At 34.8% G+C, this 48,024-nt stretch carries 42 protein-coding genes and 1 pseudogene (1 of these 43 cut by a window edge); 2 read left to right on the top strand and 41 right to left on the bottom strand.

Translation table 11 applies throughout. The features are described 5' to 3' along the window. Nucleotides 1-205 (top strand): annotated as a pseudogene (locus T498_RS16540) (IS110 family transposase); the annotation flags it as partial. A 122-nt stretch (nucleotides 206-327) separates the two neighbouring features. Here T498_RS16540 and T498_RS0107575 read toward each other — a convergent pair. From T498_RS0107575 to T498_RS0107525, 11 genes are all read right to left on the bottom strand, one after another. Next, nucleotides 328-1,041, bottom strand: coding sequence for an IspD/TarI family cytidylyltransferase (locus T498_RS0107575; protein WP_028235386.1), 714 nt, complete (start codon nucleotides 1,039-1,041; stop codon nucleotides 328-330). Nucleotides 1,042-1,064: 23 nt separating this feature from the next. Then, the gene (locus tag T498_RS0107570) at nucleotides 1,065-2,351 is read right to left on the bottom strand and encodes a glycosyltransferase (protein WP_028235385.1); all 1,287 of its coding nucleotides are present in this window, start codon (nucleotides 2,349-2,351) and stop codon (nucleotides 1,065-1,067) included. 153 nt (nucleotides 2,352-2,504) lie between these two features. Continuing rightward, nucleotides 2,505-2,864, bottom strand: a complete 360-nt coding sequence (locus T498_RS0107565; protein ID WP_028235384.1) for a hypothetical protein — start codon at nucleotides 2,862-2,864, stop codon at nucleotides 2,505-2,507. 69 nt (nucleotides 2,865-2,933) lie between these two features. Then, complete coding sequence (locus tag T498_RS0107560; RefSeq protein ID WP_036978102.1) at nucleotides 2,934-4,517, bottom strand: ATP-binding protein; 1,584 nt, start codon at nucleotides 4,515-4,517, stop codon at nucleotides 2,934-2,936. 250 nt (nucleotides 4,518-4,767) lie between these two features. Further along, nucleotides 4,768-5,076, bottom strand: a complete 309-nt coding sequence (locus T498_RS0107555; protein ID WP_028235382.1) for a hypothetical protein — start codon at nucleotides 5,074-5,076, stop codon at nucleotides 4,768-4,770. Further along, entirely contained in the window at nucleotides 5,076-5,318 is a 243-nt protein-coding gene (locus T498_RS0107550; protein ID WP_036978101.1) for an AbrB/MazE/SpoVT family DNA-binding domain-containing protein, read from the bottom strand. Before T498_RS0107550 ends, T498_RS0107555 begins: the two co-directional genes overlap by 1 nt. A gap of 106 nt (nucleotides 5,319-5,424) precedes the next feature. Then, on the bottom strand, nucleotides 5,425-5,862 hold the full coding sequence (locus T498_RS0107545; RefSeq protein ID WP_028235380.1) for a hypothetical protein: 438 nt from the start codon (nucleotides 5,860-5,862) through the stop codon (nucleotides 5,425-5,427). Next, entirely contained in the window at nucleotides 5,852-6,325 is a 474-nt protein-coding gene (locus T498_RS0107540) for a DUF3990 domain-containing protein (protein ID WP_028235379.1), read from the bottom strand. The genes T498_RS0107545 and T498_RS0107540 overlap by 11 nt, the downstream gene beginning before the upstream one ends. A gap of 172 nt (nucleotides 6,326-6,497) precedes the next feature. Then, the gene (locus T498_RS0107535) at nucleotides 6,498-6,680 is read right to left on the bottom strand and encodes a hypothetical protein (RefSeq protein ID WP_028235378.1); all 183 of its coding nucleotides are present in this window, start codon (nucleotides 6,678-6,680) and stop codon (nucleotides 6,498-6,500) included. 33 nt (nucleotides 6,681-6,713) lie between these two features. Continuing rightward, the gene (locus tag T498_RS15270; protein WP_051524666.1) at nucleotides 6,714-7,895 is read right to left on the bottom strand and encodes a class I SAM-dependent methyltransferase; all 1,182 of its coding nucleotides are present in this window, start codon (nucleotides 7,893-7,895) and stop codon (nucleotides 6,714-6,716) included. A 358-nt stretch (nucleotides 7,896-8,253) separates the two neighbouring features. Continuing rightward, a complete protein-coding gene (locus T498_RS0107525; RefSeq protein ID WP_028235377.1) occupies nucleotides 8,254-9,444 on the bottom strand; it encodes a LicD family protein in 1,191 nt (396 codons plus the stop codon). Nucleotides 9,445-9,788: 344 nt separating this feature from the next. Between T498_RS0107525 and T498_RS15265 the strand changes: the two genes are divergently transcribed. Beyond that, on the top strand, nucleotides 9,789-10,232 hold the full coding sequence (locus tag T498_RS15265) for a DUF1919 domain-containing protein (RefSeq protein ID WP_081779717.1): 444 nt from the start codon (nucleotides 9,789-9,791) through the stop codon (nucleotides 10,230-10,232). A gap of 174 nt (nucleotides 10,233-10,406) precedes the next feature. On the opposite strand, the gene T498_RS0107515 is transcribed toward T498_RS15265, so the two are convergent. The 30 genes from T498_RS0107515 to mfd form a co-directional block, all read right to left on the bottom strand. Next, nucleotides 10,407-11,786 (bottom strand): glycosyltransferase family 4 protein, encoded by a 1,380-nt coding sequence (locus T498_RS0107515; protein ID WP_028235375.1) that lies wholly within the window; start codon nucleotides 11,784-11,786, stop codon nucleotides 10,407-10,409. Continuing rightward, nucleotides 11,783-13,342 (bottom strand): glycosyltransferase WbsX family protein, encoded by a 1,560-nt coding sequence (locus tag T498_RS15260; RefSeq protein ID WP_051524665.1) that lies wholly within the window; start codon nucleotides 13,340-13,342, stop codon nucleotides 11,783-11,785. The genes T498_RS0107515 and T498_RS15260 overlap by 4 nt, the downstream gene beginning before the upstream one ends. Nucleotides 13,343-13,369: 27 nt before the next feature. Next, nucleotides 13,370-14,554, bottom strand: a complete 1,185-nt coding sequence (locus tag T498_RS0107505) for a glycosyltransferase (RefSeq protein WP_028235374.1) — start codon at nucleotides 14,552-14,554, stop codon at nucleotides 13,370-13,372. Further along, on the bottom strand, nucleotides 14,555-16,891 hold the full coding sequence (locus T498_RS16200) for a CDP-glycerol glycerophosphotransferase family protein (protein WP_051524664.1): 2,337 nt from the start codon (nucleotides 16,889-16,891) through the stop codon (nucleotides 14,555-14,557). Between the two features lie 348 nt (nucleotides 16,892-17,239). After that, a complete protein-coding gene (locus tag T498_RS0107495) occupies nucleotides 17,240-18,199 on the bottom strand; it encodes a class I SAM-dependent methyltransferase (protein WP_028235373.1) in 960 nt (319 codons plus the stop codon). 13 nt (nucleotides 18,200-18,212) lie between these two features. After that, on the bottom strand, nucleotides 18,213-20,621 hold the full coding sequence (locus tag T498_RS0107490) for a glycosyltransferase (RefSeq protein WP_028235372.1): 2,409 nt from the start codon (nucleotides 20,619-20,621) through the stop codon (nucleotides 18,213-18,215). Between the two features lie 15 nt (nucleotides 20,622-20,636). Further along, a complete protein-coding gene (locus T498_RS15250; protein ID WP_051524663.1) occupies nucleotides 20,637-21,848 on the bottom strand; it encodes a GT-D fold domain-containing glycosyltransferase in 1,212 nt (403 codons plus the stop codon). A gap of 92 nt (nucleotides 21,849-21,940) precedes the next feature. Continuing rightward, the gene (locus T498_RS0107480) at nucleotides 21,941-23,176 is read right to left on the bottom strand and encodes a rhamnan synthesis F family protein (RefSeq protein ID WP_028235371.1); all 1,236 of its coding nucleotides are present in this window, start codon (nucleotides 23,174-23,176) and stop codon (nucleotides 21,941-21,943) included. A 5-nt stretch (nucleotides 23,177-23,181) separates the two neighbouring features. Continuing rightward, nucleotides 23,182-24,249, bottom strand: coding sequence for a glycosyltransferase WbsX family protein (locus tag T498_RS0107475; RefSeq protein ID WP_028235370.1), 1,068 nt, complete (start codon nucleotides 24,247-24,249; stop codon nucleotides 23,182-23,184). Next, nucleotides 24,239-25,216 carry a glycosyltransferase family 2 protein gene (locus T498_RS0107470; protein ID WP_028235369.1) on the bottom strand — a complete coding sequence of 326 codons (978 nt, stop codon included), beginning with the start codon at nucleotides 25,214-25,216 and terminating at the stop codon, nucleotides 24,239-24,241. The genes T498_RS0107475 and T498_RS0107470 overlap by 11 nt, the downstream gene beginning before the upstream one ends. Nucleotides 25,217-25,251: 35 nt before the next feature. Next, nucleotides 25,252-26,445 carry a CDP-glycerol glycerophosphotransferase family protein gene (locus T498_RS0107465; protein ID WP_036978098.1) on the bottom strand — a complete coding sequence of 398 codons (1,194 nt, stop codon included), beginning with the start codon at nucleotides 26,443-26,445 and terminating at the stop codon, nucleotides 25,252-25,254. A gap of 5 nt (nucleotides 26,446-26,450) precedes the next feature. Next, the gene (locus T498_RS0107460) at nucleotides 26,451-26,921 is read right to left on the bottom strand and encodes a DUF1919 domain-containing protein (RefSeq protein ID WP_028235367.1); all 471 of its coding nucleotides are present in this window, start codon (nucleotides 26,919-26,921) and stop codon (nucleotides 26,451-26,453) included. 6 nt (nucleotides 26,922-26,927) lie between these two features. Next, nucleotides 26,928-27,452 (bottom strand): DUF1919 domain-containing protein, encoded by a 525-nt coding sequence (locus T498_RS0107455; protein ID WP_028235366.1) that lies wholly within the window; start codon nucleotides 27,450-27,452, stop codon nucleotides 26,928-26,930. Between the two features lie 39 nt (nucleotides 27,453-27,491). Beyond that, the gene (locus tag T498_RS0107450; RefSeq protein ID WP_028235365.1) at nucleotides 27,492-27,914 is read right to left on the bottom strand and encodes an adenylyltransferase/cytidyltransferase family protein; all 423 of its coding nucleotides are present in this window, start codon (nucleotides 27,912-27,914) and stop codon (nucleotides 27,492-27,494) included. A gap of 340 nt (nucleotides 27,915-28,254) precedes the next feature. Then, nucleotides 28,255-30,792 (bottom strand): hypothetical protein, encoded by a 2,538-nt coding sequence (locus tag T498_RS16890; protein ID WP_197019936.1) that lies wholly within the window; start codon nucleotides 30,790-30,792, stop codon nucleotides 28,255-28,257. Nucleotides 30,793-30,815: 23 nt separating this feature from the next. Next, a complete protein-coding gene (locus tag T498_RS15240; protein ID WP_036978096.1) occupies nucleotides 30,816-31,802 on the bottom strand; it encodes a Gfo/Idh/MocA family protein in 987 nt (328 codons plus the stop codon). Between the two features lie 3 nt (nucleotides 31,803-31,805). Next, on the bottom strand, nucleotides 31,806-33,155 hold the full coding sequence (locus T498_RS0107435; protein WP_028235364.1) for a Gfo/Idh/MocA family oxidoreductase: 1,350 nt from the start codon (nucleotides 33,153-33,155) through the stop codon (nucleotides 31,806-31,808). A 34-nt stretch (nucleotides 33,156-33,189) separates the two neighbouring features. Beyond that, nucleotides 33,190-33,867: a nickel pincer cofactor biosynthesis protein LarB gene (gene larB / locus T498_RS0107430; RefSeq protein ID WP_036978093.1), complete on the bottom strand. Its 678-nt coding sequence runs from the start codon at nucleotides 33,865-33,867 to the stop codon at nucleotides 33,190-33,192. A gap of 106 nt (nucleotides 33,868-33,973) precedes the next feature. Then, a complete protein-coding gene (locus T498_RS0107425; protein ID WP_051524662.1) occupies nucleotides 33,974-34,234 on the bottom strand; it encodes a DUF1292 domain-containing protein in 261 nt (86 codons plus the stop codon). 150 nt (nucleotides 34,235-34,384) lie between these two features. After that, on the bottom strand, nucleotides 34,385-35,776 hold the full coding sequence (locus T498_RS0107420; RefSeq protein WP_028235361.1) for a cache domain-containing sensor histidine kinase: 1,392 nt from the start codon (nucleotides 35,774-35,776) through the stop codon (nucleotides 34,385-34,387). 119 nt (nucleotides 35,777-35,895) lie between these two features. Beyond that, nucleotides 35,896-36,585: a class I SAM-dependent methyltransferase gene (locus T498_RS0107415; protein WP_242839216.1), complete on the bottom strand. Its 690-nt coding sequence runs from the start codon at nucleotides 36,583-36,585 to the stop codon at nucleotides 35,896-35,898. Nucleotide 36,586: 1 nt separating this feature from the next. After that, on the bottom strand, nucleotides 36,587-38,089 hold the full coding sequence (locus tag T498_RS0107410; RefSeq protein WP_028235359.1) for a nicotinate phosphoribosyltransferase: 1,503 nt from the start codon (nucleotides 38,087-38,089) through the stop codon (nucleotides 36,587-36,589). Between the two features lie 15 nt (nucleotides 38,090-38,104). Continuing rightward, complete coding sequence (locus T498_RS0107405; RefSeq protein ID WP_028235358.1) at nucleotides 38,105-38,326, bottom strand: Lar family restriction alleviation protein; 222 nt, start codon at nucleotides 38,324-38,326, stop codon at nucleotides 38,105-38,107. A gap of 121 nt (nucleotides 38,327-38,447) precedes the next feature. Next, nucleotides 38,448-40,481 (bottom strand): methyl-accepting chemotaxis protein, encoded by a 2,034-nt coding sequence (locus tag T498_RS0107400; RefSeq protein ID WP_028235357.1) that lies wholly within the window; start codon nucleotides 40,479-40,481, stop codon nucleotides 38,448-38,450. Between the two features lie 82 nt (nucleotides 40,482-40,563). After that, nucleotides 40,564-40,806: a cysteine-rich small domain-containing protein gene (locus tag T498_RS17230; protein ID WP_028235356.1), complete on the bottom strand. Its 243-nt coding sequence runs from the start codon at nucleotides 40,804-40,806 to the stop codon at nucleotides 40,564-40,566. A 90-nt stretch (nucleotides 40,807-40,896) separates the two neighbouring features. Beyond that, nucleotides 40,897-42,192: a UDP-N-acetylglucosamine 1-carboxyvinyltransferase gene (locus T498_RS0107390; protein ID WP_028235355.1), complete on the bottom strand. Its 1,296-nt coding sequence runs from the start codon at nucleotides 42,190-42,192 to the stop codon at nucleotides 40,897-40,899. Between the two features lie 8 nt (nucleotides 42,193-42,200). After that, the gene (locus T498_RS0107385) at nucleotides 42,201-43,937 is read right to left on the bottom strand and encodes an ABC transporter ATP-binding protein (RefSeq protein ID WP_028235354.1); all 1,737 of its coding nucleotides are present in this window, start codon (nucleotides 43,935-43,937) and stop codon (nucleotides 42,201-42,203) included. Then, the gene (locus tag T498_RS0107380; protein WP_028235353.1) at nucleotides 43,930-45,681 is read right to left on the bottom strand and encodes an ABC transporter ATP-binding protein; all 1,752 of its coding nucleotides are present in this window, start codon (nucleotides 45,679-45,681) and stop codon (nucleotides 43,930-43,932) included. Before T498_RS0107380 ends, T498_RS0107385 begins: the two co-directional genes overlap by 8 nt. Nucleotides 45,682-45,683: 2 nt before the next feature. Further along, complete coding sequence (locus T498_RS0107375) at nucleotides 45,684-46,799, bottom strand: peptidyl-prolyl cis-trans isomerase (protein WP_028235352.1); 1,116 nt, start codon at nucleotides 46,797-46,799, stop codon at nucleotides 45,684-45,686. A gap of 65 nt (nucleotides 46,800-46,864) precedes the next feature. Next, nucleotides 46,865-48,024, bottom strand: partial view of a transcription-repair coupling factor gene (gene mfd / locus T498_RS0107370; RefSeq protein WP_028235351.1) — the 3' portion only. The gene runs 2,368 nt beyond the window's last position; the window shows 1,160 of its 3,528 coding nt (coding positions 2,369-3,528); the start codon falls outside the window, past its right edge; it ends in the stop codon at nucleotides 46,865-46,867.

Genomic DNA, 48,024 nt, shown 5'->3' with positions numbered 1-48,024 from the left:
CAATTTACGAAAAACCCTCTTTCAGGTAATGGATGTACTCATCAAAACCATGCCACAGGACGATCCTGTTTATCAGTTCTTAGATAAGAAACGGGCACAAGGCAAGCCTTACTATGTCTATATGACAGCCGGTGCAAACAAGTTTCTAAGAATCTACTATGGACGAGTGAAAGAATACTTAGCCACTCTTCCAGAATCGAATTAATCTCAATCAATAAAACTATTCAGACCAGCACTGGTTGTGGTGGTCTTATTTTGATACCTTCTTTTCAACCTGTATAAAAATTTCATTGTTCTTTAATTTAGCCTTGACTTTTTATTTGCAGGCTATTTAATCCAGTCTGCTTTCTTAGCCATAAGAAGAGCTTTAAATATCTCCAAATCCTCGGCAGTCGTTATTTTTATATTTTTCTCTGAGCCAGGGCAAAAACTAACTTGTTCTCCGAGCTCAACCATAAGCGTACATGTGGCTACAGAATTTGTTATACCCTTCTTGGCAGCTTCTTCATGAGCCCATTTTAACTTGCTTAACTTGAAAGCCTGTGGCGTCTGGGTTCTAGCCAAATCTTCCCTTGGAATAACCTCCTTGGAAGAATTCTTATCTTCACCCCGAAGAAGCATTGCCTCTGCGCAAGGTATCACGGTGATTGCCGAACCTGTCAGGTTACACTGGGCTATGCAATTTGAAATAATCTCCTGTGAAACGTTTGGACGGATTGCGTCGTGAATTAAAACCATGTCATCATCGCTACATTCTTTGGCGAGAGCCATGATCCCATTATGAATTGATTCCTGACCATTATTTCCGCCAGGAACAATCCATTTTAATTTTGAAATGTTGAACTGATTTGCGTAAGCCCATAGCATGTCTTGCCAGCCATCTATACATACTACGAGAATAGCATCTATTTCTGGATGCTTCTGAAAAGCCTGCAACGTATATACGATAATAGGCTTGTCGTTGATATTTAGAAATTGTTTTGGAATATCCTGGTTAGTTCGTACCCCTTTGCCACCAGCGATGAGCATTGCAATATTCATAAACTACCCCCATAGTCTTATGATTAAGCCAAATAAAAATACTCCTCAAATAATGTGCCATCTAAATAATTTGTAACCTCTAAATCAAGTAATTTTATACACATAGCCTTGTATGCATTTGTGCCTCGAACCGTTGCCACAATAATCAAGCTATCTGGATACTTTTTAATTGCGTCGTCTATCTTTAAAACCTCTCGGTTCGCAAGGATTCGTTTTTCAGAGTCATCTGTTATAGCAAAGCATTTTAACTTACTGATTTGATTAAGGTTTACTAAGTTGCGCAGAGCTATGACACCTCTATTCCCTGCACCATATATTATAATTGAATGTGCCTCATTTAGCTTGTTAACTACAAATGATTTTTTATCAATAATGTTTTTTAGTAGTGTCTTATCGTCAGCTGTAATATCTCGCATCCACTTATCGAGAAAGCCGTTCATTTTAATGGCAGCACCATATTTTGCGTATTCCTCCTCGAGATGATTGACATAATCTGATTTCAGTTCGTCATCTATTCTTAGGAACACGCCTCTATCCCTGAATAGTCTGTAATAGTAACAGTATGGTAAAAGATGGTAGTGTTCTCTTCTCTTTAGCAACTCCTCTAACCATGAATATTCATTTTCCATGGCATATATTTTACCTGTGCTTTTTATAGATGCCTCTGGATTGTCCTGTCGATATAAATAGAATGCTTCGTTAAGCCACATCGCTTTTTTAGCATACATGCAAGTCTGCATCCAGAAACCATTATCCTGATATGATGCTCCTGGCGACTCATTAAAGCGAATATGATTGGTACTTAGGAAATCCTTTTTGTAGATGCCTGTCCAAATATTCATGAAGAAATCGAAAAAAATATTTCGATAACGCTCATCTAGAACCTTGTTAAAATATTGGTCTAGCGACTCTACGTGTATACGCTTTTTGAAATCCAGGATTTCAAACCAAAAATACGCTTCGGATTTTATAAAATCAAGGTCGTTTGATTTCGCCTGATTATAAAGGCGCTCGTACATTTCTGGAGTGATACAATCATCGCTTTCTACTATGCCAATATATTCTCCAGTTGCCACATCAAGTCCCGTGTTCATAGCTGCGCCATAGCCAGCGTTTGACTTGTGAATGACTACCATGCGTTTATCCTTAGCCGCATACTCATCCACGATATTCTCACTGCCATCGTTAGAACCATCATCTACACAGATTATTTCTACATCAGAAAAAGTCTGGGCTAATATGCTGTCCAGACACTGTGGCAAGTACGCCTTCACGTTGTAGATTGGTACTATGATCGATATTTTCGCCATGGCTTTCTCCACTTAGTTCATCTAGTACTACAATTCTATTTTATCTATTCTTATGGAAAAATACTCTAGTTTTCACAGAATGTTGCGAAATTTGTTTTGAATTTAATGATTCTAGTAAGCTTTTCAACGATAAAGCTCACTAGAATCACAGATTTACTGAAGTTGGGAAAAGCATTGGGCACCGAAATCTTCGAATTTCACCCAGTAATTATCTAAATGATTGTTTCCATTATTCTTTTTAATGTAGAGGTCAAAATCCATTTTATCCATACCAAGAGCCCTCAAATGCTCACGGTAAAACATGCAGTTTTCCCTCATTGTTCTGCGCTGGAAAAACTTTACGAAGCTACCATAGGAAACACCAAGCTTCGCTAGCTCCCATGGATATAATTTGCCCTGGCTCAGGTCAACAGATTTGATTAACTCACGGTCTTTAATTTCGAAATCCATTAAAGGAGTATCTAAATAATAAAGAATCCCTTTAAGATTATTTATTAATCTAACTTCTGCCATAAGTCATTCATTCTCCTCTCGTATTCTAGGGCAAATGGGGTTGTTTTTTAGTATCATTTTATCCCCCTTTTAAGCTCTTTTTATTTCCCACTCACTAATGTTTCTAATCTCTGATGAAAATTTCACTCCAATTATTGTTTTTTCTCTTTGATCTGCTGCAAATGGAACAAGATATCTGTTTCTCTCCACTTGATTTATAGCATCTTTAGCAGATTTATCTAATTTGAACTCAAACACATATATGTTAGAACCAGTCTGGACAATACAGTCGGCACGACCATTTGCACTGTGTGCTTCAGCTTTTACAAACTGTCCTAATAACGCAAATACGATATAGATTACGTTTTGGAAATTCTGCTCTACTAATCTAATGTCCTTATCTGTAGGATATGGTAGACTTTCGAATAGCGCTTCAAATCTATGTCTAATACTTTCCAAATCATTGTTATTTAAATCATTTAAAAAGGCTCTAATTTCAAGAGGTGATATTCCCTCACTATTCTTCATGAACATTGGAGCTAAGCTTTTCAGAAAACTATATTTTACTTCATCATTTGGGTAATCTAACTTAAGAGCGTTAATCTCTTTATCGTATCCTTTTATTGTTAAATATCCTGTTTGATACAATAATGGAATCAAATTAACATCATCAGCCTTATACTCCATCAAAGCATATCTCTCCGCATAGAGTTTTCCTTCTGTAATTAGTTTTACATTGAAATCCTCAGCACGAATTTTATCTATAAGGAATGTAGGTGTTCCAGTACTAAACCAATATGGTTCAAATTCCATATTGTTAATAGCACATAATAAACTATATGGATTATAAATATCAGGAGAATCATAATGGAAATGATATCCATCATACATAGCCTTTAATTTTGTTCTACATTCTGCAGGAGATAATCCTAATTCACTAGATACATGCTCAATATTCTGATCAAGATATTTATCTATTTCCTCATCGGTTATACCGCATATCGCAGCAAATTCTTTGTTAATTGAAATATCTGTAAGTTGATTAAGATCGCTAAAAATACTAACCTTACTAAACTTTGTTACACCAGTAAAGAACACGAACTTTATGTAGCTATCGTAGCTTTTTAAAGTGCTAAAAAAGCCTTTGAATAATTCCTTGTTATGTTCTTCTTTTTCATTATCATCGATAACATCAAGTAATGGTTTGTCGTATTCGTCCACAAGAACAACTACATTTTTGCCGGTGCTGTTAACCGCTTGTTCTATTATATGTCTAAAACGCTCTGGAAGAGATGCTGTACCTTTGTCGAGACCATACTGCTGCTCCCATTTGATAAGATGCTCATTTAATACATCTTCTAATGCATTCTCTCTGGCATATGAATCCTTATTGAAATCAAAATAGAAAACTGGGTATTCTTGCCAGGCATCTTCATTATTTGCTTCAAGAGACTCTATTGCCAAACCACTGAATAATTCTTTCTTGCCTTGCCAATAAGCCATTAGTGTTGAAACTAACAAACTCTTTCCGAATCTACGTGGTCTACTTAAAAAATAAGGTATACCTGAGTGAACTAATTTATATACATATTCTGTTTTATCAATATATAAATACCCATCTGTTCTGATTTTTTCAAAACTCTGTATTCCTAATGGTATATTTTTCTTTAACATTATTGTCTCCAATTGTTTTTTTGTTCTTCATTTATAATTTACAGATAAAAATCTTTAAATTATTTTACACCTCGTGTTTACTTTCACAGCTAGCTTTTCGTTGATATGTAATCAGTTTATCGGTCAACCGTTATAATATCAAGTTTAGAAAAGTAAAAACTTAACTTCATTTAAATGTTTTGTGCTTAAAAACATTTTGCAACATTATTCTGTCTTCATTAATTTGTAAATCTATAGCTTCAGACTCCTATTAATCATACTCAAACATACCCTGCACTGCATCTGCAATGTTCATAGTGTCAGGATAATGTAGTCTATCTCGTTTCGTAAACCCTCTGTCATTAATATCCATAAGCTTTATTTGCTCACAGATAACTGTTCCAAGCATTCCTTTTGTGGCGATTATTTGAATGTGCAATGGTCCTGCTGGTACGCCATCTATAATGGGGCAGAGATGTGCCATTTTAGTTGCCCTAATAAATTCGTTGCTACTGACAGCAACAAATAGATTTTTAAAGCCATTAATCTTAATAATGTCTCCTTGGTTCAAATCATTCATTAGAACATTTCCCTTCCTGTTGGCTTGCCCCAATCAAAATTATAGATTGAAATCTGACCGTCATATTCTTCCATTCTTTCTTTGAATGACTTATGCTTAAAGGCTTTTTTTAAAATAATTTTATCTCCATCGATTTCCAAATCTAACGCGTCAGAATTTGTTAATCCTAATTCATTGAGCACACTCTTTGGCAACCTTATAGCACTGCTATTTCCCCATGCTTTTATATATACTTGTTCCATATACGTATCCTCACTAAATAAAAAATATCATGTATATCTGTATATACATGATACTTTCTTTAAATGTGCAATGTCAAGCTTGGGTACACGGGCTATAACGAAATATTTAAGCACAAATCCTACCTTCTTTGTAACATTCCCTAATGTAGTCTCTTGGTTGATAGTATAGGTCACTGTTAAAATTTGAAATAGCTTCTGTTAACCATGAATTGTAAATCTCAATTATAAAATCAATCAGGTCTGATTGACCGTCATATGTGTCCTCAATAAGGCGCTCAAAAACTTCTCCAATATCCCAATAATCTGGAACCGTGTACTTACATTTTCCTACATTATCGAACTCTCCTGTTGCAATATGACATTTTTCTATAAATTCATCTGCAACTTTTTCAATTATGTCTGAATGAAATACGTCGGCATATCTGTATATTCTAGAAATATTATCCTTTCCAAGATAGGAAACCACCGCAGCACGAGTGTTTTTTGTCTTTCTTCCAATAAATTCTATTAAGCTGCATGTGTAAAATAAATCGCTACCGTTCATCTGTTACCTCGATACTTTCAACATACTCTATTGCTGATAATGCTTTTGCTGTGTGAAAACTTATTTGATGAGTTGGGTGCTTAAATTTTGCTAATGCCCAAAATGCTTCTCTTGAAATTTTACCATCAACATAGTTTTGCACGTAGTTAAAGATTGTGTCATCAGCCATTGGACCTTCAACTATATCATAATCATGAGGTTTTCCCAGGCGACAATCCACAATAAAGTCGAGCCACTCCTCTGTCATTTCATCAAATACTTTAGTTTTTAAACTATCACTTGGCGTGTATTTATATACATTTATAATACCAGTGCCACCATGCCTAGTTGCCCACCTTACTGCCTGCTCCTTAATGTCAGTGCAGTAAAATCCATAGTAAAAATCTTTATTGTATTTATGTATTCTTATTTCAGGAAACTGAACAATTACAGCACTCCCATGATAGACTAATCTATTTTGCATTACGTTTTTCAAATTCCTCCACTGCAATTTATATTTCACGTTCCAATAACAAAAATGCAGTAGCAATCAGGTTAAAACCATCTAAATATGCACTTAAATCGTTTAATTTAATCTATACCTTATGTTACTGATTATTTTGACATAGTCAAAATTGAATAATATCAATAATAAACTAAAACACCAGCTTTAAAACAAGGTGGATACGAACCAACACACACATTGCCAGATCCCAATCACTTCTTAATTTTAGTTCATCACATGCCTCAGTAAGCCACCCACCAAAATACTGCTTTTTAAATAATAATTCTTCTGCTAACTCTGGCAAAACTACATTACACAACCATAATATGTTCATTATAATCCCTTTTATAACAAGTAAATATTCATATTACTTTTTCCTCATCCAAAAACTCCCACCGCCCAAATCACTTTGCTTTCGCCATTCTGGGTGATATAAATCTTTGTGTTCTTCTGCCATATAATGATTATAAAATATAATATCCCATTCAGAGTTATATTGTAGAAATGCTCTTAATAGATACATTTCATTCCATCCATTTTTATTAATCCATTCTTTTGGATAATCCCATGGGTAAAAAATATCATGCAAATGCACTAATACTCCTGATTCTAAACAAGGTAGGATATGAAAAAAGAGATAATTTACATCAGAACCGCTTTTAGATACATGTGTAGAATCTATAAATAATATATCTCCATTATGTAAATTCTTAAAAACCTTCAGCGATATATCTTGCAGCTTTTGTGGATGAATTATCACTTTTTCCTTATCGGCTTCTTTGAGCAAGGCGTATAAAAGATCCGGATATGGTTCAATAAACTCCATTTGTGTCTTACCATCTAAATAGTATTCATTCGTGTCTAATGCAGCTGCCGAAGAATAACCACTTCCAACTTCAATATACTTTTTAGGTCTATATATCCTAAGCATAAAATTTATTAGAAATGTATCTGAAAGGCCTATTGATGTGTTTCCACATTTGTATCTGTATGCATTCTCATTCACTTCCCATTTAGGTCTAGATTCAAACAGAGAATTCATTTTATTTAACAGTTCAATTTGATTTTCTTCATTTATATCTATACCATCAATATACTTATTATCACTAATCTCCATATCTATATTTTGCTCATATTTCTCTTTAACATCATTTATATCCGCATAAAGCGAATAATAATGTCCAAATGGAACGCTTGGCAAATCTTCCCTATTTATTGAAAAGTTTTTTGGTATATGTGAATATACTTCGCCTATAATTATAAATTTAGCACCAATATTTCTTGCTTGTTCATATATGATGTCTACATCTTTTTTAGGTGAAATTAATATGATCTCATTTTCTACTAATACATCACTTGGTAATTTAACATCAACAGTTATATTCTCAAAATGCAATTCTGAAATTGACGGATTTACATCAATAAAATATTTAATCTTACGTTTTCCTTGCAAAAATTTATACCACTTTTTACCATTAAGACCTGCCCCCCATATTATTATTTCGCGATCATTTGGAAATACCATTTCCCATATTCTCATTTTAGTCATTATCCTCCTTCGTATTATATAATTACTTAGTCGTTTTCAAAACGCCACAAGCTGCATAAACACGGCATTTTTTATAAATCCCAATAACCTCTATAGATAATTTTAATATAGTTGTTAAAAACATCATACAAACACAAGAAAGAAACTATTTTATCATCCTCGATAACATACAGACACCTTTCTTTGGCTGTTATAAATCCCTCAATCGATACACACTAATAACATGTACTCCCTATTTACTTTATCGTAAAAATTTCATAGAAACCTTCCAACTGTTTTAATAGCAAATTGTTAACTTCCAGATATTCTATGCTAATGCCCTTTCGATGTTATTGTCATAGACTAACCCATAATCTAGTCACATCCAATATGCTTCTAAATTGTGATGAGATGCCCTTTTTTCGGGAGGAGGCAATTCCATCCAGTCAGGACCATATAGATTATCCAGATATTCTTTGTAGCCTACTGGAACATTTACTTCGATATCCTCAAATGGCATACGGATAGTTTCTGCATAAGCCTCCTTTGTTGTGCAGTCTCTCTCTTTATACTCACTGCCTAGTGCACCAACATATTTAGCTGTTTCAAATGGATACTCAGAAAACATTTCGACATATTTTTCATATACTTTATTACAAGCCTTTATAGACCCATTTGAAGAGTAAAAATATTCATTTTGTAATTTTTTCAATTCTGTTGCTCTTCCAAAGAATCGTTTCCTATCAACTTCATCTTCTGGCATCCCTACCAAACAAAAAATATCAATCCACTCTGTGTGATACTTATAGTATGGTCCAGCGTCCTCCTTCATTATAATTTGATTTCCGAGAAGCTTGCCCCATGAATCAACATATTTTCCTTCATATTCTTTTTTTTCAAGAGAGCAAATTTCATATTTTTCACTTTTGAATAATCTTACGAATTCTTTGTAATCTTCATATGGCATAAAAACATCTATATCATCATCCCAAGGAATAAACCCCTTATGTCTTATTGTACCAAGCAACGTGCCCCCGCAAACCCAGTATCGGAGATTGTTTTTACTACAAAAAATATCAAATTCTTTAAGCATATTCTTTTCTAACCTATGTAAATCGTTAAGACAAATTTGCTCTTTATTTTTTACATAATCATTAAACTCATCATTTTCATCATATAAGTTTAACCAATTTCTTCCCTCATTAAATCCATATTTTTGAAGGCAATTAACATCTTCAATATTTATTTTATGAGCAGTAATTAGCACTATTTCCTCCACTTGACGAGCTTCTTCAAGTAATATCGGCTTTATAGCAGAATCCAAATTATTTAAATATCTTGCAGCAAAAGATTTTACATATCTACTTTGCTCCATTGCTACATATGAATCTTTAAAAACATAATATGAGATCCAGATCCCCTTATTTGCCATAAGTGTTCTTACTGCACTAGAAAACATATTTAATTCAAATAATGCGATTTTTTTTCCTTCAAAAATTTTTTCTTCCTTATATCTGTCAATCTTATTTGAAAACTCAGCTATTATACTTCTTATGTATGCTCTCTCCATTTTCTTGGCTCCTTTTAATCGAAATAGATTATGAATATTGTAAAATAAATATATGAATTTTCACTCTTAGTTGGGAGGAATAAATACTGCTTAGATGTTTGCTTTGGGGCTCTGGAAAAGTGCTTTTAATAATATTAACTTGGTAAAACACTATGAAACATTAGGTCAATTTAAAATTTGTGCGATTACTTCACGTAATTTATCGTATAAACGTTTTAGCGATTATCCTTGTATTTTATCAAGCAATCTAAATCATTACGATTATGATGTAATAATTATCATGTCTTATAATTATGTCTCTTCAATCATTGAAGATGCCTTGTCAATGGTTTTTTCGGAAATAAATAATCATTCCTGTTAAAGTTTTAAAACTAATAGGATATTACACCCAAAAATTTTTACAGCTAAAGGCTAGTACCCCATCCATCATTTGCTCTAATTGTTGGGGTGGCATCGCTTATAATGCACTTGGATTGAAATTTGCTTCTCCATTTATAAATATGTTCGAAGATCCACTAGATTACATAAAAATAATTAACAATCTTAAACACTATATGAGTCAAGACATAACTCTAGATCCTGTACAATACGAGCCTACTTTGAAGACAAATTACCCAGTTGCTTGCTGTGATGACGTTATGCTTCATTTTAATCACTATACAGATTTTGCTGATGCTAAAGCATGTTGGGGACGAAGAAAATTACGCATCAACTGGAATAATTTAATATACGTAATGTATGAGTCTGATCCAGTTATTGCAAGTGAATTTTCAAAACACCCCCTGTAAACAAGAAGTGTTTCACTTCATTCCCTTCTAACGATCCTAATCATTGTTATATCAATCTTGTAGAAGATAATAAACTTGGTAAACTACCATTTTGGGAACTATTTTTAGGAACTGCCAGTGGCAAATATCCATATTTTAACATTTTTGATTTTTTAACAACTGGCTCGATTAATATTATTTCTTCTGCAAAATAATGTCTTGTAAATTATGAGCAAAGTGCTTTAAGGTAAACTGTTCTTCATAAAGTTTCCTTGCACTTTGCCCTATGTATTTTAATAGACCTTTATTAGAAATCACTTGCTTCATTTTTTCCGATAAAGATTCGACGCTTCCACTTTGGCAAATGAATCCATTAATTCCATCCTGCAGATAATCTGCTTGCCCTACTTTTTCAGAAACAATTACTGGCTTACCATACATTAATGCTTCTGTAACAGTAACAGGAAATGGATCCTCTCTGGATGGACACACTAAAACATCAATATGCTCATATGCCTCTTCCATCTTCTTTCTAGATAATTCCCCAAGAATTTTAATATTCTCATATACGTTCGCCATTTGCGATATTTCGCTTTCAAGCACATTATCTGTTGTTGCACCAATAATCCAAAATTCTGCAGCACCACTATCAATTGTTAGCGCAGCATTTATAAATATGTCTTGTGCTTTGCGTTCCTCAATAGTTCCTATTATCGCAAATACGATTTTTCGTTTTTCATCGAACCTTGATTCCTCAATGTCCTTATCAGGTATGCCATATGGCAGCAACCCGATTCTTTCAGTTTCAATTACACCATTAAGATTTTCCTTAGCGATATTACTAACCGCAAATATAGATGTATTTTTCAAATTTATTTTGCTGGCACTATATGGATTTTCAGATAAAGTACGTTTCACGTAATAGGATGCTTCGTGGAGCCACCAAAAAACATGACGATATTTTGATATATACTCAATTGCCTCAAGCATGACAAAAGAATTTACAAAAATATAATCGAATTGGGAAAGCCAATAAATTTCTGTATCAAATCCTCGATTTAGTTTAGGATAGATAACAACATTGTGCCCTTGTTTTACCATTTCTTGTATAAAATGATAATCGCCACCTGTAGACACAATAGTTACGTTAATACCTTGTTCTTCCATTACTTCAGCAATATAAACAGAAACTATAGGCACTCCAGAATAGCCCAGGAATGGCGAAATAACCAACATATTCCTGTGACCCGCGCCGAAGCTATTTGCACCATATAAACGTACTTCTACACCATTTCTATCATCTAGTACATCGTCCCATGTTTTGATTTTTTTCTTTTCAATACCAATTGAAATCAACTGCTTTTTCATATCATCGGCTGATTTACTCATTAATATAATAAAATCAAATTCAAGCTCGCTTATATTATTAGGATGATAAACATCTAATCCATCTTTTACAGATGAATATGTATTATTATCTACAAAACCAATGATTTCCAAATCGCTATATATTTCTTTTAACTGAACTTTTCTGTTCTCATAAAAAAGCCCTGTTCCAAAAATCAAAAGCTTCATTCACATCTACCTTTTAACAAAATAATATCTAATGTATCAAACACTTCCTCTATTGAATGAATATTAACCTCGAGGTCTAAATTTTCTTTCAACCCATTATATATAGATTCAAAATCATATCCAACTGTTACTAAAACTGCATCAACATCAGGCAAATCATCATCTGGGCTCATTATTGGAAATCCTATTGATTTAATTGAATCAAAGTTATTTTTAGCTTTCTTATCTATTCCATATATAACAGTATTATTAGGCAACTCCCTTATTATATGGCGGGCAAACATACCTATTCCATAAATTGCAATTCGCTTATAGCCATAATAATCAATAAAATTATTTATAGATAAGCCCTGTTCTAGATAATTTAACCATCTATCATAAGTATACCAAAAATACTTATATCTCTCCAACTGTGATGGTTCTTCACAACAATTTACAGTAGTCTCTAATACTTTTTCTTCAGCCACAGATATAATATCTTCTTTTTCTACTTCTTTTCTCGTATCTAGAATTGCCTGCAAATATTTATATCCATATCGCTCATCAGGTTCAAGATACATACTTTCGCCCCATTCATTCCATGCATTTACAAATAGGAACTCATTCTGAACCTCTAATGAATATTTCAATGATGATTTAAAAAATTCCTTAAATTTTTCAGGATTGCATCCAGAGACAAACATTCCCTCTGGTCCCCTACGAGGAGAATCATCATAATCAGGAAAAACTCCTAGATAATTTTTACCTTCACACTGCTTTGATAAATCTATGTTGAGGTTAAAAAAATTATCATATAGATAATTTCTAATGCCATCATCTTTTTGAATAGGCTTTATATATCTCATTAGATAATTTGGAGCATTAAAATAACTTGCGTCACAACAAGCTTTAGTTGCATTGGTAGCAATAAAATACATGCCTTCAAAACCGCTATCTACTGCAAGTTTTTGCCAATAATCAACTATTTGTTCTAACACATTAATTATTTCTGGTCTCCAAATTAAAAATACAGGCTTATTGTCAACTTTTATATATCGATCATCCTTAAAAAATGGCAATAAATAATCAAAATGTTTTTTCCAGTCTTTTTTATTTCCATATTCCTGTAGCAATAGAATTTCTTTACCATTTTCTTCATGTGCGTAATCATGTTTAGGATTCCATCTATTACTCGGGATATTTAGATTACTCCATGATCTAACCCACGACTCATTTGCCCATGAAAAACAAAAAGGTATATTAATCTCCTTCCATCTCAAAAGATTCTCTGCTGGCTTTTCTAATATCTTTTTGTGATTTGCAAAATAATAATGATAAAAAACCAAACCATCAATTTGGTACTTATGCAAAAGATTTGATTGCCATTCAAATACTCTCTTATCTAAAAGGTCATAGTAATTTTCATCAAGCGGTACTCTGGGTTGATACTGCTCTACAACAAGCTGTTCTGCATTTTTTACAGCTATCCAATCTGTAAAATCATTGCCCCACCAGGCATCATTCTCTGGTACTTTATGAAATTGTGGTAAGTATGTAGCTAATATTTTTGTATTCATATTGTATATCCATTAAGAACAAATTTATTAATATGGTAGTATCATTTTTTTTGTCCATTTTTTCCATACTACTTTATTATGGGGAATACCTATACTATACAACCAATCAATTACCTCGTTCTTATAGCCCTCTCCAACTCCAACTATGACACAATCAAATTCCATATCTACTATGTTCTCCGGATTCTGAACAACTTCATTTTGCTCATATTTCTTAAAATCCCTATCTAGCCATGCAACAACACGATAATATGGATTGAATTTGAATTGTTTATATAAGCTTTTTCCTATCTTCCCAGCACCATATATTACAACCTTGTTTCCAGGTATTTCTGAAAATAATGATATTCCCCATTCTTCTAAAATATCCGGATTGCTCCAAGGCATCATCAATGGAACCCAAGACATACGTGACATAATATACATTTCTAATTGCATTAATAATACGGAAGCATATTTGTGATTGCTAAACAAAGCATAAAGAGAGCCATACAGTTGACCTAAGTCTCTAATATAAAATTCATTTTTCTTATTTGTAATCGATTCCTCATTTTGATAATAAATATAATAAGAAGCATCCGTAACTGAGATAGATTCACTTCTGAGAATATATCTCCATACAAAGTCTTGATCATCTCCAAATTCGATATTTAAACTAACCTCTTCAAATATTTCTTTTGCTAAATCAGCCCTAAATAATTTGCTCCAGAGATAAGGAAGTATGCCATAGTGATACGTTTGATTATTGAATACTAGCATATTTGAAATAACGTATTGCATCTGCTTCTCACCAGAATATATGCCAGCCGTAATATCTCCTTTTAAGTTTAACTTATCTCCATTTCTCTTAATCCATGTTGCATTTGACGCAACACAATCAGTATCACCAATCATTTCAACTAATGAAGATAAATAATTAGGAGAAATTTCATCATCAGAATCGATAAAAGCAATAAAATGCCCATTTGCATGTTCAACGCCCTTCTTCCTAGCAGCCATTGCACCTTGATTCGATTGTTGAATTAAATTTATTCTCTCATCCTTATTAGAATAATTATTTATTATTTCATTAGATTCATCCGTCGATCCATCATCTACTATTATTAGCTCCCAATCTGAAAAACTCTGCGACAAAACACAGCCAATACACCTATCAATATATTTTTTTGCATTATATACAGGTACTATAATAGATACTTGAGGATTCGTCATTTAGTTTCCCTTCCTATCAATTAAAGAAATAATAAATCTTGCTGCACGTTCAGATGCTTTACCATCTTCATGAACACCATATTTATTCAAAAAATCATTCAAATCTGCCGTGTATTTCTGTGAATCAAATTTCCCTATATTTTCTGAAAGTGTGTCATTTGTTTCTGCGACAGGGAATGGTAACTCATTGTAGTTGATATAAAAACCACGCTCTTCCGTCAAATACTTCTCTTTATCTGGTGCAAATAGAAACACTGGTTTTTTCACATATGCTGGTTCAAACATAATACTTGAATAATCTGTAATCAATGCATCTGATATGCCTACAAGCTCTTCTGCATCATAATAATCACTTACATCAATAACATAATCTGGTTTAGGAATCAGTTTGCTTTGTTTAGCTACAAATGGATGCAAACGTAGCAATATATTCCAATCTCCACCGAACTTTTTATCTAGAGCAGCTTTAAGTACTGAAAAATCCAATTCATTTTCAAATATTCCATCAATCGAACCTGGCTCTTTTATTCTAAATGTTGGAGCATATAAAACATATTTTTTATTATTCTCCAATGAATAATTTTTTATCACTTCAGAGTAATCATATTCATTATCAAATAATATATCTGATCTAGGCGAGCCAACATGAATTGCTGGACCAGTATACTTAAACCCACTTCGACATGTTTTTTCATCAAATTCGCTACCTACTAACAAGTAATCAATATTATCCCAGCCATGCACCCCGTACTTATCAATATCTTGTTCTCCACGATATTTTAATTCGTCATATCCAAACATCTTTAAAGTAACACTCGACCAGTGCTTAATTTGTATTTTAATTTGTCCTTCTCTTAATATCTTACACCCTGTATCGGTTATAATATATTTTGCCCCATAAAAATATTCATAATATTTTTCTCTATTGTCTTGAGATATTTTTTCAACATGTGCCATACTTTCATCTGTCAAATTGCTTTCAAACCATCCGACACTAATATCGAGCCGAATTTCAAGTATCTTTTTTATTATATTTTTTGCATGCCCTGAATAAGCAACAGTTGTTATTAATAATATTTTTTTTGTATCTAACGGCTGAGACTCATAACGATTCTTTATTATCTCTGAATCACTCTTAAGCACAACATAATCATCAATCCCTTTTTCCTTTAAATTTTTTTTCATCCCCTCACGATGTGCTTCTGCTACAGACAGGATAAACATATCTCCTTTTTTTACTTCATAATGATTTAATTCAAATATAGTTTTCCCTAAAACAGTTTCTCGAATTTGTCTTTTTGATACAAAAAACTCAAATTTACTTACTCCACGTTCCAGTAGTTCCAGTGAAAACTGTCTTCCCCAATTACCGGCTCCATATAGAATTATTCTCTTTGATGCTTTAATGGCATTTATATTATTATTAATAAATGTTTGAAATTGGTTGACATTATTACTAGCAAAAAAAATATCCTCTACTCTTATTTTCTCTAATGATTCATTTCTTTGCACAGCTATAGGATGTACGAGAGGAAAATTCAATTTTTCTATTTTATTAGTTGTTGTAGCTAGCCTACTATTCGAATCAACTGCATTACAATGTGTTGCATCCTCGTTGAACCCCATATACTGCACCAAATTTTTGTTTGGATATAAATGCAACCCCTTTTCCAAAAATGATGCAAACAAAAACTGATGATCCCACGAAGACGTCATACTTTGAGAGTAACATTCATCAAACCATTTATACCAAAAGTTCGCTACTAGTCTATCATTAAATAAACTATATAAATAATCGGTTTTAACTATTTCTGGGTACTTTGACATTTCATAATCATATTTATCCCATACACGTTTCCATGTTGCCCATCCCCAAGTACAATTAATATATGTAAAAAAATAATCTGCAGATTTGTCACTTAATCCAAAATTCATCCCTGATATTGAAAAGATTCTATCATCGTTTTTATATTTAAACAGCATTTCCTGACAGAATCTATAAAAATCAGGAGATGGCACACAATCATCCTCAATTATTATTGCATATTCCTCTTTTTTTAATACTTCTGTAATACCAGTTGCAGGACGTCTTCCACACCCCATATTTACATCAGAATAAATCCTTTTTACCTGACAATCCCAATCAATATTACTAACTATATCTCTACACTCTTTACATAATTTTTTGTCATCTGGATGGTCAAATCTAGGTCCATCTGCTACTATATATAATTTTTTAGGTTTGGCTGCTCTAATACTCTCAAAACTATCTTTGACACAATCTGGTCTATTGAAAATAATAAATACAACGGGGGTATGAAGTTTGAAATCTGCCATACATTTCTCCTTATGAAGATAATATTTAATCTAGCCAAATATGCACATTTTCGCACCTATATAATCAGTGTTATCAGTTATTTACCATTAAGTATTCGACACAATCGCTTTTAGATACTTCTTACCAGATTTATAAAACGGAAAGAATTAGCTTTTACAATTCTTTTACTCTCTGTATCATCTTCCCAAATCTCATTTTCGCTCGAAATGATATTTTTTTGTGAATTCAAAATTTTCTAATTGACATATAATGTCCCATGCATTTTTTACCGTTAGAAGTATTCTTATACTTGTGTCGATTAAGTCCCTTGTAGTTTTTTATTCCATCACTACTATCCTTTCGGATAACTATTTATACGCAACAATCAAACAATTATTTATATTTGAAGCTGTTCCTTTAATAACTGATAGTTCATCAAAGGCCTCAACTCCTAAATCTTTCTCAATAACCTCCCATTCATTAGGCCAAACCTCTTGTATATTCTTCACAGAATATACAAAAAAACCGGCTGCTTTAAAAAGATTTCCTAATGTCAAACAATTCCACGTATACAAATGATTATCTATATCACTTCTTTTATAATCGACATCGCATGATTCATTTGGTACATAAAATACAATTTTCCCACCTTTTTTTAACACCCTAAACAATTGTCTCAACTCATCTAAAGGTCTTTCTACATGCTCAAGAACATGTGTTGAAATAATAACATCAGCATAATTATCACTTAATTCTTTTGTATGCTTAACAGTCTTTATTCCATTTTTACGACAATATTCTCTTGCGAAATCATTTATTTCTATTCCAACCTTATTTTCATTTGCAAATTCTTCTAGAAGATATCCACCCGCACAACCAAATTCAACAAGCGTCTCACTACTTTTTACATATGGTTTAAATCTTCTATAACTAACTTTTGCGCCAAATTTTCCCATAGGTTTTTGCCATTCAAAATACTGTTCATCATAATGACTTTCCCCACCACCAAAATCGACTTGATTAACCGATATAAAATTTGTTATCCCAGCCTGTAAACATTGCATTTTTATATCTCTTTCTTTATTACTACAAATTACAATCATGCTTTCTTCTTTAGCTGTAATTCTTAAATAACTTTCAAACGAGATAACATTCCATAATTCATGTTGACCATGCTTATCTGTGTTATTATCAATAAACCCTCTTACATTTATTGACTCGAAATTAAATTTTTGAGATAGCTGCTTTCCTTTCTCACAAAATCCCCAGATATAGACATTTTTTCCCTTTAAAAAGCTAATCCAATCGATTTCATTACTGATATACATTCCACACTCCTTTTTACATTTCGTAATATATTTTCACAATACTATTTTTAATCTCTTTTTTTGATGTTAACCCAGCCTTTATGATTTCATTCGATGAAACATATTTTGCTATTGTCATATCATCAAAAATCTTTGCTATTTGTGATAGTGCACCCTCTGGTTTGTCTAAATCATATAAAAAACCTGTTTTTCCATGTTCGATTAGCGATGGTGTACCGCCAACATTACTTGCAACAATTGGAGTTCCTATAATCATTGCCTCTTGCAGCGAATTGGATGAATTTTCGAGTGTTGATGCTAACAAAAAGACATTTGCTTTTTTATATTCCTCAATCATTCTGTTCACATCACAATTCCCAATGAATTCTATGTTTTCCTCCAATTGTAAGCATTTAATCTGCTCAGATATATATTCCCCATATTCTTTATTAGCATCAACTGGGTTAACACCTGCAATCCGCACTAATAAATCAGGAAATCTTCCCTTCAAATCTACAAATACTTTCAGCACCAGATGTAAACCTTTTAATGGATATGATGCCTGACTCATAAATATAGTATGAGCTGTACATTTGTCTGCTTTCCACAATCCATGAGCTGTATATACCTCATTTCTCATTATTTCCTTACATTCATGGTATTGTGCATTTGGAGCTAATTTTTCACCCCACTTTTTGTCCCATTGTGTTCGTCCAATGATATGCCTTGCCTTTTTAAGGGCTCTTTTTTCGTAAGTTGCTGATTCTCCAAAGTTCATTTGGTAATCAGTTATACTTTTCATAAGCTTATTATCCTGTCTCATTTCACTAGTAATTCCATCAAGCATAGGCTCACCGCATAGTGAAACTAATCCTTGAATATGTATAACTGTTTTATCCAAAAGCCCTTTATTTTCGCAGGCTAGTATCATGGCGTAGGTGTGGGTGTACTCTGTTCCCCAGATATGAATTATGTTAGGTTGATAATTATCTATGATTTCTTCGAACCTACTAACCATTTGTTGAATAAGCTCTTTACCACCTTCTAAAAAAGAATAATATCTATAATTATCTACTGTTCCATCTTTACAATTTTCTCTTTTTTGAATTGGTACACAGACTGCAAATCTATACTCAGTATCTTTTCTTAATTCGTTAAATAACCCACTAATCCAACCACCATATTCCGTCTGCCTAATCAATAGTATGTCCGCAACTTCAGTTAACACTACATTAGAGAGCCATAATACTTTTTTCGCATTCTTTTTTGGAATAATATTGTTATATTGCAAACGTTTTTGCATTCTATTTATATAACTTTCACCTATTCCAAACCTGTTATTCTTATTCGAAACACAATTTTTAAATAATGCAAATAATTCCTCATCTATATAACTTTCAGATAGAATTTCTATTAATTTTTTTACAAAATAATAATCCGAATTCTCTTTTATATTAGTATCGTAAATAATCTTTTTTGCATTTCTTAATACTATTCGTTCTAAAAATTCTTTATCAGATGCATTTGCTGCTTCCATAAGAGTTTTGCTCATATAATCAGTAAATAACTTTTTCAACTTTTCCTCAACGGAAATATCTAGAGAAAGTAATCTATAAATTTCAATCGAATTAAAATTATTTAATCTCTCTTTTGCGATTATCTTTAAATTACGATTATTGTCTATCCCCAATGCTTTTATCAGTTTCAAATCTTCTATAAAGAATTCGTCATACATTCTATTTTCATATCCATAATATTTTAAAGATGCATTGCCTTTAAGAAATCTATAATCATAAAATACATAAACCGGCTCTTGCAAAACTACACACGATTCAATTCTATTATATAATTTCGTATTAAAAAGCTTATCTGCGCCATAAACATCATTTCTAAATAGCTCATCTTTAAATAAAGATTTTTTATATAAGTTTGCCTGATTAAGCATTAACCTATTTCTATAAATGTATTCCCAAGATGAAATCACTTCACTCCTACTATTGCAAACTCTTTCCTCAACCCCTTTGCTTGATATCAAGGTCTGCTTTTTTATTTGTTCTTTTTCATCCAATACCGTTACTATTACATCTGTCCATATTACATCTGGGTAGTTACAATCTATTATTTTTTTTGCTAATAATTCAAGTCCACCTTCTACCATCTGATCATCAGAATTCAATATATAGATATATCTACCTTTTGCATTTTTTATGCCGTTATTCATACTTGCATATATCCATTGATTATCCTGGTGCAAAACTACAATTCTCCCATCAGTAGCCGCAATGTTATCAACTATTTTTGGGGTATTATCCGTAGATCCATCATCTACAATAATCATTTCCCACTCTTCAAACGACTGTGACTCTATGCTTTTGATAGCATTAGCTATATATTTCTCATTATTGTATACAGGTATGATTATCGAAATTAAAGGACTATACATTTTTGCTATAACCTTTCATTTTGTTAAATCTATTAGAATTTGTTTTTTTACATCCTCGGAATATAAATCTTCATTAATTAATCGCTCATTCAGCTCTGGGACTGCTTTCCCCTTTATTGGAATTCTCTCTTTGGCTGCCATTTGGTACCACTCATACTCATTATCTATTTGCCCTATATCTATCGCTTGATATCCATATTCTACAAACTTTTTCACTAATACTGTCGCTGTTGGTCCAAGGCTAATCAATAACAATATTTCTTTTCTTATGTTTTTTAATACAGCTTCTATTATCGATTCATAGATGCTAAAAGCATCTTTTGCGGGGCATATTATTCTACTTAATGATTTAACTTCATTAAACAAATCATTTCCCAGACCATTTCGAGTATTTGCACCTTCAATTAATAATATGTCCCTTCCTTTCCATACTTGTTTCCATAAATTGAATATTTTTTTTGCTTGTGTTTTATCTCTATATATTAAATATGGTCTTGAAACATAGGAGTCGTAATATGTTCTGTTAGTATCTATTAATTGTTCAATTTCATCATGCTTATCCCATATATAGCTTCTAATCCAAAATGCCGCTTCATCAGTATATTGTTCTAAACTATCAAACTCATCAGGAATTGCAATTAACAATTCATCATTTTCTGTATTCATCACCTCTAATAATTCATATGCCAACGACTCATTATACTTTTGAAACCATGGTCTATCTCTGTTCAACATTATTTCAAATTCACCATCACCAAATCGTGTCAAAGACTTTGATTCATAAATAATCTTTTTTAAACACTGTTCTGCAGATACAATTATTTTGGTTTGAGTCCTTTTTTCATATTTCTTATTTTGCTGAGCATAATGCTCTGATAACTGTTTTTTATCTTCATAGTACTTTTCTCGTACGGTACTATCTATCCATTGATATTCTGATAAATCATCTCGTGAAAAAATAATTTTCTTTGATGATATATTCTTGCATAATTCTAGTGGATAGTAATAATCTTTCATGCATAATATAATATAGTCACAATTCTCTTCATCATCCCAATTAATATCATTCTCTTCTATTATTAAACCATTCCAAACTTTACCAATCTTTTCATAATCACTATCTATAACTTTTATGATTTTTACACATGAAAAATCTATTGAAGAATATGCCATCTGTCCCCAAAAGCCAGTTCCCCATATTATTACATTAACTGTTTTCTTTTCCATTAATAAAACCTCCAACTAATCAAAAGGCATATTTTAATATTTTATTAATGTGTATCTTTGTGTATTTTCCAATTCCTTTTTATAATGATCGCTTATATTACCAAATAATAACTAATAAAATTACTCATACCTTTATTAACTAAAATATTAATAATTTCATCTATAAAATGAGGTCCTACTGCGATAATTATACCAACATTGTCACTACTAGTTACTTCATCAATACTTATTACAGGTATATTACATAATATCTGTCCCGTTTTTTTTGCATCAATAAAAGCACTAGGATTTTCCTCCAAAATTTCAGTCATATATTTATAACAAGAAATGCCCACTCTACCAGCACCATAGATTAATATTCTTTCATACTCGCTACAAAATTTTTTTAATCTACTCTTAGAAAAATCTTCATTTAATAATTGATAAGGATAAATTATTCCTTTATCAACATTCATCATATTCCACATTTTTTTCATCATAATATCAATTATCGATAAATATGATGTTGCGAATGAATCGTTCATAATCATACATGTTTTATAACCCGCATCTTCCGATATATAAGGAAGTATTCGTTCAATAGCATGGCTTATTGTTCCATCATTTGGCAATGGTTCCTCTGGAAAATCAACTAGTTCCCATTTTCTAGAGTACAATTTTTTTAAAGCTTCTGTTCTGCACCAAAAAATTGTTCCATAAGAAATTGGCGCAGTTGTATCAGATATTTTACATTTTATATTTAACTCTTTGCATATCTTCAGTGCGTTACTATAATTTTTACTCCAACCCTCGCTAGCTGATTTATATGTAAGTATAAAACAATTACCAATGTCTAATACCGGTAAAGCTAATCCCAATTCTTTTTTTCCTTCAAATAAGCTTATTATATTATTGATATAATCTTTACTTATCAATGTATTATCCCACATAGATTTATTCCAAAGAAATGTATCTTCAGATGTATGTTGGTATTTTGGGGTTTTATCATGTAAAAATGCAATATAATCATTTTCCAGGAAAAAATCCCTTCCCTCAATCAACAGTGCAGCTATATCTCTCCCTCGGTTTTCCATTCTATATATACAAGTAACATTTTTTAGGTTCCCTCTATGCTGATTAAAATAATCAATTATTTCTTTCTTTGAGGAAATAACCATAATCCTAATACTGCCCATAATTCTGTTTATATATTTTACATAAAAATCTATGCTTTCCTCGTAATATAAGTATATTATGATTCCCACTCTATTTAATTCTTGTTGTTTTGAATATCCTTTAGGAAGAACATAATATCTCTTGTCTATTTTATTAATATCATTATCCCTCATATTTTTCATTCTCCGAAGACATCTTTGACAACATCTAGATACCCATATCCATTTTTCATATCGGGTTCAAGGTATGTTCCCTCTCCCCACTCATTCCATGCATTAATAAATATGTATTCCGAATTATATCGAATAGCTTTATTCTTTAATTTTTTCATATATTTTTTAAATTTTTTTGTTGATACACCTAATACAATCCTTCCATTTTTCCCTTTTCTTGGTGTATTATCCCAATCTACAAATGCTCCCATATATGAATTACAAATTATATTTCTTTTAAGAATATTCTTCCACAATATAGAATAACTATATATAAGGTTATTACTTTTATAAAAAAAATTAAAAATTCTACTTAGAAATTTATAATACTTAAATTCTAGTTCTGTTCTTCCATATTTCATCGTGTAGAGTGGTTCAAATTGAATGCTTTTTTCACATATTGATTCATTTTGAAAACTATTATACTCATCAATTATATATATTCCTGAGAAGCCACTTTCAATACATCTTTTATTCCAATATTCAACCATTCTATTGAAATTTGGGATCATCTTGCTTCTATAAATAATCAATATCGGGGAACCATCATGCTTGATATAAAATTCATCTTGGAAAAATTCAAATAAATAATTAAAATGTTCTTCCCATTCATTTTCTGTTCCATATGTTTGCTCTATTAACACTGAATTGTCATTTTCCCATGTTTTTGACCATGTTTCATTGGCCCAACAAAAACAGTAGTGAATTTTTTCTTTAGAATCTATTTCTTTTAAAAGTTCTAACGGTTTATATAATAGTTTTTTCCCATTGAACCAATAATGATAAAAGCAAAAACCATATACATTATATTTTTTAGCAAGCTTTAGTTGCCAAATAAAATCATCCTTTTCTTCCAAATTATAGTAAAAGTCGTTTTTAGGTAGCCTCGGCTGATTATGGTGCTTAAATATTGGGAGTGCTTTTTTTGTATTGGTCCATTCTGTAAATCCTTCGCCCCACCACATATTATTCTCTTCACACTCATGATATTGCGGTAGGTGAAATGCTATTAATTTAACACTTTTATTTTTCATAAGTTTTTTGTCCTATAAGGTTATCTATTCGCTCTATGCGTTCAGGATACTTAAAATTCTGCGCACAATACTGCTCATAATATTTTCTGATACACCCAATTAAGTATTTCCGCTCATCAACATTATTCTGCTTATTAACCCACTCTAACAACAAACTGGCATGATAAACATAAAAACATTTCATATAGTCTATATACATCATTGAAACGCCACCAGACTCTAACATATTAATTGCCTTTTCATACCCCAATAAAATATCTTTTAATCTATTATAATTCTCGTTAGTATATGTATGAGTTATAGAATCTGTTCGCTGATAATAATGATAATAATTTTTACTATTATACAATGTATATGGATTACTCAACGATACCATAGCAGTAAAAATCACATCATCTCCACGCTTTAGGGATTCATCAAAATATATATTATTATTCATTAAAAAAGACTTACGAAAAATCTTATTCCAAACAAACGCTGCAAAGTTTCTATATTCCTCTCTATAAAAGGCGTACTTAATAATATCTTGAGAATCAGATATTATATCAGGAATCAAGCCATTATTTTTCATTTGAATACTCTTATCATCATAGTCCTTGCTATATCCAAACACATACACATCTGCATTCGCTCTTTCCATTTCATATATCAGAGACGAATATGTATTATTTTCTAACCAATCATCCTGATCTACAAAAGTTACATATTTACCATTTGCTTTACATAAACCATAGTTTCTTGCTGATGCAACACCACCATTCTTTTTATAATAGTATCTAATTCCATCATATTTCTTTTGTAATCTTTCAATTATTTCTTTGGTATTATCTTTAGACTCATCGTCTACAATAACTACCTCGATTCTACATTCTTGTTCCAGTACACTTTTAATGCATCTTTCTATTGTTTTTTTGGCATTATAAACTGGAATTATAATTGAGATATCATATGATACTTGTTCTATCATAAATCACCCTACTTAACAGATTCATTTTCCGCTTCCTAGACTTTTATTTTCTGAAAAATAATATTTACTATTTTCATACTCGCTTTGCCATCTTCACTAACATTATTTTTACTCATAAACAATCCAACTTTATTGTTGTACTTTGCTTCATCAAATCTAGATATATTTTCTTCTAAATCATCATTATTCTCTGCGATATCAAATGGTAAATCCTCTCTCTTCCACATGAATTCTCCACGATTCTCCATATATTCTTTTACATCATCCGCATAAAGCAAAACTGGAATTCCTACAAATGCTGCATCAAAAGCACAGCTTGAATAATCCGTAATTACGATATTAGCTGCTGCCATTATTTCACTCAAATCTGGCATTAAACTAACATCGATTATTCCATCTTTGTTATATAAATCATTTACATCCAGCTTTGCGGATAACTGAGGATGTACTCGTAATAAAATGCGACAATTCTTTTTATATTTCTTCTCAAAAGCTTTGCCCATCCTATTAAAATCAATTGAAAAATCTTCGAGATATACTTTTTTATTGTCTTTCTGCGTTCCCCCACGAAAAGTTGGGGCATATAACACCACATGTTCATTCATATCAATGCCAAGTTTATTTCTCATTAATACGTTATATTCTTCTCTACTGTTAACTAAAATATCTAGCCTTGGGGATCCAACTCTTAATGTTGGACCATTGTATAAAAGTTTTTTAGGATAGACTTTATCACAGTATTCAGAATTCGAAAGTACATAATCTGCTAAATTGGAATCCCATTCACTAACACGTCGTGCTATCTCAGGGAATTTATCCCCTCTAAATAAACCTACTGCCTTGAATCCAATAGTTGCATGCCAAGTCTGTATGTATAACTGATTTTTTCTTTTTAATGTCCCATATGGTTTTCTATAATTATCAATCCACACTTTTGCAGTTGATAAATGATAAACAGTGTTCCACAAATTATCTTTCTTTACTTTTATGTATTCAGGAAATGTTCTTGAGACATCATGAGTAAGCCAAACTAAATCTAATTTTTCCCCTCTTCTATGCAACTCTTCTGCAATGTATTTAGGATTGTCTCCATATCCTCCATCACCCTCGAAGCATGCAAATACTATTTTGTTTTTCTTTACTGGAAGCACCCACATTAGCCTAAATAATAAGCTTAATCTTTTTGCTTTTCGTTCACGTTGCTTCAAATATTTTTCTTCACTATTCAAATCAACTATGCCTTCCTTACTCCTGACTTACTAGCCTCTATTTCATCTAACAATTCACAATACCACCCAATAAAATCAAATCCATATTCTTCCATTGGTAAACCCGTCTCAGAAAAATTTAAATGCATATCCAAAAGATGCTTATCTCTTACGCTAATACCATCTTTATCCGTCATCTTTATAATCCTATACGGATATTCACAATCATCCATCAAATTAAGATAATTATTAGGGATGTCCGCATGAACTCTAGCAACAAATACTAAACGATTCCATTTTATTTTCTTTATAGACTCGTTCCAACAAGTAATACATTTATCCAATTCATCTTTAGGATTATTAACATGTGCAAAATATACTTTCACATCATTTATCTTTCCAACAGGACATACTTCCGAAAAACCGCCTTCACATACCCACAATTCTAAGCCTAATGGCTTAAGCTCAGTTGTTAAATAATACTTAGGATTTAACATTATTTTTTAGTAATCATTTGGTGTTATTCTAATATTTATCGTTGGACTAATACTTTTATCCTTTTGCCATATGTTTGTATAAATCATACTAGCAACACAATCGTTACTAATAATTGTTGGTGCTTCTCGATTTATTATTTTTTTACGTAAATAGCCCAAAACTGCATTTATATCATAATAGTAAGTTCCATCAAATCTTTTTGCCCTTGGAACAAGACATGTAAAATAATTATCATCGTCTCTGTCCAATTCATTTAATTGTAGAACTAAATCAAGTGAATCAAACGGGGTGATAATAAGCCCACACTTTTTTCCTTTATACTCGTTTAAATATTCGACCTTTTCTATCGATTTACCATTTAAATCAATTCCTTTACCACCATGTTTATTATCCAAAAAGCATTCGAATTTAATATTTGCTCGATTCATAAAGCTACTTATTTTTGTACCAAAGTGGCCTGCTCCTACCATAAAGATAAAATCATATTCTAAACTGAAAAACTCTTCTATATCTGTTATTATATTTATCATTTTCTCTCCAATAACGATGATGTACTAAACGGTAATTCCTTACTCCTCACATGCCCTCGGTATTTCAACTCTTAGTCCCGTCGATGAAACGCTAGGTGTATGTGGCAAATAAACCACATCCACATCAAGCTTTGCTAAATCTTCTTCTGTCTTTTTCCAGCGATCATTGCCTTTCCAGTCGTCACCTATAAATACAGCATCAAATTTATGAGCTTTATATATTTCCAACTTATCTAGAGTGTTTGCAATTAATACTTCGTCAACGGCCTTAAGGTTTTTTACTATATCAGCTCTATCATTCTCATTAATAACTGTAGTCTTATGTTTATACTGCTGCACCAACTCATCAGAGTTAATCCCGACAATAAGCCTTTCACATTGCGCCTTAGCGTTGTTTATTAAATTCAAATGTCCAACATGGAACATATCAAAGACCCCTTGTGTATAACCCACTTTATACATTCTACTTTCTCCGTAGTTCCTTTAGCTTTTTTCCTATGATAAAACAAGGCTCCGCACCAATAGGTGCGAAGCCCTTTTTACCCGCTATTTCCTTAACTCCCCACCAAGCATTCAGTTTTAAATGTCTAGCTGTATAGGATGTAGAGTTGCTTAATCCACATAGCTATAATTATGTATTAATTATAGTTAATATCGGAACTATATTCAATTAATTAAACCCCAGAACACATTTTTGTCACATTATTTAACATCATACTCCTCCTATGGACATACCTCAAACTGACGCTACATAGACATCTATTCCTATATAATCCTGTCATTTTGCATGTAAATATTGTACTTACTTCAAATACTCATACACCTTCTCTCCACAATCACCTGTTGCACTTGCATTAATATCAGAAAAAGCCCTAATTTGTAGTTCCTTATCATGCTTGGCTCCATGGATATTATTATCAATTAAGTCTTCCAATGAATTGTACAAACCTTCAAAACAGCAGTATTTCATCCATTCAGAAGGCGAATAATATCCTTCATTTTCATCAAAGATTTCTTCCCTAATAAATTCCCCATAGGCAAATGGTTCAATATCTTTTGACTGAATATCAATATGATACCACTGACGTTTAGGTGAATAGTAATACTTATACTTATCCTCTAAAGCATCTTTAACAAAGTTTCCAATTCCAACATTAGCTACATAGCAATTAAAATCCTTTTGTGTTATTTCAAAAGGACTAACCCATTCTTTTGCTTCTCCCGTTACTGGATTCAATTCAACAAACTTATTTCCCCAATTAGGACTAAAAATCACTCTATCATCCATAACTACTGCATTTGAAAATAATCTATGATTGCTTTTTACTTTTAACCTTCTATCAAGTCCTACCAATCCCTCAACACTAATATCATATTTCTTCTTTTCGCGTGTAGACATGTTAAAGCGCACTACTTCTGTTCCAGCGTATGGGATAAACCATATATTTTCATCATCAATTCTTCTGTTAGCTGCACCTATATATAACCCTTCTAATCCAGTATCAAACGCCTGTACATCTAAAGTAACAATATCTACAGATATCATTTTTCTTCCATCACGGCTTAGGATGAAGAATTTTCCCTTATAGTAGAATTTTACTGCTGGCACTCTTTCCAAATCCGGCATTGTAGCCACATTAAAATCGCTTATATCCTGTAGGTAAAACACCTCTTCTGTTTCCATATTGAAGATTACTAAATCAGGATATCTTTGTGGCCATATAAATGCCATGTGGCCCACTATAGATGTATAGAAAAATGCTCCTGCCCTTTCAATCTTTTTATCTATAGCAATAGTCCTGATTTTTTTGCCTTCCACTACCATAATATCCTGCGCATTTCCAGGAAATAGGTAAAGCTTATTTTTATAGTCAAAAACCATGTTGTAGTATCCACCACCAGAAGGCACAGGAATACTCATAAGAAATCTCATTTTGTCTTCTTGCTGATTTCTCTTATAAATTCTGTTTCCCCTTAGGGTGTAATCTTTGTGCCATGTTCCATCTATTAGTTGTATAGCTTGTGCCCCCACATGGTATTTCCAATCTTCCTTATTTGGTAGTTCATTTATTCGATTATTAAGTATAAATAGAGGTTTTCCAGCCACACCAAAGAGTGATGTTACACTGGTAGCAGCATCTCCAATATACACATCACAAAGTGCTATCGTATCTTCGATATTAGGTGTAGTATCATAAATTCCCCAGTCTTCCCTAATGTATTTATCTCTTATATCTTCATAAATTGGCAAATACTGCGCTCTCATGGACTGAAGTGTTTTCTCAAATAATGGGTGAGGTCTCCATAGCAAGCATACATCTTTTCTATTTCTGAAAATATCAAAAACATATACCATTTTTCGCATGAAAGCCTCTGTATCATCAAGCATTCCATTCAAACTAGTATTATAAAAATATACTTTCTTTCCAGCCATTTTCTGTTTCCATGCTTCGGGTGGTTCTGGCGGATTCATGCATTTTTTTATTGCACTATCAAATTTTGGTGATCCCAAAGGAAGGAATTTTTCCTGCGGAACAATTGGATCAAAGAATCCTCTAAATTTCTCTGACTGAATGACAATATAATCGGCATTCAAATATGAAGGTAATAAAGCTTGGCCTTCGCTCATGTTTCCTGCTGTAGCATAATATGGAATATACACTAAGCAATCTGTATATTTCTTCAATTCTTTAGAGTAAAAGAATGGATGAACACTTGTAACCAAATTACTATCATCATATGGATTATGTATAAAAATCATGTCAGGATGCTCTGCGCCAAAATCAAATGTTTCATAACTTGTTATATGCACATATTCAGGAAAATCATCTCCCTCCCAATACTCAGCTTTTACACTTCCATCAGGATTTTTATCAAAATAAGGTATTGGAATCACTAATGCAGTGCAATTTTCGTCAGCTGCAGCTGCCTGCCACACGCTCTCTAGAGAATCCCACATGCTAGATTTATAAGGTAGAAATACAGCCAGTCGCTGTATAGCAATATCTTCTTTTGAGCTTCTCTCTATCTTATTAACTATTGTATCTAGTCTGAGTTTTGCCGAATTAGCAGATAATCCTTGCTCTGAAAGCACTTCTTCATTTATCTCATATAGTATTTCACAAAACTCTTCTAATACAGATACAGTTTTATGTCCCATACCCTCTTCTTGCTCAATATATGTTCCCAAATCTATAGCTTTCTGTTGGGCAGTCTGAAGGTATTCAGAGGCTTTTGATATATCTGATGCCTTTGAGCTTAATTCAGCAAATACACCCTCGTTAATTTTTCTAAACAATGCAATATAGTTTTCTACTAATTTGAATTTATATTTTCTCATAAAACCCCCAGATTATATTTACTTTATTTTTTATACTCTTCAAAAACACCTGCCATTGCCAAAGAAATCTTTTCTATATCACTTAAGGATTTTCTATCATTAACCTGCTTTATAAATTCCCTAATTTCATATCTGAGCCCATCGCCTTTTAGCTCATTGTCATACGATAATATCTTATTAGGGTCTTCAAAATGTACTTCATAGTGTTTTGTAAGCCACCAAGGTGCTGGAACCACTATATATCCCTTAGTTCCTGAAATAATCAAGCTCCCCTCGCTCTTTACACCAATCCCTGTGGCAGCTTCCCCAAAATTATTTTCATACTCAAAATCTGCAACTGTAAATATATCTACTCCATCTTCAGATTTAATAGTTTTAAATGATACTTTTTTGTAATTCGTCCCCAACAAACTAAACACAGCTAGCATTCCATAGCTTCCTAGTTCAATAAAACTTCCTGCCGCATCCTTATCTGTATACTCTCGGCCATCCTTATCAACTAATTTTGTAAATGTGGCTCTTACATGAACAATATCTCCTATAACCCCAGATTTAGCAGTCTCTATTAAGCTTTTAAAGCCAGGCATATAAGCTGTTTTTAAGCCTTCCATAAGTACCAGGCCTTTTTCTTTTGCAGTCCCCAAAATCACTTTTATATCTTCTTTTTTTAGCGCCATCGGCTTCTCACACAACACATGTTTGCCGTGCGATAGAGCCTCTATCGTATATTCGATATGAGTCGCGTGTGGGGATGCAATATATACCGCATCAATCTTATTCCATACATCTTCTAATTCACTATGCGCTTCTGGAATGGGATATCTGCTAAGCCCGTTTACAGCAGTTGGCACATCCTCAGCTATCTCATCCTGCAACCTAGCCACGAATTCTTTGGCTCTAATTCCATGTGGATTATAAACGCAAGAAACTGAAGCACCCTCTACGTGCTCCAGCTCCTTTATAAATCGCTTTGCAATTCTTCCAGTTCCAATAATTCCAAATCTAATCAAAGTCTACTCTCCTTGAATCTGTTTTCTTTGTTCCATAAACTTTTCAATAACTCTCGCCATTGCTCTTGATTCTCCAGCTGTGAGCTTATATTCTTTTCCATTTGTATCTTTTATCTTAGATATGAATTCTGATATTTCATATCTAAAGCCACCACCTTGGAATTCGGCTCTATGCCTCTCTATTCGATTTGGATCTTCATATCTCACCTCAAAGCTATCCGCCAGCCACCAAGGTGAAGAAACTAAAATATACCCCTTAGTTCCTGAAATAATTAAATGTCCTTCTGTTTTTACCCCTGCTCCAGCTTTAGCTGTAGCAATACATCCATCGTACTTAAATCTTGCCTCCGTATATATATCTATTTTATTCTCGCCAAGAATAGAATCGATTTCTACATCATTATAATCGACACCTAGCAACTTAAATATTGGAAGCATTCCATAGCTTCCGTACTCAAGAAAGGCACCACTATATTTATAGTCACATTGTTCTCTTGACCCAATTTGAGGTAATCTAGAAAAACATGCCTCTATACTGCAGATTTTTCCTATTGTTCCATCCTTTGCAGTTGAAAGAATCTGTTGAAAAACTGGAAGATAAGCCGCTCTGATACCCTCCATCAGCTTTAATCCTTTGCTTTTCGCCATGTCATAAAGCTCTTTAGCCTCATCGTAAGTAAATGTCATTGGCTTCTCACACAACACGTGCTTTCCAGCTTCCAAGCCTTTTCTAACATAATCTGCGTGCGTCTCATTAGGTGATGCTACATACAACGCATCTACTTTATCTAAGAATGTATCAAAATCATCTACATATGTAGGCAACTGATATGTGTCATTAAACTCTTTTGCTGATTCGACATCTGGGTTATATGCCGCTACTACTTCTGCACCAGAAACATAACTTGACTCTTCAAAGAATCTAGGCGCAACACGGCCTGTTCCAATTATTCCTATTCTTACAACTGTGCCAATTTCTCTTCTAATTAAAGATGAGGAAATATCTGGTGTACGCTCAAGATACACGACTTTACAGTATGCATTAAGATAGTCAAACTTACCTGTCCAATCTGATCCAACTGTGAATATATCGCAGTCATACTTCTGAATATCCTCGATTTTTTGACCATCATGATCTTCAACTATGATTTCATCAGCAAAACCTGTAGCTTTTACATTCTCGATTCTAGTCATAATTGGATCTACTAGATTCAGCTTTCCTCGCATAGTGTCAAAGTGCTCCGTTGTAACACCTACGATTAGATAGTCGCCTAATGCTTTAGCTCTTTTTAATAGCTTATAATGTCCCTCATGAAATAAATCGAAAGAACCATAAGTAATGACCTTTTTCATACCTCGCCCCCACAATTCAATCACTATATAATTCTTATTCCCTACCTTCTCCTCCAAACACAGCCAACCTATTTATCTGCGTTGCAATATAGCCCGCCCCATATCCATTGTCTATATTAACCACGGAGATTCCGTTAGCGCATGAATTAATCATTGTAAGCAACGCTGATATGCCACCCATGTTGGCCCCATATCCAACACTGGTAGGAACAGCAATTACCGGCACTTTTACGAGACCGCCTACGACAGATGCCAGTGCGCCTTCCATGCCTGCTACTGCTACCACGCAATTAGCGCTGTTTAATGTATCGACGTTTGAAAGTAATCTGTGTATACCGCTAACCCCTGCATCGTATATACGATTTACTTTACCGCCAAAGTACTCTGCTGTTTGTGCAGCTTCTTCGGCAACTGGAATATCTGCTGTGCCAGCTGTTACCACAGCTATTTCCCCAACAAGCTCTGGTGCTGCCGCATCCTCTGATACTACCTTTAAGATTCTGCTGACACTATCGTACTGGGCGTTTGGAAGCGCCGCCTTTACTATTTCATATTGATGTTCGGTAGCTCTGGTACCAAATACCTGGCCTTCAGCTTCGTACATCTTTTTATATATTCCAACCAGAAAATCATCTGGCTTACTCTCACAAAATATCACTTCAGGAAAGCCTGTGCGATTTTTTCGGTCGTGATCTAGTTTTGCAAATTCCATACAGCTTCCCTCCATGTTGATAAAAGGACAATCCGTCCATATATATTAATTATAATTGAAATGACTGAAAATAAAAAGAACCAGTAAAAACTGGTCCTTTCGAGTCTTAAATCATATCCATATATGCTTCTGCAACTCTATTGTAGTCGATTTGGTTGGTGATTTTTTCTACCTTGAAATCATCCTCATCTACCTTAACTCTATAGATGAAACATCCCTCATCGCTAACTGTGTCGCCTTCAACAAGTGCCGCAGCTACATATCCTTTGTTTTCAAATTCAAATTGATCTATAACTGCCATTTCGACTTCGTGGCCATCCTTTGTATTAACCACAAATGTAATGTACTCTTTAAATTCATTGTCCATAGCTGGGACCCTCCTTTTCGGATTCACTTCTTCCCTTTCTGTGTCAACATTGTACATTATAAATGTGTAGAGAATAAGCATAAAGTATGACTTTTTGCTGTCCAAACAATGAAATTATCAGCAAAAATCTACATTTTAGCGGATACGCTTCTAATCTTTTTGACCAGTTGGGACCGTAATAAATTTGGATGTTTTGTCCATAAGAGCGTTGGCCTCATAGGACAGCTCTTCGAACACGGATCTCATTTCCTCTAAGTCACTTGTTTCATTAATTCCCATTGCAAAGCTTTGTAAATTGATTGCTGAGAATTGAATATCACTGATTATATCATTAAATGTGTTCTTTATAGAATTAACTGAAGTTGCAATCTCATTTAATTCTCCAGGTAAATCGTCAATATCTTCAACCGCAAGATTGCCCTTTTCCATTTCGGCAAGGACGTATTTCTGCTCATGAATGATATCCGATAGCATTGCCAGGCAAATAGCCAGCTTGTTCTGCAAATCGCCAATTTCATCATCTGCAGTAGCGAAATTAATCTGTGTTGTAAAATCGCCTTTTACGACTCTATCCATTGCCGGCTCAATATTATCAAGTGGTTTCAGCACTTTGCGTACTGTGTATTGGATATCGATTAGCGCTAACAAAACGCAAATCACTGCCACTATGAAACTAAGTCTGATTCCCTTATCTACATGTGACAAGAAACTTGCCTCTGGGTAAGCCACTGTAACTATCCAGTTGCTACCCTCCAGCTTAACTGCTGAATACACCATGTTCTTGCCAGTATAATCTTTTGCTTTTACATAATCAGCATCTATATTATCAATTACTATCTTTAATTCCGGCATAACTTCTATGGCAGAAGTTATTTTTTCTGAAGTAGGATTATAGTCTGAATTAGGATGAACTATTATGTTTCCATTGCTATCTAACAGGAAGCCATATGAGCCTTCCTCAAAATCGATAGTAGACATAAAGCTTTGAATGCTTTCGATATCTGCATCTACAGCAACTACGCCTACAAGTTCTGAGCCCCAATATACTGGTGTTGCTATGGTAACCATCATAACATCTGGCCTTGTGGCACTTGAATAAGGATCAATGACAACAGTATGTCCAGCTTCTGCGGCCTTTTTGTACCAGCCTCTTTCTCTAGGGTCAACGCCTGGTGCAAAATCTACTCCGCGTGCCATAGTCATGTTGCCAAGTCTATCTGAAAAATATACATAGAAAAATTCAGGATGATTAAGGGCTACTCTATCTACAACGGCACGTACTGTTACCTGGTTCAAATCACCTAAAGCTGTAAGGGTACTAGCCATATCCTCTGTAACAGTTCCCATGTCCTCTAGCCAGTTATCTACCTTATTGGCGCTGACTTGCGTGGCAAGCTCCAGCTTTGTTTCCTGCTGCTCCACGATACGCTTAGACAAGTAAATTACATTTACAATTGTCATAATGCTCACAGTAACTACAAGGGCTAGCATAACATGTCGCGTGATTCGACTTTTAACGGTTGTACGTTTATTTTTCATCATAAACTTCCCTCTTCAACTAAAAATCCACACTTCTAGTGGTAATTTCTATGATATTACATAAATGAGGGTATTCCGTGAACAAAGATTGCCATTTGATGAATTATGTTCGTTTCGTTCATTTATTTTGCGAAGACCATGCAATCGTAGCGGATAGCCTTTCCTTCGAGGCTGTAGCTAGGCTTTTTGCCGGCTAAATAAGGGCCCTTTAAAGGACGCTTTATTACTATTCTTTTTGGCTTTGCCAGCTGCGCTGCCTCAAGCAGCTCATCCTCATTTGAACAAGGACTTTCCAGCCTTTGAAGCAACTGAAACTTCTTTTTTATCAGCGCACTCTTTTGTCTCTCAGGAAACATTGGGTCAAGAAGCACGATATCTGGCTCATAGGAAAGCTCCTTCATGGCCTGCACGCTATCCTGAGATATTAGAGTCATTCTTCCCACTGCCGCTTTAAGCTCAGGTATTTCTGCAGCTCTGTCCATACAATCCTGCAGAAGAAGTGCAATCACCTCATCGAATTCGTAAAGGCGCACTTCAAAGCCTGCTGCTGCAAGAATCAGCGAATCCTCTCCAAATCCAGCTGTAGCATCGATGAGAGTCTGTGGCATTGGCTGCCCCTTTATCCTGGCGGCCTTCACCAGCATCTCGCGCTCCAGGTTGCTCTTTTTAAGTCTAGGCAGCATTTCTCTAAAATCTGCCATTATAGAAAGCTCGCCATCAGTAAGGCTGAGCCCCTCCTCCTTTTGGATCAGGGCCAGCCCTCTTTCTGCGAGCTTTTTGTTGTACATCTCAATCTGTTCTGATAAAACCAATTTACTTATCCTCGTTGCGAAGAAGTTCCATCTTCATGTTGTAGTAAGCAGGAGTCATATCCAAATAATGCTTGTGTGGATTCTCGAAACGCTGCTCCTCAGGCCATACACTAGAGCTCAACTGCTCCTGTACTCTGGCTCTGATTGTCTGCATATCCTCATCCTCACATGCAGGCTCACCCTTGATGATGAGTGGCTTCTGCAAGAGCTCTGCTGTGCAGCCTTCAAAGATGTGTGTGCTCTTCCATGGCTGCTCTGGATCTACGAATCTGTAGCCGCCCTCAACACTCATATCAACTGTCTCACCCTTAATTGCTAGTAAGTCTGCAACGGCTCTACCGCTCTCGTCCTTGATTCTATATACATCCTTGAGACCAGGGTTAGTTATCTTTTCAACAGTCTCAGAAATCTTGATTTTTGGAATAGTCTCACCTGTCTTGGCATTAGTAACAGCGCAAAGCTTGTAAACTGCACCAAACACTGGCTCAGACTTTGCAGTGATTAATCTCTCACCAACGCCGAAGGAATTAACTTGTCCACCCTGCTGCAGGATAGATGTGATTGTGTACTCATCAAGTGAGTTGCTTACGATGATTTTAGCATCTTTAAAGCCAGCATCATCAAGCATCTTTCTTGCCTTCTTTGTAAGATAAGCCAAGTCACCAGAATCAATTCTGATACCATAGCTCTTTGACTCTATGCCTGCGTCCTTCATCTCCTGGAATACCTTGATTGCATTAGGCACGCCAGACTTAAGAACATTATATGTATCTACAAGCAAAATGCAGTTATTTGGATAGCTCTTTGCAAAGCTTCTGAATGCTGCAAGCTCAGATGTACGATAATCGTTATCATCAGATGTAAAATACATTACATAGCTGTGAGCCATTGTTCCACCAATTGGAATGTTGAAATACTGGCCTGCAGATACAGTTGCTGTACCGCTTGCGCCGCCGATGTAAGCAGCTCTCGCGCCATAAATTGCTGCATCGTTATTGTGAGCACGTCTTGCACCGAAGTCTGAAACAGCACGGCCAGCTGCTGCACGAACAATTCTGCTTGCCTTTGTAGCTATAAGAGACTGATGATTCACCTGTGCAAGAATCTCGGTCTCAACAAGCTGAGCCTCGATGATTGGCGCTGTAACAGTGATGATTGGCTCATTAGGATACATGATTGTACCCTCTGGAAATGCATCCACATCACCTGTAAATTTGAAATCCTTAAGGTATGCAAGGAAATCCTCTGTAAAATGCCCAACGCTTCTTAGGTATTCGATATCCTCATCTGTAAAATGTAGGTTAAGCAGATAATCCTTAACCTGCTGAAGACCTGCAAAAATTGCAAATCCGCCCCCATCTGGATTCTTTCTATAGAACACGTCAAAACTAACCCTTGTGTTATTGTTGATAGTAGGGTCGTTAAAATACGCATTAGCCATAGTAAGCTCGTATTCATCCATCATCATTGTAAGATTACGGGCTTTATCCTGAGTCTGTTTCATAATATCCCCTTCTTTCTACTCTCCTGGAGCGCTGTTGATTACCTTTCCAGTGTTCCAAAGCATTGCTGATTTCTCAGCAGCTTCAAGCTTTCCATCTTCATTCTTGTAGCCAACTGTTCCTGTGTAGCTACCACAATCTAAACAAGCTACATAAAAGCCCCTGTCCTCTTCCTCGAGGAGACCTGCGCCGCCGCAGATAGGACAATCATGTAATTCAATCTTTTCTGAAATATCCATTACAAAACTCCTTAACTAAAATCCGATAAAAAGGGGTGCAGCATTTGCTACACCCCTGCTACCGTTTTCTATTGTACACGTTTTCTGACTATAATGCCACCTATCAAAGCATTAGCATTACTTAAAAATCAGACTCAATCTTGAACTTAGCAAGCTCATCATTGATTGCAAGTGCAGAATCTGAAACTGAATTAGCAACATCTTCTACGCCCTGGCTCTCTGTCGCAATATGATTTGCGCTCTCTGTAAGTGTATAGATTGTAGCTGTGATTTCTTCTGAGCTTGCTGACTGCTCCTCAGAAATTGCTGCTACAGATGAAGCGATGTCGTTTACTTCGCCCATCATGTGAATCATATCCTGCATTACAGCTGCTGCAGAGTTAAGGTCTTCGTAAATCTTGCTGAAGCTTGTTCCAGCCTTCTCTACAACCTCACCACTTGCATTGATTGATTCCATATTGTTCTGAGATTTATCTGCCAAATCAGAGATAAGACCTGTAATCTGACGAATGATATCTCCAATCTCCTTAGCTGCATCCTGTGAATTCTGTGCAAGCTTTCCGATTTCGTCAGCAACAACCGCAAATCCCTTACCAGCTTCACCTGCACGAGCTGCCTCAATAGAAGCATTGAGAGAAAGAAGATTTGTCTGCTCTGCAATAGAGTCAATCATCTGAACAATATCTGTAATCTGCTTAGCAGATTCGCCAACTGTTACTACAACGTCGTTCATCTCACTCATAGATTCATTGATGTTATCCATGCTGCGCTGAACTTCTGTCATATCTTCCTGACCAATCTTTGCCTGATCTACTAGGGCAATCATTGTCTCATTTGTGCTATTTCCATTATCTGTCAAATCAGAAACTGCATGGGCAAGATTTGTTGCATTTTCAGCAAGCTCTCCAACAGCATTTGAAATGTCGTCCATTGTTTCCTGAATCTGTCCCATTGATACTGACTGATCTCCAGCCTCAGTGCTCATCTGGCTAGATGCTGTCTTAGAACTTTCAGAATCCTGCTGCAACTGCTCAGCTCTACCTTGGATAGAACCAATTGCGCCGTTCATTATCTGAACGAATTTTGTCATTTCATTACTGATAAGACCAATCTCATCGCCCTTATCTTCTGGCATCTTTGTAGTAAAGTCACCATCAGAAATCTTAAGAATACTCTGTGATAAACCACTAACTGGCTTTGTAATTACTTTCTTTACAGTGACAAGTAGGGCAAATACTATAACTACAAGTACTAGAAGCAAAGCCACCATAGATAGAATAAGTACACGATTTGATTCAGCTAGTACATCTTTTACTGATACTGCTGATAGTAAGTGCCATGGTGTACCAGGTATTGGTGTTGAATATACATAAAAATCGCCTACACCTGGATTATTGAGCTTTACGCAATCAGTAGAATTTGTATCCATGTATGCTTTTGCGTCTATAAGCATCTTATCATTAGAATCAGATACCTTTGTTCCATTTAATGATGGATCTGTATAGCAAATGATGTCATCACCGCTTAATACGATTGACATACCAGTTTTCATTGGAGTGAGGGCTGATACGTCATCCTGAAGCTGTGTTAAAAATACATCATAAGCAGCTACACCAAACATACCATTAGCACAATCAACAGACCTTACGTAAGTAACGCACATCTGGTTTGTTGCAGCATCAATATAAGGTTCTGTACAGATAAATTCTTTTGTATCTTTACCTTCTGCATACCAACCACGCTCTGAAGCCTTCCAGTCAGGCGCCTGTACTGTATCGTTAGCAAAGAAATATGTATCATCAGAAAAACCTACATAAAGTCCAGTATTGTCAATTGCATCATAATCAGCTGATGGCTTACAATACTCGTACATTGCATGCTGATCCTCGAAATAAACTCTTTCAAGAGTATTGCAGTACATATCAAACTGTGCTGTCATCATCTCAAAATTAGAGCCCAATTCTGCAGCATTTGCTCTTGTTTCTGCCTCCAAATCCATTAAAGACAGCTCCGTCATTACCTTGCTCGAACTACTAGCAATAAAAATCATAATTACGGTAATACCAACAATGATGATTGGCAAAAGCGTACATAGTAATGTTTTTCCTATACTACGTTTAACTTTTGTCGTTGTAACATTTGAATTTTTCGCCATGACGCCCCTCCTATAATCTGCAGATTCTTCTGCATTTATCGCTTAGTTTGTTTCATCATAGCTCAAAATTGTTACTTTTCTGTTAATTTATCTCGCTTCGTAATTTTTTCACTATTTCTTCATAATTATCTTTTATGTGAGGACGCAAACAATTAACGCAGGATTTCACTCCCTTTTCCGTTATATAAAAATTGCCTCCGCAATTTTCTCCCAAGTGATAGAGTGGACAATAGCAAAAGAGACAGTTGAACTCCTCTAGCTTATCTGTCTTATGACATGGAAAATATTCACATTCTTTATTTTGAAAAAACTTATAATGCTCCATGCTCTTTCTCCTTTCACCCAATACTATGTCTTCATATTATCACAAAATAAAAGAGCTTTCGAAGCATTACGCTTTGAAAGCTCTTGTTTTCTATGATACTTTTAATTTGAATTTCTGAAGCTCGTGCTCTGAGTCAACTTCTGCAAATGTTGCACCAAGCTTAGTAAATTTACCAACTATATCTTCGTATCCACGCTGGATGAACTTAATGTCATCAATAACTGTGATTCCATCAGCTGCAAGGCCTGCAATAATAAGTGCTGCGCCTGCTCTAAGATCTGGTGCTGTAACCTGAGCACCTGTGTATCTTTCAACACCAGTAACAATCGCTACTGTGCCTTCTACCTTAATAGTAGCTCCCATTCGGGCAAGCTCATCTACGTATTTGAAACGATTCTCAAAAATAGATTCGGAAACTGTACTTGTTCCTTCTGCGATTGCAAGAACCGCTGTTATCTCAGGCTGCATATCTGTTGGAAAACCTGGATAAGGCAATGTAGTAACGTGTGTGCTAGAAAGCTTTCGGCCCTTAGCAATTACTCTAACTGCATCATCGTATTCCTCAATAACACAACCAGCCTCGATAAGCTTAGCTGAAGTAGCCTCTAAGTGCTTTGGAATAACATTCTTAACAAGAACATCACCGTGAGTAGCTGCAGCTGCACACATATAAGTACCAGCTTCAATCTGATCTGGGATAACTGCATATGTTGTGCCATGTAGCTTTGAAACACCAACGATACGAATAACGTCTGTACCGGCTCCACGGATATTAGCACCCATACTGTTAAGGAATGATGCTACGTCTACCACGTGTGGCTCTTTAGCTGCATTTTCTATAGTAGTCTTTCCTTCGGCAAGAACCGCTGCAAGCATGATATTGATAGTTGCACCAACAGAAACTTTATCAAGATAGATATGATTTCCCGCAAGTCTATCAGCTCTTGCAGACCAAAGACCATAAGAAACATCTACATTTGCTCCAAGAGCCTTAAGGCCCTTAACGTGCAAATCGATTGGTCTTGATCCAATAAGGCATCCTCCAGGAAGAGCTACCTCTGCACTTTTATATTTTCCCAGTAACGCACCCATTAAATAGTAAGATGCACGGATTTTTTTAATGTATTCGTAATCTACCGAAAGTCGTGTGATGCTAGAACCAGTAATCTTTACTGTGTGCTCATCAACTCTATCCACTGAAGCACCAATATCTTCAATAGCACCAATCAAAACATTGATATCTTTTACATTTGGTAGATTTTCAATTGTAACAGTCTCATCTGTCATTATGGCTCCAGCCAATATACCTAAGGCTGCATTTTTGGCACCACTAATCTCTACCTCTCCAGAGAGAGCTGTGCCGCCCTTAATTACATACTGCTCCATTTTTTCTCCTAATCTAATTGACTCTGATATAATTTAGCATAAAAGCCATCTTTCTGCAACAACTCTCTGTGACTTCCTTGTTCTACAATAGAACCATCTTTTACAAACAATATTACATCGGCTTCTCTGATAGTTGAAAGTCTGTGGGCTACAATAAATGTAGTTCTGCCTTTCATCATTTTATTAAATGCAGCTTGAATTTCCTGCTCTGTCCTGGTATCAATTGAACTGGTTGCTTCATCTAATATAAGCATAGGTGGAATGTTAAGCATTACTCTTGTTATACACAAAAGCTGCATTTGTCCCTGTGACAACGCAGTGCCTTCCCACGACAAAATCGATTCATAACTATATGGCATTTTTCTTATGAAGCTATCTGCATGAGTTGCTTTTGCCGCTTCCACTATTTCTGCATTTGTGGCATCAAAATTCGCCATCTTTAAATTATCTTTTATAGATGCATTCTTTAGCCATGTTTCCTGAAGCACCATTCCAAAACTTTGGCGCAGCTCTTCCAGTGGTATGTCTCTTATATCAATGCCATCAATTAAAATCTGACCTGCATCTATGTCATAAAATCGCATAAGTAAATTTATAATAGTACTCTTACCTGCACCTGTTGGACCAACAATAGCTATTCTTTGTCCACTTTCTACAGTTAAGTTCAAATGTTCAATCAGGGTTTTATTTTTAACGTATGAGAAGGATACATCCTTAAACTCAATTTTGCCCTTTATTTCGCCTAAGGTCTTCTTTCCATTATCTACTTCTACTTCAGCATCTATCATTTCAAATAGTCTGGCTGCACAAGCAAGTGCATTTTGAAATTCAGTGATTACATCCGATATTTCATTAAATGGCTTTGCATATGTACTAGAATATGAAAGGAAGCTGGTAAGACCTCCGACTGTGATTCCGCCACCAATAGACATAAGCGCACCAACAACACCTACTGCTGCGTAAATAATATTGTTTACAAGACGTGTGCTTGGATTAACAATCGATGAATAAAAGGTAGCTTTTAGAGAAGCATCTCTAAGGCTATTGTTCATAGCATCAAATTCATTCTCTGCGAGAGATTCATAATTCATGCTTCTTACAATATCTTTACCAACAATCATCTCTTCTATATAAGAAGTTTCTGTTCCGCGAAGTCTTGCCTGATCACCAAAATATTTATATGTTCTTTCTGATATAAACTTAGCAAGTAAAAGAGATGCAGGTGTAGCTACAATAACGATAAGTGCTATTACCCAAGATATTCTTACCATGAAATATATAGTTCCTAAAACAGTAAGAACTCCAGTGAAAAACTGAGTAAAGCCAAGTAACAATCCGTCTGTAAATGTATCTACATCAGATACTATCCTACTAACAAAATCTCCATGTGGATGTGAATCGATTGTAGCAAGCTTCATATTCTGCATTTTTGAAAAAGCTCTATCCCTAAGATTCTTTGCCACATTGTAAGTGATATTATTGTTGATCCTATTCATTATAAACTGAGTGAAGAATGTAAGGGCAATCAAAACACTCATTTCTTTTAAATAAGATTCCAACAAATTGTAATCAATATGTCCTGGACCAATAATACAGTCTACCGCCCTACCAGTGAGGATAGGGATTCTTAATGTAAGATAAACTGTAGCGCAGGCACACAGCAATGATAAAGAAACCAACGCTGCATAGGATTTAAGTTCTATTAAAACACGATTTAATATCGTTCTTTGAGAGGATTTATTCATTTGATGCCTCCTCTCTAGGATACTGACAATAATATATCTCCTGGTACGTCTCACAGTTCTTTATCAAAGTATCATGTGAACCAAGTCCTACACACTTGCCATCCTCTAACACTAATATCTGATCAGCCTCCATTACTGAAGATGCTCGCTGCGATACGATTATAATAGTAGGATTCCAATCTAGATTTAATAATTCATTTCTGAGCTTTTTCTCTGTAGCAAGATCTAGAGCACTTGCCGCATCATCTAATACTAATATCTGTGGTTTACCAATCAATGCTCTTGCGATAGTAAGTCGCTGTCTTTGGCCTCCAGAGAAATTAGCCCCCTTGGCCTTAACCTCTGCATCAAGTCCGCCTTCTTTTGCTTCCACAAAATCAAGCGCTTGCGCTATATTTAAAGCTGATTTAATTTCGCACTCGTCAGGATTTTTCCCATTCATTTCCAGGTTACTTCTTATTGTTCCACTGAACAGAAATGCTTTCTGAGGTACAATACCAAACATATCTGCCAAGTAGCTGTCATCAAATGATTTTACATTCTGACCACCTATTTCTATAGTGCCCTCTGTCACATCATAGGTGTGATTTAGCAATTTAAGCAAAGTACTTTTTCCTGAACCTGTTCCTCCGATAATTCCAAGTACTGAACCTGCTGGAATTTCCACATTAATATTTTCAAGGTCCATTTCTCCAGCGCCATGATAGCTGTATGATACATTCTTTAATGAAATCTCTTTAGCATTGCACGAACCGCCTATTATTAATTCGTCATTTAATAATGACATTTTCTCTCGTTCATCAGACTTAATCTCCATAAGCTCTTGTACACGACCTACAGATGGAAATGCTTTCATCAAAATCACAATAAGGTTTGCAAGTTTGATAAGCTCAACTAAGATGGAACTCATATAGTTTACAAGAGCCACCACATCACCTTGCAAAATGAATCCGCCATCCACTCTTTTTGTTGCGACATATATCAGAGAAACTATTCCCAAGTTTACTGCAACATAAGTGACAGGGTTTAATAGAGCAGACACCTTTCCGGTGTTAATCTGCATAGCCGCTAATTTAGCTGTCCTCTTTTCAAACTCTGCTTTCTCTTCATCTACCTGACAAAAAGCTCTTAATACTCTTGAGCCTTCTAAGTTTTCAGAAGTAGCATGTAATACTTTTTCCATTCTGGCAGCTATGTTTTTGTATCTTGGTAAAGTGTATCTCATTACTAAAAATACAATAATACTCAGTGCTAAAACTACCAATATAAAAATAAATGCTGATTTAACATCAACAATAAACGACATTACTATCGCACCTCCAACTATAAATGGAGATCTTAGGAACAATCTCAGCACTCTATTAATGGCATTTTGAATCTGATTAATATCGTTTGTGATTCTGGTTGTTAATACTTCATCGCCTATGCTTTCTTTTGTGCCCTGAGATAGAGACATGATTTTAACAAACACATCTCTTCTTAGGTCTGCCGCTGTATATACTGCAACATACGCACTAAAATACTGTGCTGTTATGGAAAACATCAAACCTACTACAGCTAGAAATAATAAAACCCCACTCATCTTGATGATGTAGTGGGTATCTGAGCTTGCTATACCCTTGTTAATAATGGATGCCATAACAAGTGGTACAAAAAGCTCAAATATCGCCTCTAACATTTTGAATAGTGGGGCTAGTATTGCTCTTATTTTATAATTTTTAATGTATTTTAAAATGAAATTCATATTTACTCTGCTTCTGTTTCTTCAGCTGTTGCATCTGTATCTTCAGATGTTTCTGCTGTATCATCTTCTGCTGTAGTATCTGTTGTTGTATCTGTTGTTTCTTCTACCTCAGGTGCCTTGAATAACTTGTTACCAAATTCAACCTTTGCCCAAGCCTTTTCATCAACAGTCCATGTGATTGCTGCTTTCCATGTCTCCATGAGCTTATCAAATGCCTCTGACTGTAATGACTCACGCTTTTGCTGTGAAGCTGTCTCGTCATGATCAGAATCAAGACGAATTACGTAATATCCAACACCATCTACTTCGATGACATCTGATACATCACCCTCTGAAAGAGACTCAGCAGCTGTGATGATTGACATATCCATTGTGTCATCTTCTGTCTCACCCTTTAAGTATGAAAAAGTCTGACCTTGAACTCCAAGTTCTTCAACGGTTGCATCAAAATCCTTTGCTTCAGCAAGCTGCTCTGCCTGTGCCTTCATATCAGCGATTTCATCTTCTGTGTATTCTACAACAGCTCCTGTCTCATCTGTCTTTCCTGTAGTATCAAATGCAACATATGTAAATGTACGCATCCAGCAATCTTCATCTTTAATATCTGCATCTGCTGCTTCTTTTGCTGCTGCAGAAACTAATGAATAGTATGTATTGTACTCAAGATACTGCTTAACATATTCTTCTGTAGCACCCATAACATCAAGGCTCTCTTTAGCATTTGCTGACATAAAAGCTGCGGCAGCATCTGCTATTGCTGTGTTTTGCTCATCTGTAAGTGTTATGCCGTAATCATTTGCGTGAAGCTTAGCTAAATACTGCTCTTCGATATCTGTCATAACACCTTCTTTTGTATCATCTTCAAGAGTTGAGCCTGTACCAGACATATCTGAAGACCACATGCTTTCACCGTAGTAACCAAGTAAGAACTGGTCATATCTAGATTGTTGATATTTAGCGGCGAAATTTCCATATCCAAGTGTAATGGTATCCTTTGAACCATCACCTGTATTTATTGTAACGAGTGTAGCATCTGGATTAAGCTTGCCACATCCTGTAAATAACACTGTAGCTGCTACAGCTGCCATTCCAACTGATTTAACTCTTAAAGTATTCATTATTCTATCCTCCTGGGCCTCAAACCCATATTTTGTCATGCTTTTTTATTATAGTTAATCTATTTCTAATTATCAACCTTGAGGGTCTTAAGGTCTAAAAGGAAATCCTGCAGATATTCAAAGACTTCTGATGGTTTGATTCTAGTATTAGCCTTTGTGTTAAATATAAATGCAGGGTTCTTTGGATCAGCCGCAAAAGTGATATGTGGATTGTTTCTCTCAAGCAACGCTGGAATTTGTACAACGTCTATTTTTGCCTTTTCATACATGACAATCCTGATGATATCCTGCTTTTGCTCAATGGCAGAAACATATGCATCATGAGCCTTAACCCTAAGCATTGCAACCCAAAGAAGATTCTGCACGCAACGTTTTGGTTCTCCAAATCTGTCAACAAGCTCATCCAACATATCATCCCTGGCTTCTTCAGAATCGATAGCCGCAATACGCTTGTAAATATCAATTCGCTGCTCTTCGTTGCTAACATATGTGTCTGGCAGATATGCCTCGATATTTATGTCCACAGTAGTGTTAAAGCTATCTTCCTTAACATCACCCTTTTCTATTTTGACTGCTTCATTGAGCATCTTGCAATATAGGTCATAACCTACGGCTGTCATGTTACCATGCTGCTCAACACCAAGGAGATTTCCAGCTCCGCGAATCTCTAAATCTCTCATGGCAATCTTAAAGCCAGAGCCTAAATCGGTAAATTCTTTGATTGCAGCCAAACGTTTTTCTGCCACCTCTTTAAGCATCTTATCTCTACGATACATTAAAAACGCATATGCGGTACGATTACTTCTTCCTACACGTCCTCTAAGCTGATAAAGCTGTGAAAGTCCCATGTTGTCAGAGTCATGAATGATTATCGTATTTACGTTAGAAATATCCAAACCAATTTCTATTATGGTTGTGGCTACCAAAACATCTATCTCATGATTGATGAATTGCATCATGATGTCTTCCACTTTATTTTCAGTCATCTGGCCGTGGATGTACCCTACAGTAGCTTCCGGAACAAGACGCTCGATTTCTGCAGCCATATCCTGTATGCCTCTAACCCTGTTGAAGACATAATAAACCTGACCATCTCTTGCCATCTCGCGGACAATGGCTTCTCGCACCATTTCCTCGTTATACTCAAACACAAAAGTCTGAATAGGAGTACGTTCCATTGGAGCTTCATCAAGTACGCTCATATCTCTGATTCCAACCAAAGACA

The sequence above is a fragment of the Pseudobutyrivibrio sp. MD2005 genome (assembly GCF_000621865.1).
Lineage (GTDB): Bacteria > Bacillota > Clostridia > Lachnospirales > Lachnospiraceae > Pseudobutyrivibrio.
The sequence above is the reverse complement of the archived record's forward strand: the minus strand, read 5'-3'. Positions and strand labels throughout refer to the sequence as shown.

What these genes read in the sequence shown, in the direction of transcription:
- T498_RS0107565 (WP_028235384.1), bottom strand. Translation starts at nt 2,864, where the DNA reads ATGGCAGAAGTTAGATTAATAAATAATCTTAAAGGGATTCTTTATTAT.
- T498_RS0107535 (WP_028235378.1), bottom strand. Translation starts at nt 6,680, where the DNA reads ATGAACATATTATGGTTGTGTAATGTAGTTTTGCCAGAGTTAGCAGAA.
- T498_RS0107400 (WP_028235357.1), bottom strand. Translation starts at nt 40,481, where the DNA reads ATGGCGAAAAATTCAAATGTTACAACGACAAAAGTTAAACGTAGTATA.
- T498_RS0107460 (WP_028235367.1), bottom strand. Translation starts at nt 26,921, where the DNA reads ATGTTAAATCCTAAGTATTATTTAACAACTGAGCTTAAGCCATTAGGC.
- T498_RS0107375 (WP_028235352.1), bottom strand. Translation starts at nt 46,799, where the DNA reads ATGAATACTTTAAGAGTTAAATCAGTTGGAATGGCAGCTGTAGCAGCT.
- T498_RS17230 (WP_028235356.1), bottom strand. Translation starts at nt 40,806, where the DNA reads ATGGAGCATTATAAGTTTTTTCAAAATAAAGAATGTGAATATTTTCCA.
- T498_RS0107490 (WP_028235372.1), bottom strand. Translation starts at nt 20,621, where the DNA reads ATGTATAGTCCTTTAATTTCGATAATCATACCTGTATACAATAATGAG.
- T498_RS15260 (WP_051524665.1), bottom strand. Translation starts at nt 13,342, where the DNA reads ATGAATACAAAAATATTAGCTACATACTTACCACAATTTCATAAAGTA.
- T498_RS0107380 (WP_028235353.1), bottom strand. Translation starts at nt 45,681, where the DNA reads ATGAATTTCATTTTAAAATACATTAAAAATTATAAAATAAGAGCAATA.
- T498_RS0107410 (WP_028235359.1), bottom strand. Translation starts at nt 38,089, where the DNA reads ATGAAACAGACTCAGGATAAAGCCCGTAATCTTACAATGATGATGGAT.
- T498_RS0107420 (WP_028235361.1), bottom strand. Translation starts at nt 35,776, where the DNA reads ATGATGAAAAATAAACGTACAACCGTTAAAAGTCGAATCACGCGACAT.
- T498_RS16890 (WP_197019936.1), bottom strand. Translation starts at nt 30,792, where the DNA reads ATGAGAAAATATAAATTCAAATTAGTAGAAAACTATATTGCATTGTTT.
- T498_RS0107515 (WP_028235375.1), bottom strand. Translation starts at nt 11,786, where the DNA reads ATGAAGCTTTTGATTTTTGGAACAGGGCTTTTTTATGAGAACAGAAAA.
- T498_RS0107555 (WP_028235382.1), bottom strand. Translation starts at nt 5,076, where the DNA reads ATGAATGATTTGAACCAAGGAGACATTATTAAGATTAATGGCTTTAAA.
- T498_RS0107450 (WP_028235365.1), bottom strand. Translation starts at nt 27,914, where the DNA reads ATGTATAAAGTGGGTTATACACAAGGGGTCTTTGATATGTTCCATGTT.
- T498_RS0107405 (WP_028235358.1), bottom strand. Translation starts at nt 38,326, where the DNA reads ATGGATATTTCAGAAAAGATTGAATTACATGATTGTCCTATCTGCGGC.
- T498_RS0107435 (WP_028235364.1), bottom strand. Translation starts at nt 33,155, where the DNA reads ATGAAAAAGGTCATTACTTATGGTTCTTTCGATTTATTTCATGAGGGA.
- T498_RS0107545 (WP_028235380.1), bottom strand. Translation starts at nt 5,862, where the DNA reads ATGAACGGTAGCGATTTATTTTACACATGCAGCTTAATAGAATTTATT.
- T498_RS0107455 (WP_028235366.1), bottom strand. Translation starts at nt 27,452, where the DNA reads ATGATAAATATAATAACAGATATAGAAGAGTTTTTCAGTTTAGAATAT.
- T498_RS0107495 (WP_028235373.1), bottom strand. Translation starts at nt 18,199, where the DNA reads ATGTATATCAGTAATGAAATCGATTGGATTAGCTTTTTAAAGGGAAAA.
- T498_RS0107385 (WP_028235354.1), bottom strand. Translation starts at nt 43,937, where the DNA reads ATGAATAAATCCTCTCAAAGAACGATATTAAATCGTGTTTTAATAGAA.
- T498_RS16200 (WP_051524664.1), bottom strand. Translation starts at nt 16,891, where the DNA reads ATGGCAGATTTCAAACTTCATACCCCCGTTGTATTTATTATTTTCAAT.
- T498_RS0107470 (WP_028235369.1), bottom strand. Translation starts at nt 25,216, where the DNA reads ATGATAGAACAAGTATCATATGATATCTCAATTATAATTCCAGTTTAT.
- T498_RS15250 (WP_051524663.1), bottom strand. Translation starts at nt 21,848, where the DNA reads ATGGAAAAGAAAACAGTTAATGTAATAATATGGGGAACTGGCTTTTGG.
- larB (WP_036978093.1), bottom strand. Translation starts at nt 33,867, where the DNA reads ATGGAATTTGCAAAACTAGATCACGACCGAAAAAATCGCACAGGCTTT.
- T498_RS0107390 (WP_028235355.1), bottom strand. Translation starts at nt 42,192, where the DNA reads ATGGAGCAGTATGTAATTAAGGGCGGCACAGCTCTCTCTGGAGAGGTA.
- T498_RS0107540 (WP_028235379.1), bottom strand. Translation starts at nt 6,325, where the DNA reads ATGCAAAATAGATTAGTCTATCATGGGAGTGCTGTAATTGTTCAGTTT.
- T498_RS0107505 (WP_028235374.1), bottom strand. Translation starts at nt 14,554, where the DNA reads ATGACGAATCCTCAAGTATCTATTATAGTACCTGTATATAATGCAAAA.
- T498_RS0107570 (WP_028235385.1), bottom strand. Translation starts at nt 2,351, where the DNA reads ATGGCGAAAATATCGATCATAGTACCAATCTACAACGTGAAGGCGTAC.
- T498_RS0107550 (WP_036978101.1), bottom strand. Translation starts at nt 5,318, where the DNA reads ATGGAACAAGTATATATAAAAGCATGGGGAAATAGCAGTGCTATAAGG.
- T498_RS0107425 (WP_051524662.1), bottom strand. Translation starts at nt 34,234, where the DNA reads ATGGACAATGAATTTAAAGAGTACATTACATTTGTGGTTAATACAAAG.
- T498_RS0107560 (WP_036978102.1), bottom strand. Translation starts at nt 4,517, where the DNA reads ATGTTAAAGAAAAATATACCATTAGGAATACAGAGTTTTGAAAAAATC.
- T498_RS0107525 (WP_028235377.1), bottom strand. Translation starts at nt 9,444, where the DNA reads ATGGAGAGAGCATACATAAGAAGTATAATAGCTGAGTTTTCAAATAAG.
- T498_RS0107480 (WP_028235371.1), bottom strand. Translation starts at nt 23,176, where the DNA reads ATGAGGGATAATGATATTAATAAAATAGACAAGAGATATTATGTTCTT.
- T498_RS0107575 (WP_028235386.1), bottom strand. Translation starts at nt 1,041, where the DNA reads ATGAATATTGCAATGCTCATCGCTGGTGGCAAAGGGGTACGAACTAAC.
- T498_RS0107475 (WP_028235370.1), bottom strand. Translation starts at nt 24,249, where the DNA reads ATGAAAAATAAAAGTGTTAAATTAATAGCATTTCACCTACCGCAATAT.
- T498_RS15270 (WP_051524666.1), bottom strand. Translation starts at nt 7,895, where the DNA reads ATGACTAAAATGAGAATATGGGAAATGGTATTTCCAAATGATCGCGAA.